48 protein-coding genes (2 of these 48 only partly in view) are annotated in these 57671 nt (G+C 46.6%); 23 read left to right on the top strand and 25 right to left on the bottom strand.

The window, feature by feature from the left end:
- Window positions 1-481 carry the 3' portion of an alanine/glycine:cation symporter family protein gene (locus KO518_RS12225; RefSeq protein WP_216026099.1) on the top strand. 923 nt of this gene lie to the left of the window's left edge, so the window shows 481 of its 1404 coding nt (coding positions 924-1404); its start codon lies beyond the left edge, outside the window; its stop codon occupies window positions 479-481.
- A gap of 42 nt (window positions 482-523) precedes the next feature.
- Here KO518_RS12225 and KO518_RS12220 read toward each other — a convergent pair whose 3' ends face one another.
- Complete coding sequence (locus tag KO518_RS12220) at window positions 524-1078, bottom strand: carboxymuconolactone decarboxylase family protein (RefSeq protein WP_216026098.1); 555 nt, start codon at window positions 1076-1078, stop codon at window positions 524-526.
- 145 nt (window positions 1079-1223) lie between these two features.
- Between KO518_RS12220 and KO518_RS12215 the strand changes: the two genes are divergently transcribed.
- Entirely contained in the window at window positions 1224-1799 is a 576-nt protein-coding gene (locus KO518_RS12215; protein ID WP_216026097.1) for a TetR/AcrR family transcriptional regulator, read from the top strand.
- Here the strand turns inward: KO518_RS12215 and KO518_RS12210 are convergent.
- Entirely contained in the window at window positions 1796-1975 is a 180-nt protein-coding gene (locus KO518_RS12210) for a hypothetical protein (protein WP_216026096.1), read from the bottom strand. The genes KO518_RS12215 and KO518_RS12210 overlap by 4 nt on opposite strands.
- Window positions 1963-3135: an FAD-dependent monooxygenase gene (locus KO518_RS12205; protein WP_216026095.1), complete on the bottom strand. Its 1173-nt coding sequence runs from the start codon at window positions 3133-3135 to the stop codon at window positions 1963-1965. Before KO518_RS12205 ends, KO518_RS12210 begins: the two co-directional genes overlap by 13 nt.
- A gap of 294 nt (window positions 3136-3429) precedes the next feature.
- Between KO518_RS12205 and miaB the strand changes: the two genes are divergently transcribed.
- The 7 genes from miaB (at window position 3430) to KO518_RS12170 (ending at window position 9623) form a co-directional block, all read left to right on the top strand.
- Entirely contained in the window at window positions 3430-4872 is a 1443-nt protein-coding gene (gene miaB, locus KO518_RS12200) for a tRNA (N6-isopentenyl adenosine(37)-C2)-methylthiotransferase MiaB (RefSeq protein WP_216026094.1), read from the top strand.
- A gap of 16 nt (window positions 4873-4888) precedes the next feature.
- The gene (locus KO518_RS12195) at window positions 4889-5956 is read left to right on the top strand and encodes a PhoH family protein (RefSeq protein WP_216026093.1); all 1068 of its coding nucleotides are present in this window, start codon (window positions 4889-4891) and stop codon (window positions 5954-5956) included.
- On the top strand, window positions 5953-6426 hold the full coding sequence (gene ybeY / locus KO518_RS12190; protein ID WP_216026092.1) for an rRNA maturation RNase YbeY: 474 nt from the start codon (window positions 5953-5955) through the stop codon (window positions 6424-6426). The genes KO518_RS12195 and ybeY overlap by 4 nt, the downstream gene beginning before the upstream one ends.
- 33 nt (window positions 6427-6459) lie before the next feature.
- Window positions 6460-7317 (top strand): CNNM family magnesium/cobalt transport protein CorC, encoded by an 858-nt coding sequence (gene corC, locus KO518_RS12185; protein WP_216026091.1) that lies wholly within the window; start codon window positions 6460-6462, stop codon window positions 7315-7317.
- Between the two features lie 4 nt (window positions 7318-7321).
- Window positions 7322-8848 (top strand): apolipoprotein N-acyltransferase, encoded by a 1527-nt coding sequence (gene lnt / locus KO518_RS12180; RefSeq protein WP_252736108.1) that lies wholly within the window; start codon window positions 7322-7324, stop codon window positions 8846-8848.
- Between the two features lies 1 nt (window position 8849).
- Window positions 8850-9293 carry an Hsp20 family protein gene (locus tag KO518_RS12175; RefSeq protein ID WP_216026090.1) on the top strand — a complete coding sequence of 148 codons (444 nt, stop codon included), beginning with the start codon at window positions 8850-8852 and terminating at the stop codon, window positions 9291-9293.
- Between the two features lie 162 nt (window positions 9294-9455).
- Window positions 9456-9623, top strand: a complete 168-nt coding sequence (locus KO518_RS12170; RefSeq protein WP_216026089.1) for a hypothetical protein — start codon at window positions 9456-9458, stop codon at window positions 9621-9623.
- Between the two features lie 24 nt (window positions 9624-9647).
- Here the strand turns inward: KO518_RS12170 and KO518_RS12165 are convergent, their stop codons facing one another.
- The 5 genes from KO518_RS12165 to dapB all read right to left on the bottom strand — a co-directional run bounded on the left by KO518_RS12165 (window position 9648) and on the right by dapB (window position 16780).
- On the bottom strand, window positions 9648-10691 hold the full coding sequence (locus KO518_RS12165) for an alpha/beta hydrolase (protein WP_216026088.1): 1044 nt from the start codon (window positions 10689-10691) through the stop codon (window positions 9648-9650).
- Between the two features lie 51 nt (window positions 10692-10742).
- Entirely contained in the window at window positions 10743-11219 is a 477-nt protein-coding gene (gene greA / locus KO518_RS12160; protein WP_216026087.1) for a transcription elongation factor GreA, read from the bottom strand.
- 114 nt (window positions 11220-11333) lie between these two features.
- Window positions 11334-14555, bottom strand: coding sequence for a carbamoyl-phosphate synthase large subunit (gene carB, locus KO518_RS12155; RefSeq protein WP_216026086.1), 3222 nt, complete (start codon window positions 14553-14555; stop codon window positions 11334-11336).
- 13 nt (window positions 14556-14568) lie between these two features.
- On the bottom strand, window positions 14569-15699 hold the full coding sequence (carA, locus tag KO518_RS12150; RefSeq protein ID WP_216026085.1) for a glutamine-hydrolyzing carbamoyl-phosphate synthase small subunit: 1131 nt from the start codon (window positions 15697-15699) through the stop codon (window positions 14569-14571).
- A gap of 280 nt (window positions 15700-15979) precedes the next feature.
- Window positions 15980-16780 (bottom strand): 4-hydroxy-tetrahydrodipicolinate reductase, encoded by an 801-nt coding sequence (gene dapB / locus KO518_RS12145; protein ID WP_216026084.1) that lies wholly within the window; start codon window positions 16778-16780, stop codon window positions 15980-15982.
- A gap of 220 nt (window positions 16781-17000) precedes the next feature.
- Between dapB and KO518_RS12140 the strand changes: the two genes are divergently transcribed.
- Complete coding sequence (locus KO518_RS12140) at window positions 17001-17681, top strand: cytochrome b/b6 domain-containing protein (RefSeq protein ID WP_216026083.1); 681 nt, start codon at window positions 17001-17003, stop codon at window positions 17679-17681.
- Between the two features lie 45 nt (window positions 17682-17726).
- On the opposite strand, the gene KO518_RS12135 is transcribed toward KO518_RS12140, so the two are convergent.
- The 8 genes from KO518_RS12135 to grpE all read right to left on the bottom strand — a co-directional run bounded on the left by KO518_RS12135 (window position 17727) and on the right by grpE (window position 28002).
- Entirely contained in the window at window positions 17727-19625 is a 1899-nt protein-coding gene (locus KO518_RS12135) for an acetate--CoA ligase (protein WP_216026082.1), read from the bottom strand.
- 154 nt (window positions 19626-19779) lie between these two features.
- Window positions 19780-21882 carry a GGDEF domain-containing phosphodiesterase gene (locus KO518_RS12130; RefSeq protein ID WP_216026081.1) on the bottom strand — a complete coding sequence of 701 codons (2103 nt, stop codon included), beginning with the start codon at window positions 21880-21882 and terminating at the stop codon, window positions 19780-19782.
- Window positions 21883-22084: 202 nt separating this feature from the next.
- Entirely contained in the window at window positions 22085-22540 is a 456-nt protein-coding gene (locus KO518_RS12125) for a cytochrome c (protein WP_252736183.1), read from the bottom strand.
- A 337-nt stretch (window positions 22541-22877) separates the two neighbouring features.
- The gene (locus tag KO518_RS12120) at window positions 22878-23465 is read right to left on the bottom strand and encodes a DJ-1/PfpI family protein (protein WP_216026079.1); all 588 of its coding nucleotides are present in this window, start codon (window positions 23463-23465) and stop codon (window positions 22878-22880) included.
- 85 nt (window positions 23466-23550) lie between these two features.
- Entirely contained in the window at window positions 23551-23751 is a 201-nt protein-coding gene (locus KO518_RS12115) for a hypothetical protein (RefSeq protein WP_216026078.1), read from the bottom strand.
- 278 nt (window positions 23752-24029) lie between these two features.
- The gene (gene dnaJ, locus KO518_RS12110; protein WP_216026077.1) at window positions 24030-25160 is read right to left on the bottom strand and encodes a molecular chaperone DnaJ; all 1131 of its coding nucleotides are present in this window, start codon (window positions 25158-25160) and stop codon (window positions 24030-24032) included.
- A gap of 182 nt (window positions 25161-25342) precedes the next feature.
- Window positions 25343-27265, bottom strand: a complete 1923-nt coding sequence (gene dnaK / locus KO518_RS12105) for a molecular chaperone DnaK (protein ID WP_216026076.1) — start codon at window positions 27263-27265, stop codon at window positions 25343-25345.
- Window positions 27266-27375: 110 nt separating this feature from the next.
- Window positions 27376-28002: a nucleotide exchange factor GrpE gene (grpE, locus tag KO518_RS12100; RefSeq protein WP_216026075.1), complete on the bottom strand. Its 627-nt coding sequence runs from the start codon at window positions 28000-28002 to the stop codon at window positions 27376-27378.
- Between the two features lie 234 nt (window positions 28003-28236).
- On the opposite strand from grpE, the gene KO518_RS12095 reads away from it, so the two are divergent.
- Window positions 28237-31617, top strand: a complete 3381-nt coding sequence (locus KO518_RS12095) for a PAS-domain containing protein (protein ID WP_216026890.1) — start codon at window positions 28237-28239, stop codon at window positions 31615-31617.
- A 324-nt stretch (window positions 31618-31941) separates the two neighbouring features.
- Here the strand turns inward: KO518_RS12095 and KO518_RS12090 are convergent, their stop codons facing one another.
- From KO518_RS12090 to KO518_RS12080, 3 genes are all read right to left on the bottom strand, one after another.
- Window positions 31942-33090 carry a sialidase family protein gene (locus KO518_RS12090; RefSeq protein WP_216026074.1) on the bottom strand — a complete coding sequence of 383 codons (1149 nt, stop codon included), beginning with the start codon at window positions 33088-33090 and terminating at the stop codon, window positions 31942-31944.
- 337 nt (window positions 33091-33427) lie between these two features.
- Entirely contained in the window at window positions 33428-34069 is a 642-nt protein-coding gene (locus KO518_RS12085; RefSeq protein ID WP_216026073.1) for a response regulator transcription factor, read from the bottom strand.
- Window positions 34070-34188: 119 nt separating this feature from the next.
- Complete coding sequence (locus KO518_RS12080; RefSeq protein WP_216026072.1) at window positions 34189-36507, bottom strand: TonB-dependent receptor; 2319 nt, start codon at window positions 36505-36507, stop codon at window positions 34189-34191.
- A gap of 184 nt (window positions 36508-36691) precedes the next feature.
- On the opposite strand from KO518_RS12080, the gene KO518_RS12075 reads away from it, so the two are divergent.
- The 5 genes from KO518_RS12075 (at window position 36692) to nadK (ending at window position 41897) form a co-directional block, all read left to right on the top strand.
- Window positions 36692-37987 carry a GntP family permease gene (locus tag KO518_RS12075; protein WP_216026071.1) on the top strand — a complete coding sequence of 432 codons (1296 nt, stop codon included), beginning with the start codon at window positions 36692-36694 and terminating at the stop codon, window positions 37985-37987.
- A gap of 7 nt (window positions 37988-37994) precedes the next feature.
- A complete protein-coding gene (locus KO518_RS12070; RefSeq protein WP_216026070.1) occupies window positions 37995-39173 on the top strand; it encodes a homoserine O-acetyltransferase in 1179 nt (392 codons plus the stop codon).
- 9 nt (window positions 39174-39182) lie between these two features.
- A complete protein-coding gene (locus KO518_RS12065; RefSeq protein ID WP_216026069.1) occupies window positions 39183-40178 on the top strand; it encodes a PHB depolymerase family esterase in 996 nt (331 codons plus the stop codon).
- Window positions 40179-40186: 8 nt separating this feature from the next.
- Window positions 40187-40951 carry a 3-hydroxybutyrate dehydrogenase gene (locus tag KO518_RS12060; RefSeq protein ID WP_216026068.1) on the top strand — a complete coding sequence of 255 codons (765 nt, stop codon included), beginning with the start codon at window positions 40187-40189 and terminating at the stop codon, window positions 40949-40951.
- Window positions 40952-41021: 70 nt separating this feature from the next.
- Window positions 41022-41897: an NAD(+) kinase gene (gene nadK, locus KO518_RS12055; protein ID WP_216026067.1), complete on the top strand. Its 876-nt coding sequence runs from the start codon at window positions 41022-41024 to the stop codon at window positions 41895-41897.
- 3 nt (window positions 41898-41900) lie between these two features.
- On the opposite strand, the gene KO518_RS12050 is transcribed toward nadK, so the two are convergent.
- Window positions 41901-42551, bottom strand: coding sequence for a sulfotransferase family 2 domain-containing protein (locus tag KO518_RS12050; protein WP_216026066.1), 651 nt, complete (start codon window positions 42549-42551; stop codon window positions 41901-41903).
- Between the two features lie 96 nt (window positions 42552-42647).
- Between KO518_RS12050 and KO518_RS12045 the strand changes: the two genes are divergently transcribed.
- Window positions 42648-43088, top strand: coding sequence for a nuclear transport factor 2 family protein (locus KO518_RS12045; protein WP_216026065.1), 441 nt, complete (start codon window positions 42648-42650; stop codon window positions 43086-43088).
- On the opposite strand, the gene KO518_RS12040 is transcribed toward KO518_RS12045, so the two are convergent.
- Entirely contained in the window at window positions 43082-43987 is a 906-nt protein-coding gene (locus KO518_RS12040; RefSeq protein WP_371742315.1) for a LysR family transcriptional regulator, read from the bottom strand. The two genes, KO518_RS12045 and KO518_RS12040, sit on opposite strands and share 7 nt — an antisense overlap.
- 140 nt (window positions 43988-44127) lie before the next feature.
- Here KO518_RS12040 and KO518_RS12035 point away from each other — a divergent pair, with 140 nt between their 5' ends.
- From KO518_RS12035 to recN, 4 genes are all read left to right on the top strand, one after another.
- Entirely contained in the window at window positions 44128-44778 is a 651-nt protein-coding gene (locus KO518_RS12035) for a glutathione S-transferase family protein (protein WP_216026064.1), read from the top strand.
- A gap of 92 nt (window positions 44779-44870) precedes the next feature.
- On the top strand, window positions 44871-45830 hold the full coding sequence (locus KO518_RS12030; protein ID WP_216026063.1) for a pyridoxamine 5'-phosphate oxidase family protein: 960 nt from the start codon (window positions 44871-44873) through the stop codon (window positions 45828-45830).
- A gap of 632 nt (window positions 45831-46462) precedes the next feature.
- Window positions 46463-50188: a TonB-dependent receptor gene (locus KO518_RS12025; RefSeq protein WP_216026062.1), complete on the top strand. Its 3726-nt coding sequence runs from the start codon at window positions 46463-46465 to the stop codon at window positions 50186-50188.
- Between the two features lie 223 nt (window positions 50189-50411).
- Entirely contained in the window at window positions 50412-52094 is a 1683-nt protein-coding gene (recN, locus tag KO518_RS12020; RefSeq protein ID WP_216026061.1) for a DNA repair protein RecN, read from the top strand.
- A gap of 177 nt (window positions 52095-52271) precedes the next feature.
- Here recN and KO518_RS12015 read toward each other — a convergent pair whose 3' ends face one another.
- Entirely contained in the window at window positions 52272-54089 is a 1818-nt protein-coding gene (locus tag KO518_RS12015; RefSeq protein WP_216026060.1) for a GGDEF domain-containing protein, read from the bottom strand.
- 324 nt (window positions 54090-54413) lie between these two features.
- Here KO518_RS12015 and KO518_RS12010 point away from each other — a divergent pair, with 324 nt between their 5' ends.
- Together KO518_RS12010 and KO518_RS12005 are read left to right on the top strand one after the other, a co-directional pair.
- Window positions 54414-54770 (top strand): outer membrane protein assembly factor BamE, encoded by a 357-nt coding sequence (locus KO518_RS12010; RefSeq protein WP_216026059.1) that lies wholly within the window; start codon window positions 54414-54416, stop codon window positions 54768-54770.
- Between the two features lie 159 nt (window positions 54771-54929).
- Window positions 54930-55604 carry a hypothetical protein gene (locus tag KO518_RS12005; protein ID WP_216026058.1) on the top strand — a complete coding sequence of 225 codons (675 nt, stop codon included), beginning with the start codon at window positions 54930-54932 and terminating at the stop codon, window positions 55602-55604.
- 92 nt (window positions 55605-55696) lie between these two features.
- Here the strand turns inward: KO518_RS12005 and KO518_RS12000 are convergent, their stop codons facing one another.
- From KO518_RS12000 to KO518_RS11990, 3 genes are all read right to left on the bottom strand, one after another.
- Window positions 55697-56869: an endonuclease/exonuclease/phosphatase family protein gene (locus tag KO518_RS12000; protein ID WP_252736181.1), complete on the bottom strand. Its 1173-nt coding sequence runs from the start codon at window positions 56867-56869 to the stop codon at window positions 55697-55699.
- Between the two features lie 84 nt (window positions 56870-56953).
- Window positions 56954-57406 (bottom strand): DUF3859 domain-containing protein, encoded by a 453-nt coding sequence (locus KO518_RS11995; protein WP_216026056.1) that lies wholly within the window; start codon window positions 57404-57406, stop codon window positions 56954-56956.
- 89 nt (window positions 57407-57495) lie between these two features.
- Window positions 57496-57671: the final stretch of a DUF445 domain-containing protein gene (locus KO518_RS11990; RefSeq protein ID WP_216026055.1), read on the bottom strand. 1117 nt of this gene lie beyond the right edge of the window; 176 of the gene's 1293 nt are visible here — the last part of the coding sequence; its start codon lies beyond the right edge, outside the window; the stop codon is at window positions 57496-57498.

The following is a 57671-nucleotide window of genomic DNA, read 5'->3' as shown; positions in this document are numbered from 1 at the left end:
ATTGTGTACCGCCACTGCCTTTATTATCTTGTTGGCCGGCGGTGAAGCCACAGGCCAAATGGAAGGTATCGGTATGACGCAAGCTGCCATGAATAAGCACATCGGCAGCGGTGGAACGGATTTTGTCTCTGCCGCCATTTGTCTTTTTTCTTTTACCTCTGTGGTTGCCAACTACGCCTATGGCGAAAGTAATCTACACATGTTCAAGCTCGACAATAAAATCGGCCGGCTGGTGTATACCGTGGGTTACCTAGGCATGATTTTATGGGGTTCTGTTGCAGCATTACCTACTGTGTGGGCGATGGCAGACATGGCATTGGGCTTAATGTCAGTGATTAACATTATCGCTATTGTGTGGATGACGCCTACCATAGTATCAATCAGTAAAGACTACTTTAACAAATTAAAGGCTGGCGATGATATGGCTTACAGGACTGGTGACTGTGAGATTCAAGGGCAAACTGAAAAAGGGATTTGGTAGCAGTACTAGAGTGGCCAAGCTGGTCACTCTAGCACACACAGATTAGTTCTTCGGCGACCATTCAAACTTGGCAAAAGGTGCGTCCACTGGTGTGTCTGCCAGGTGGTTAGTGTAGTTACTCATTACTTTTTGCGCCAAAATCAAAATAATGTCTAATACGTGCCGAGACGTGTAACCCGCATCGGTAAACGCTTTTTGTGCGTCATCGTCAAAATGCCCTCTGTTGCGGGTTATAGACAATACTGCGTTTTTCAATGCATTGAGTTTAGGATCAGACAGGGGCTCATCATTTCTCAACTCTTCAATTAATTTATCGTCTGCTTTCATGCTCTTGGCAATGGCGGTGTGGGCTGGCACACAGTAGTGACACGCGTGTTCAACATTAACTGTTTGCCATACCACTGTTAATTCGTTGGCATCAAACGCCGTTTTCTGTGCTAGTTCATGAAGCACTTGATAACCTTCCAGCAATTGTGGAGACTCCGCCATAACCGCGTGAAGGTTTGGGATCATGCCGAAGGCTTTTTCTGATTTATCCAAAAGCGGTCTAGCATCTTCTGGAGCGGTATCTTTGGTATGTAAAGTAAATGTTGTCATAACTTTTCCTATTAGAAGTAGAATATTCAAAAGACATGGTCACTTGTCGTTTCCGACTATAATCAATACAATAAGGCCACTTGAACGTGTGTTCAACCCAAAATTGAACGATCGTTCAAAAAAATAAGAAATAAGGTATACCAAAGTGAAATATACAGACGAGATTGTTGTAGATAGAGCAACCAGCCTGTTTTGGCAAAAAGGCTATTCATCAGTGGGTATGCGGGAACTCCAGCAGGCCCTTGATATGCGGCCGGGCAGCATTTACCACCGTTTTAATAGTAAAGAAGGGCTATTTAAACGCGTTATCGAGCACTATGTAGCGACGAGTGAAGCGCAACTTCTTGCCATTGCAAACCTTGAGGCACCGCTCACTGAACTTCGCAGCTACTTCATAGAGACACTGACAAAGCCTGAACAACTGCAATACCAGAGGCAGTGTCTACTCGTTAAAACGATTGCAGACATTGAAAATGTCAACGATGACGTACAAGAGGCAATTGTGAAAGGTATGAATGCGCTTAGAAACGCTTTTGAACGAGTGTTAATTAAAGCGCAATCAACAAAGGCGTTAAGCGAACAGTGTGATACAAAACAACAATCTATCTGGCTACAGTGTCAATTCGTCGGGCTGCGGACGTTTGCACTATTAAATAACGACACTGGCCTCATTACCATGCTGGTAGATAAAACCATGGCCGAGCTCTGCAGGGCTGACTAACCCTGCATCATCATTCTAATTAATTGAATAACAAGCGAAATCATAATTAATGGCCAAATCCAGCGACTTATTTTTCCCGCTGTTTCCGAACTAACCCGCATTTTAGAACGTTCAATCAAGGGTACTATCACAATCAGCGCCAGAAAAAGTACACCTAATAAAATCAGAACTTCCATTCGCTCATCCCCATGGCATATCTCAATACTTGATGTTTAACCGGGCCTGCCACATCAGCGCCCTTTAACATCGCGTTTCTCATCCATTTAAGTGGGGCTATCTGATTACTAAACAAGAGGTAAAACCCATCCATTGCAGACATCATCAATCCGTTATCTCTTTTCCTGGGTCCTTCGTATGCTTGTTGAAGACGCAGGTAGAAGTCATCTTTATCCGGTCCCAACAACTCGGTAATCGCCAACAGTGCAGACACGTCTTTAAACCCAAGATTCACCCCTTGTCCCGCCAACGGGTTAATTGTGTGTGCCGCATCACCAATTAGAATAATGCCGGGCTGTACATACTGACTGGCGTGGGAGCGGGTCAGTACAAACGCCGCTTTGTCTATAACATTAAAATCAGACGGCAGCGGTGGGAAGTCATTTAAAATAGCTTGCTTGAGCGATGCGGGCTTTAACTGCTTTAGTGCCTTTATCCTGTCAGCTTTGTCGTACCAAATTAGTGAGGCATAGTTTTCATACATTGGCAACAACGCACGAGGACCTGTGGGGAAAAATTGCTGCCACGTGCGCGCGGCACACGGCGCGGTCAAGGCAACGGTAATACCCAACGCCTGCTGGGCGTATTGCCAGCCGCTCGCGCCAATATCCGCCAACGTCCTAACCTGACTTTTTGCACCATCAGCACCAATTAGGTAGCGGCAAACTAACGTATCACCATTGCTCAAAGAAACCGACACCCCGGACTCTTCAAGTTGATAGGCCGAGAGTGTAGCGTCAATGATCCAATGCACATCCGTTCCAGCCAGGGCCTCGTGACAACCGAGTTGGAGCAATCGATTTTCCACGAAATACCCCAACAAGGGCTCACCAATCTCATCTGCGACAAATTCCGTTGCCATCGAAGGCGACTCCCAAACAGCAAGTTCACTGTATTCGCGCAAGCGGCTATTTTCAATATACGGCCATGCACCCAGTCGTTTGAGTAATTGCACAGACGTGACGCTAATGGCCGAAACCCGCAAATCAGGGGGTTGTTCTGGAGAAAATGGGGATGGCAACACACTTTCGATAATTGCGATGCGGTACCCCTGTTGCACCAACCCCAGAGCCAGTGACGCGCCCACCATACCACCGCCATTGATACAAAAATCGTACATAACCCCTCCTGCATAGACCCATTATTATGACTGAAAGTATCACTAACTGCCATGAAGCCTTTGTCAGTCTCTTGTGTTAGATCAGACCGGCATGAAAAGTACTGCTTCCCAGTAAAAGTGTTTTTACGAATTGCTGGGCAAATAGCCTCACAGCAGGTAAAATACGCGGCTATTTTGAACATTTCCGGCGGTATTCGACGCAAGCGGCACGCAAATAGGTGCCAGCACGTCTCTTCCTAAAAGGCGGGAAGACACCACTTAATGATGCCGGTTACCTGAAAACGTGACGTGAAAATGACCAAAAAGCTGTTTATTAAAACCTGGGGTTGCCAAATGAACGAGTACGACTCGGAAAAAATGGCAGACCTACTCGACTCGACCCACGGTTATTCGCTTGCGCAGGAAGCAGAAGACGCGGACGTGATCTTATTGAACACGTGCTCGATCCGCGAAAAAGCACAGGAAAAAGTGTTCCATCAACTGGGCCGTTGGAAAAACCTAAAACAAAAGAATCCCGACCTTATCATCGGTGTAGGTGGCTGTGTTGCCTCTCAGGAAGGCGACCATATCCGCCAGCGCGCGCCCTTTGTTGACTTGATTTTTGGCCCACAAACACTGCATCGCCTGCCTGAAATGATTAACCAGCTACAGGGCGGTGCAAAATCAGTTGTGGATGTAAGTTTCCCCGAAATTGAAAAATTTGACCGTCTACCGGAACCCCGTGCTGAAGGCCCAACGGCATTTGTTTCGATCATGGAGGGGTGCTCAAAATATTGTACGTTTTGCGTAGTGCCCTACACCCGCGGCGAAGAAGTGAGTCGGCCGTTGGATGACGTCATTCTGGAAATTGCTCAACTGGCAGAGCAAGGCGTGCGCGAAGTCAACTTACTGGGACAAAACGTGAATGCGTATCGCGGCGCGCATCACGACGGCAGTATTTGCCGGTTTTCCGAATTACTTGAACTCGTTGCCGCTATCGATGGCATCGACCGCATTCGATACACCACGTCTCACCCCGTTGAGTTTACCGACGACATCATTGCGGCTTACGCTAACATACCCGAACTGGTAGATCACCTTCATCTCCCCGTGCAAAGCGGCTCTGACCGTATTTTAAACATGATGAAGCGAGGCCACACTGCACTGGAATACAAGTCGAAAATTCGCAAGCTAAAAAAAGTAAGACCGAATATTTGTATGTCTTCTGATTTTATTATCGGCTACCCGGGTGAAACAGACGCTGATTTTGAAGCCACCATGGACCTTATCCAGGCAGTTGACTATGATCTAAGTTTCAGTTTTATTTACAGTGCCCGCCCTGGTACACCCGCCGCCGATGCCGTGGACGACGTCAGTGAAGAAGTTAAAAAGCAGCGCTTGTATTTACTTCAACAGCGCATCAACCAGCAAGCACTGCGCATTGCCCGCAACATGCTCGGAACAGAGCAGCGCATTTTGGTTGAGGGGCCGTCAAAGAAAAACCCTATGGAACTGTCTGGTCGTACAGAAAACAACCGGGTTGTGAACTTTGAAGGCTCCCCAGACATGATTGGAGAATTCGTTGATGTTACCATCACAGATGTCTTTTCTAATTCACTTCGCGGTGACGTAGTAAGAAGAGAAAGAGACATGGGGTTGCGTGTTGCTATTTCGCCCCAATCTATAACCGCAAAACATCAGGAAAATATACCTGATGTATTAGGTGTGGGTCAGTTTGACCCATCCGTAACAGCATAGCGAGGAATATCACAACTTGAGTACACTGGTAAGCAACGAAGTTATTTTAGAACCTGCAGACAATAAACGTTTATCCAGTCTTTGCGGCCCGTTTGATGACAATATCAAGCAAATTGAGCGCCGTTTAGGAGTGGAAATCAGTTACCGGAATAACGCCTTCAAGGTGCTCGGTGACGCCTTGCAGGCCAACGGCGCCACCGAGCTACTCAAGTTGTTGTACATCGAAACGCAACCTGTGAAAGGAGTGGTACCACAACTTGAACCGGACCAGGTTCACCTGGCCATTCAGGAAGCCAGTTGTTTGGAGAGATCTGAATCCGCCTCCTACGGTAAAGAAGTAAACATCCGCACCAAGCGGGGCGTGATAAAACCGAGAAATCCCAATCAGGGGCAATATGTAGCGAATGTCATCAATCACGACATCACATTTGGCATTGGACCCGCCGGAACCGGTAAAACTTATCTCGCCGTAGCTTGTGCCGTTGATGCACTGGAACGTCAGGAAGTACGCCGTATTTTGCTTACGCGCCCAGCGGTAGAAGCCGGTGAAAAACTGGGGTTTCTGCCTGGTGATCTATCGCAAAAAGTCGATCCGTACCTGCGTCCACTCTACGACGCACTGTTTGAAATGCTCGGTTTTGAAAAAGTGGAAAAACTCATGGAGCGAAACGTCATTGAGGTCGCGCCTTTAGCCTATATGCGAGGTCGCACACTAAATGACGCCTTTGTCATTTTGGATGAAAGTCAGAACACTACCACCGAGCAAATGAAAATGTTTCTCACCCGTATTGGCTTTAATTCAAAAGCGGTTATCACCGGGGACATCACACAGGTAGATTTGCCCAGGGGAGTGCGATCTGGCTTGAGAAACTGTATAGAAGTACTGGAAAACGTGCCGGATATTTCATTTAACTTTTTCAAGGCTGAAGACGTAGTACGTCACCCAGTGGTAGCGCGTATTGTTCAGGCTTATGAACAATTTGACAGTGAACAGGAAAAAATTCGTCAGGCAAAGCGCGCGGCCGCAGAACTGGAAAAATCCGCCCAAGCCCCATCAGACAGCGGAGACAACAAACCCTCATGACCGCATTGGTTGATATACAGGTAGCTGAAGATTTACCCGATAATCTGGCTACCTGCCTGCCCTCGACATCGCTAGTCGAGAACTGGGCGAATGCTGTACTGACGGAGCTTCAGGCCAAGGAAAAAGAATTTACGGTTAGGTATGTCGACAACCACGAGTCTCAATTGTTAAATGCGACTTACCGTCAAAAAGACAAACCGACCAATGTGTTGTCATTTCCCTTTGAATGCCCTCCGGGTGTACCCCTTAATTTATTGGGCGATCTGGTTGTCTGCGTGCCTGTTATTCTGCGCGAAGCCGACGAACAAAACAAAACAGCAACACATCACTTTGCCCATATGATTATTCATGGCTTGTTACACTTGTTCGGATATGACCACATTGAAGAACAAGAGGCGGAAGAGATGGAATCACTCGAAAAACACATTTTGGCACAATTAGGCATTGACGACCCGTATCAAGAGCTTTAACGTTTAACAGACAGAGAATAAATAAGACCCTATATGAGCGAAGATAACCCTCACTCTACCAACGGTTCGACGAGCAAAGGTTGGTTCGATAAATTAAGACTGACATTTTCCGGCGAGCCGAAAAGCAAAGAAGATCTGGTAGAGGTCATCACTGAAGCCGAGCAACGGGAACTGATAGACCCTCAAACCAGAGAAATGATTGAAGGTGTTATTGGTGTCAATGAAATGCGTGTTAGGGATATTATGATCCCCAGGACGCAAATGACCACCATTGACATTGAACAGAACGTGGAAGAATTTCTGCCTAAAATTCTGGATACAGCTCACTCTCGCTTTCCTGTGATCAGCGAAGACAAAGATCACATCGAAGGAATATTACTGGCAAAAGATCTTCTCGGTTATGCCTTTTCCGCGGAAAAAACGTTTCAACTTAAAGACGTTATCCGCCCTGCGGTAATTGTACCGGAAAGCAAGCGTGTGGATGTGCTGCTAAAAGAATTTCGACAACAGCGTTATCACATGGCCATTGTTGTCGATGAATACGGCGGCGTATCCGGGCTTGTCACCATCGAAGATATCCTCGAGCTCATCGTAGGTGAAATTGAAGATGAGTACGACATCGACGACGACGGTACTGAAGATATTAAACCGTTAAACAAATCAACGTTTACGGTGAAAGCCCTTACCGCTGTAGATGATTTCAATGATTTTTTCAAAACTTCATTCAGTGAAGAAGAAGCTGACACCATCGGCGGTATCGTACTTAAGGCATTTGGCCATATGCCAGAAACCAACGATGAAATTGTTATCAATGACATTCACTTTAAGATAACCAACTCAGACAAGCGTAGGCTTGTTCAGTTAAAGGTCACCATTCCTGCCATGGAGTAAAGCTTTGAAAGCCTGGCTCACCCATTCATTGGCGCTGCTTAGCGGTGCCAGTCTTACCTTCGCCTATGCCCCTTTCTCACTCTGGCCAGTAGCGCTCATCGCTATGGCGGTAGCCATTCGGCAATTGCGCGCATCTCAGCGCCCTTTCCTTACCAGTTGGCTATTCGGTTTAGGTTGGTTTGGTGCCGGGATCAGTTGGGTACACGTGAGTATCGCAGATTTTGGCGGTTTACCTATTGTGCTCTCTGTGCTGCTCATGCTGATATTGTGTGGTTATTTGGCACTCTACCCCGCATTCGCCATGTGGCTAACAAAACGGTATTTCCCGACGAGGTTGTGGCCCCTCGCGTTGCCGTTTATCTGGGTAGTCGCAGAATGGTTGAGAAGTTGGATGTTTACAGGGTTTCCTTGGTTATCGTTAGGCTATTCCCAAACTGATAGCCTGTTAGCGGGGTGGATGCCAGTTATCGGCGAAACCGGCGTCACCGCATTAGTGATTGCCCTTGCTACGTCGTTGGCGCTTGTAAAACGCAACAAGCGAGTAATTTACCCGTGTTTGCTGTTCTCAGTGTGTTTTGTTTCCGGTTTTCTGCTCAAGCAGGTGGAATGGGTAGTTAGAGACAAATCTTACAACGTGGCCATGGTTCAGGGAAATATCGCACAATCCTTACGCTGGGTGCCTGAACAAGATGGCCCCACCATGGAGAAATACCGCAATTTAACGGCTCCACTGTGGCAAAGCGATTTAATAATTTGGCCGGAAGCCGCCGTACCAAAACTCGAATTAATGGCGACAGGTTACCTGGCGGAATTAGACAAGAAAGCATATGAAAGCAACTCGGGCTTGATAACCGGTATTGTAAATTACAACTGGGAGTCTGAAGAGGCGTGGAACAACCTGCTGGTTTTGGGCAAAACCAAACCCACTGACACTGGCCCTCAATATCACTATTTCCACAATAACCGCTACGCAAAACACCACTTGCTACCTGTGGGAGAGTTTGTACCCTTTGAAGATATTTTACGCCCCCTTGCCCCGCTATTCGATTTACCCATGTCATCCTTCTCAAGAGGGGATTATGAACAACCTAACCTTGTGGCCAATGGAATACATTTGGCACCGGCCATTTGCTTTGAAATTGCATTTCCAAGGCAGGTTGCTGCCAATGTTCACGCCAATACAGATATGATCGTTACAGTCAGCAACGACGCGTGGTTTGGTCACTCACACGGACCGGCCCAGCACCTGGAAATTGCCCGGGTGAGAGCAATCGAATTTGGCAGGCCAGTGCTTCGTGCCACTAACAACGGCATTACCGCCTTTATTAATGAAAAGGGTGATGTAGATGCCGTATTGCCTCAGTTTGAGGCCGCAAGTATCTCCGCTACAGTTCAGGCACAACACGGCCTCACCCCCTATAATTATTTTGGTGATTTGCTAGTATGGGCGCTCAGTGCGTTAGGGTTTGCCATAGCCCTGTTTTTATCCCGTAAGCAAAGCACGCTATTAATTCAGCAAGAGAGCAATTGACATGCCTACCATCGACCTTACGCCGCTCTACCGCTCATTTATCGGCTCCGACCACCTTGCCGCCCTGGTAGAAGCCGCAAATCGCGCAGAAAAACAGAGCAGCTATCCGCCTTACAACATCGAAATTATTGATGAATTCACGTACCGCATTACCATGGCAGTGGCGGGTTTCAGGCAAGAAGATATAACCGTCGAAATAATGGACAACACCCTGAGGATAAGTGGCAGAAAAGCAGCCGCCAACAGTGAACGGAAATTTCTCCACAAAGGTATTTCAGAACGCAATTTCGAACGCAAATTTCAACTGGGTGACAACGTGAAAGTGATTGCTGCAGATATGGACATTGGTTTATTGCATATTGATTTAAAACGCATTATTCCAGAAACCAAAAAGCCACGGAAGATCGAAATTGGCAAGCCAGTATTAGGTCATGACGACATATAATCACTGGCCAATAAGCTGGGTAGTAATACTTGACGCAGTGATACAGGCAACCCATAGTAGACAACTTATGCCACATCAAAGAGGTAACATATGCTTATCCTGATGCGAACCCTTTGCATTTCACTATTCTTGAGCCTTTGTGTTTCCCTTTGCGCAACATGGATGGATTATAGAGTAAATCCCTCAGAAATTTTTCACAAAAACGGTGACACCCAATGGACAGTGGTTTTTGAGACATTTGCCAGTTGGTTCGTTCCAGGAGTACTTATGATTGCTCCCGTTGCCATTATCGTGCTAGCGGCTATTTCACGTAGTAAGAACCCCGAATAGTCTTTTTCGATTCGGGTTCAGCAGCTAATATTGGGACGCAGCGTAGTTCGCTTTTTGGAAAAGCTCAGTGGCAGTAAACCAGTTCATGAACACTTGGTGCTCAGTATCACTTACGCCAATTACTGACATGTGAGTTTCCTTGTCGTTTACCACTCTGGTCACATTAGGTAGAGACCACTTTTCTTGCAAGTGAATATTACTTACCAAATCCTTGTCTGAGCCGTAAGATAAAATGGGTACTTTTAACGCTTTTAAATCGGTGAACATATCTGTTTGTTCCACAGACAGTCCTGCACGACGAAGCGCCAATTTCGCCCCCGCTCGAATAGAATCATCAGGGACAAGTTTACTCAGACCAGGCTTAAACGTATGTGCTACACCTAGAGTGGCTCGATCAAATCTGTCCATAGGGGCCAATAAAATAAGGCCGGAAATTAAATCGAGTTTACGTGCAGTTTTTACTGCGGCCAAAGCGCCCATGGAATGCCCGACCAGGTAAACTGGCTCATCGGCAAATGAAACCTCAGAATTAATAAACTCTGCTAGCAGTGCTCCATCTTTTACACCAAAACCCAATGGCGCAGATGACTCGCCCTGTCCCATCATGTCAGGCTCGATTACTCTAAAACCCAGGGCCTGAAAATAAAAACCGGTAGCCATCCAGCTTTCTTTCTTAGCGCCGTAACCGTGAAGCAGCACAACTGTACCGGAAAAACTACCTATCACGTCGTCATCAATAGTGACTTCCTTGAGAAAACTAAACTGATTGCCGAAGTCTCGAGACACAGAAAAGGATTTGCTCGGTAAATCATGTATCTTGGGCGCGCCTTCGCGATAGGGAATACATAGCTCCAGTTTAGCGCTGCACCATGTTTTGCTGGTCACACCCCACTGACTATACATTTCATCTAGTGTGGCTTGCTCATAGTGAATAAGCTGCGCGGGAGATTCGATACGATCAGCGACCATCCGTGAGCAGCCGCTGAGTAACATCAGGACTGAAATAATAACGAGTTGCTTCACTGGAGGGTACCGCTCTATATGGTTCTGCCCGTCACTGGGCGACATTAAACATCATCCGAAGAGCTGGCGCTCTTCGGAACCGAGGGACAAATGCCCTTAAATATACTCAACCTTGATGATTTCAAACTCGACTGTGCCGGCCGGCGTCTGAATATTCACGACATCATCCAGTTCCTTACCAATTAAACCCCGGGCAATAGGAGAATTCACGGAAATCAGATTGTTCTTAATATCTGCTTCGTCATCACCAACAATGCGGTACGTTGTTTCCGCGTCAGTTTCAAGGTTCATAATGGTAACTGTAGTACCAAAAATCACCTTACCGTTATTATCCATTTTGGTAACGTCAATGATTTGAGCATTAGACAATTTACCTTCGATATCCTGAATTCTTCCTTCGCAAAAGCTCTGCTCTTCGCGGGCAGCATGGTATTCTGCATTTTCCTTCAGATCACCATGCTCACGGGCCTCGGCGATGGAATTGATAATGCGAGGACGGGTAACCGTTTTTAATTCATTCAATTCTTTGCGCAATAACTCTGCGCCACGAGCGGTCATTGGATACTGACTCATGGATATATCTCACTTAGTTTTTGGTTGTCGCTAAGTTAAAAAAGTGCGCCAAATAGGCGCACTTTTTTGAAAAAGGCTAATCGCGTAATATAACGCAATTATGGCCTCTTGTCATTACCCGTTGATACGGGCATGTAACTCCTGCACAGAAGCGACCTTATTGCGATCATCCGCTGATTTTGCGCGAATAGTGGCAAATGCGGCATTCATTGTGGTGGTATACGTTATTTTATTTAACAAGGCTTCACGACGAATGTACACAGAATCTGTAATGGCCTGACGGCCTTCCGTAGTATTAATGATGTAGCTGTACTCACCATTTTTGATAGCGTCGACAATATTCGGACGTCCCTCTGAAACCTTATTAACTACAGAGCATTGAATGCCCGCTTCAATTAAGCCTCTGGCTGTACCACTGGTAGCCTCAATTTCAAAACCGGCATCAATCATTGCTTTCGCTAAATCTACGATGCGGGCTTTGTCATTGTTGCGCACTGATATCAACGCTTTCCCTTCTCTGGGCAGTGGCGCGCTAGCCCCTAAATTCGCCTTAGCGTAAGCTTCTTCGAATGTGTCCCCCACCCCCATTACCTCACCGGTAGAGCGCATTTCCGGGCCGAGAAGTGGATCTACACCCTGGAATTTAGCAAATGGCAGTACCACTTCTTTCACAGAATAAAACGGAGGAATGATTTCTTCCGTAACACCCTGTGCTTGCAATGATTTACCAGCCATACAACGCGCGGCTACTTTGGCCAAAGGTACACCTGTTGCCTTTGATACAAACGGCACCGTTCGGGCTGCGCGAGGATTCACTTCGATAAGGTAAACTTCACCGTCTTTAATCGCAAACTGCGTGTTCATCAACCCCACTACCCCCAACTCAAGAGCCATATCACGCACCTGTTGGCGCATGGTGTCCTGAATATCTTTAGGCAACGAATGCGGGGGCAATGAACACGCTGAATCTCCAGAATGAACACCCGCCTGTTCAATATGCTCCATAATACCGCCGATAACGACCTCAGCGCCGTCACAAATCGCATCAATATCCACTTCGATGGCGTCATCGAGGAAGCGATCCAACAGAACCGGGGCGTCGTTAGACACTTTTACCGCTTCATTTAGATATCGCTTGAGATCCTTAATGTCGTACACAATTTCCATCGCACGACCACCCAGTACGTAAGACGGGCGCACCACCAACGGGAAACCTATCTCTTCAGCTTTTGTCAGCGCTTGTTCAGTGTTCGTTACCGTTGCATTAGCGGGTTGCTTAAGTCCGAGTTTGTTCACCATGTGCTGAAAGCGTTCACGGTCTTCAGCGCGATCAATGGCTTCCGGCGACGTACCAATAATAGGCACGCCATTAGCTTCAAGAGCGCGAGCCAGTTTAAGTGGGGTTTGCCCGCCGTATTGAACAATCACACCTTTGGGTTGTTCTTTGGCCACAATTTCCAACACGTCTTCCAGTGTTACTGGTTCGAAATAGAGACGATCTGAGGTATCGTAGTCTGTGGAAACCGTTTCAGGGTTACAGTTGACCATGATGGTTTCGTAACCGTCCTCACGCATTGACAATGCAGCATGTACACAGCAATAATCAAATTCGATACCCTGCCCAATGCGGTTCGGACCGCCTCCCAGTACCATGATTTTATCTTTGTCTGTTGGTGCAGCTTCACATTCCTCATCATATGTGGAATACATGTAAGCGGTACTGGTTGAAAACTCTGCAGCACAGGTATCAACGCGCTTGTACACCGGAGAGATGCCAAAACCACGACGTACATCGCGAATATCGCTTTCTGCCACATTTGTCAATTCAGCCAAGCGGGCATCCGAAAAACCTTTGCGCTTCAAAGCGCGCATAAAATCGGCATCCAAGCCTGATACACCAGCCTCAGTAACCTGTTTTTCCAGCTTAACTAAATCTTCCAGTTGCACCAGATACCAACGGTCGATGTTTGTCACTTCGAACACTTCGTCAACCGTCATACCCATGCGGAAAGCATCGGCAATGTACCAAATACGCTCTGCACCCGGTTCGCGCAATTCGTACATCAATTTGTTCTTAGCGTCGTCGTCCTCTGGGTCGAGAATGGGATTTAATCCAGTTGCGCCAACTTCCAAACCACGCAAGGCTTTCTGAAGGGATTCCTGCTGATTACGGCCAATAGCCATCACTTCGCCCACAGATTTCATCTGTGTCGTTAAGCGATCATTCGCGCCGGCAAACTTTTCAAAGTTAAAGCGGGGAATTTTGGTAACCACATAATCGATAGACGGTTCAAACGATGCAGGCGTAAGACCACCGGTGATGTCATTTGCCAATTCGTCCAGGGTATAGCCCACAGCCAGCTTAGCGGCAACTTTTGCAATGGGAAAACCCGTCGCCTTTGAGGCTAATGCAGAAGAACGGGAAACCCGCGGGTTCATTTCAATAATCACCATACGACCAGTGTTAGGGTCGACACCAAACTGTACGTTAGATCCTCCCGTTTCCACACCAATTTCACGCAATACCGCCATGGCAGCGTTACGCATAATTTGGAATTCTTTGTCAGTAAGGGTTTGTGCTGGCGCTACCGTGATAGAATCACCGGTATGCACGCCCATGGGATCGAAGTTTTCAATGGTACAAACGATAATACAGTTATCCTGCTTATCCCGTACCACTTCCATCTCGTATTCTTTCCAGCCAATCAGTGATTCATCAATCAACAACTCCTTGGTGGGTGACAAATCAAGACCACGGTGGCAAATTTCATTGAATTCTTCAATATTGTAGGCAATACCGCCCCCGGATCCTCCCATGGTAAAAGACGGTCGGATAATACACGGGAACCCGATGCGTGAAAGAACGTCATGCGCCTGTTCCATGGAATGTGCAATTTCAGCTCGGGGACATTCAAGGCCAATAGACTTCATGGCTTTGTCAAAGCGTTCACGGTCTTCTGCTTTGTCTATGGCGTCCGCCGTTGCACCAATAAGTTCTACGCCAAACTCCCTGAGTACTCCCTCGCGCTCAAGATCCAGCGCACAGTTCAGTGCAGTTTGCCCACCCATGGTAGGTAACACGGCGTCAGGGCGCTCTTTTTCGATAATTTTGCGTACCACTTCCCAATGAATGGGCTCGATATAAGTCGCATCGGCCATTTCAGGGTCGGTCATAATAGTGGCAGGGTTTGAGTTTACGAGAATAACTCTGTAACCTTCTTCGCGAAGTGCTTTACAGGCTTGTGCGCCAGAATAGTCAAATTCACAGGCCTGGCCGATAACAATTGGACCGGCACCCAGAATCAGAATACTTTTTATGTCAGTACGTTTTGGCATTGTCGGCTAGTTCCTACTGTTTTGATTGTTCGATGAGGTCGATGAAGTGGTCAAACAGATCCGCCGCTTCATGAGGCCCCGGACTCGCTTCAGGGTGCCCCTGAAAGCTGAATGCAGGTTTGTCAGTACGATGAATTCCCTGCAACGACTTATCGAACAATGAAATATGAGTAACTTCCAGGTTATCCGGCAACGTTGACTCATCAACAGCAAAACCGTGGTTCTGACTGGTGATCATCACTGTACCTTTTTTGATATCTTTCACCGGGTGGTTCGCACCATGGTGGCCAAACTTCATTTTGACCGTTTTTGCACCACTGGCCAACGCTAACAGCTGGTGACCTAAACAAATACCAAAAACCGGTACACCTTTGTCAACGATGGTTTTAATGGCGTCAATAGCGTAGTCACATGGCTCCGGATCCCCGGGACCATTTGACAAAAACACACCATCTGGGTTTAACGTCAACACCTCATCCGCAGGCGTCTGTGCTGGAACAAGAGTAACCTTGCAACCGCGATCTGCCAGCATGCGCAATATATTATTTTTCACCCCATAGTCGTAAGCAACCACATGGTATTTTACCTCTGCAGGCGTGACATACCCCTCACCTAGCACCCACGTGCCTTCGCTCCAGGTTTTTACGTCTTTAGTGCTTACTACTTTGGCCAAATCCATGCCTTTTAAGCCCGGGAACCCCTTAGCAGCAGCTAAAGCTTTGGCTTCGTCTAAATCGTCACCACAGATGATACAACCGTTCTGCGCGCCTTTGTCACGAAGGATGCGAGTTAAACGACGGGTATCAATATCCGCAATACCGACTACGCCTTTGGCATTTAAGTATTCAGATAGTGTTTGTTCATTTCGAAAGTTACTGGCTATGAGGGGAAGGTCTCGAATAATTAGACCTTTAGACCAGATATTGTCTGCTTCGACGTCTTCAGAATTGGTACCGGTATTACCGATATGGGGGTAAGTAAGTGTAATGATTTGTTCAGCGTAAGATGGGTCGGTGATGATTTCCTGATAGCCTGTCATGGAAGTATTAAAAACCACTTCCCCAACGGCAGTACCAGAAGCACCTATCGCCGTTCCTTTAAAAACTGAACCATCCTCTAACACCAAAAGGGCAGAATTAGCCAAGTCAACCTCCAGATTAAGGATAACCGACGGTTTATACGAAAAACCGTATAAACCCCACAAAAACGGGAAGTAATGAAAAATGTTACTTCCCGTTTACTATACTTTGCAGCTAATAAAACGCGACTCGGGATACCCGAAACGCTAAATTTTGGCAAATTCCGATTATTATATAGGAGTTATCGGAAAAGGTCTAATTCAAATTTAGATAAATATAGAAAATGCGTGATTAACGACTTTTTTAAGCCCTAAGGCCAAAAAATCACATTTATACCTAAAATGCCTAAGTCAGTCCAATAACGTCATTCATACCGTAGCGTCCGTTTTGTTTATCGGATAACCACAGTGCCGCGTGAACCGCCCCCTTGGCAAAGGTAAGCCGGCTAGATGCTTTGTGAGTTATTTCCAGACGCTCACCAATATCAGCAAATAATGCCGTGTGTTCTCCTACAATATCCCCAGCCCGCACGGTCGCAAAACCAATAGTTTTATGTTCACGAGGCGGTTCTTTACCTTCTCTTCCGTAAACGGCACATTCTTGTAAGTTTCTTCCCAACGTCTCTGAAATTGCCTCGCCAATGGCCATGGCAGTGCCAGAAGGCGCATCCTGCTTAAACCGGTGATGGGCTTCCAATATTTCAATATCAGCACTATTACCCAGCGCAGCAGCAGCCTGTTTCACCAACGCCAGCATAACATTTACACCTACACTGTAGTTTGCCGCAAACACCAGTGGTATTTGTTCTGCAGCACGGTTTAGTGCTTCGAGTTGCACAACCGACAGACCGGTTGTACCAATGACAACAGGCTTATTGTGTTTAACACACCAGCCCAAGTTATCGTCAAATGCTGCGGGAAGAGTAAAGTCAATGACTACATCAACATCGTCGGCATTGAGCTTTCCCACAGCCGTACAGTGAATGTTCAGCGAACCAATGCCCGCCAGCTCTCCCACATCAATACCTACCCAAGGCGAATCATCCCTCACAGTAGCGACTGCCAATTCAGCCCCTTCTTGCTCTCTTACTGCTTCAATTAATACCCGACCCATTCGGCCATTTGCACCCAGAATTGCAACTCTCATCGGCTCATCTTCACTTGACTAAATTCACGATATTTTGCCTGATGCATTTCATATTTCAATTCATGGCTTACAAATATCGCAGATAACCCAACTGTTGGCGGCTGGCACTTGAATATACGGTAGTTTCATCGCATGATTTCCCCAAGTCGACAACCCCACCTGATGCAATGGTCGCAATGCGACCCCAAGGTGTTACCCTTTTGATGGTCAAGGAATTGTAATGAGCAAGAAATTAATTTGGGATGTCCCGACACGGTTATTTCACTGGCTGTTGGTTGGTTCACTTATTGCCCAGTATCTCACTGCTGAGGTACTGGAAAATGCCATGCAATGGCACTTCTACTTTGGTTATTTCACCCTAGGGCTTGTCATTTTTCGTACTCTTTGGGGTTTTATCGGTTCAGATTACGCCAAATTCAGCCAGTTTATCTACGGCCCGAAAGCGGTAATCGGCTATGCATCCACACTGTTTAAACGCAACTCGAAAGCTCATGCTGGTCACAACCCGTTGGGGGGCTGGGTGGTGTTACTCATGTTGCTGTTAGTGTTGGCACAGGCAATTAGCGGCCTGTTTATGACTGACGATATATTCTTTGACGGCCCTTGGCGCGCCGCAGTTGAAGACAGTACACTCAAAGTTATGGGCTTTATTCACCACAATGGCTTTGATGTGTTGCTCGGAATCATTGCGCTGCACATTGCGGCCATCGGCTTCTATAGTGTGTATAAGAAACAACGTTTGGCCCCTGCGATGATCCACGGAAAGAAAGACACCAATGAACCAGCCATTACTTCATCGAAATGGCTGGCTTTTATTATCGCAGCAGCCATTAGTGCCGGAATGGTTTATTACGTTGTGGAGATTGCACCTCCAGAAGTTGAAGAAGAGTATTATTATTAAAGACAGCGGGAAGCATGGAAGCTTCCGCTATTTTAATTAACCGGCCTACTCAGTTTTTTGCCGCACCAAACCTTGCTGATGCATAATAGTGGAAATTTCTGTCACACTGCCCGGGTCGTCGATAGTGGATGGGATCGCCACTTCATGATTTTCCGCTATTTGCCGCAGCAACTTGCGCAGAATTTTACCCGAGCGGGTTTTCGGCAAGCGGGGAACCACCACTGCACGATGGAAACAAGCAATGGGACCAATTTCTTTTCTAACCATAGCCGCCAGTTCAGCTTGTAAATCATCTTCATCCACGTCGGCGCCATCTTTCAACAACACTAAGCCTACTGGAGCCTGCCCTTTCAGTGCATCGTGTATGCCTATAACAGTACATTCAGCGACTAGCGGATGTGCGGCAACGACTTCCTCCATTTCGCCAGTAGACAAACGGTGTCCGGCAACATTGATGACATCATCGGTCCGCCCCATAATAAATACATAGCCATCATCGTCTTTATAGCCACCGTCTCCCGAGGTGTAGTAGCCTGGATAAGCGTCAAGATAGCTGTGCCGGAAACGTTCTACATCCCCCCAAACCGTTGGCAAACAACCGGGAGGCATAGGCAGCTTAATAGCAATGGCGCCTTGTTCTCCCGCAGGCAATGGTTTTCCCCAATGATCCAGAACCTGAACATCGAAACCAGGTACCGGTAATGTGGATGATCCCGGCTTCACAGGCATATTTTCAATCCCCGTGGGATTGGCGCAAATTGACCAGCCTGTTTCTGTCTGCCACCAGTGATCCACAACCGGTTTACCGGTTTTCTCAACGGTCCACAAATATGTTGGCGGGTCCAAGCGCTCTCCGGCCATAAAAATTGTGTCTAAGGATGACAGATCATAGCTCTGCATCTTTATGGCTTCTGGATCCTCCTTCCTTATCGCCCTAAACGCTGTCGGTGCTGCAAATAGCGCTTTTATGCTGTACTCTTCAACCATCCGCCAAAAAGCACCAGCATCCGGCGTTTTCACGGGCTTACCTTCGTATACAACTGTGGTGCAACCGTGCAGTAACGGGCCGTAGACGATGTAGGAATGCCCGACAACCCATCCGACATCCGATGCTGCCCAAAACACATCGCCAGGCTTCATATTGTAAATCACTGACATAGAATACTTTAACGCCACCGCGTGGCCGCCATTGTCTCGCACAACACCTTTGGGTTTGCCTGTAGTCCCAGACGTATACAGAATGTAAAGTGGGTCAGTGCCAAGGACTGGCGTACATTCGGCTTCTTCAGCATTTATCATAGCCTTTTCCCAATCGAGATCGCCGTCCTTCAACACCGCTTCGGCTTGGGCACGCTGGAATACGATTGTGCAATTGGGCTTGTGCGCAGACATATTGATGGCAGCCTCAACCAGCGGCTTGTACTCAATGATTTTCGACACTTCCACGCCACAAGATGCAGTGACCAGTACTTTAGGTTGTGCATCCTCAATTCTCACCGCCAACTCATGAGGGGCAAAGCCACCAAATACTACTGAATGAATTGCGCCCAGTCTCGCTACCGCCAGCATAGCAATCACAGCTTGCGGTATCATGGGCATGTAAATAACAACCCTATCGCCCTTTTTCACACCGTTTCGTTTGAGAACATCAGCAAAGCGCGCCACGTTTTTACGTAGTTCCGAATAGGTATATGTCGTTTTTACCCCCGTCACTGGCGAGTCGAAAATAAGGGCGGTTTGATCTGCTCTACCGTTATTGCAATGATGGTCCAGCGCCATGTACGACGTGTTCATTTCACCGTCTGAGAACCAACGAAAAATACCGTTGTCGTCTTGAGACAGCGCGGTTTGGGGCTCGGTGAACCAGGGAACATCCTCAGCCTTCTCCTGCCAAAAAACGTCGGGCTGTGAAATGGAACGGGTATATTCTTCAGCGTAAGACATGACTTACCTCTTGGGTTAACTAGATTAATGCGCTAAACAGTTAAAGGAAAACCTCATACCGCTTCACATTAACTCAAAATTAACAAGTGAGGTGATAAGACTTATGTCGCAGATAGGAAAAAATATAAGCTGGTGAACTACTATCTAACGGGCCTTATACGTTGTAACGCTTCTTAACAGGCATCGCAAGTAGTCTTTCTAACCAAGTGGTAACCGGCTGTGGTTTTGACAGGTAAAATCCTTGGAAAAGCTGACAGCCCTTTCGCTTTAAATACTCAAGTTGGATATCGTTCTCGATACCTTCTGCGACTGTTTTTAATCCCATAGAACCCGCCATATCAATAATAGTATCAACAATGGGTACATGATCAGATTCAAAATTGATCTCATCCACAAAATACCGGTCAATTTTAAGTTCGGCGAGAGGAAGTTCTTTTAGATAACTCAAACTTGAGTAACCAGTACCAAAATCGTCTATCGAAAAACGAAATCCCAAATGGGACAACTTTTCGATGCGACGTCTGACCAGATCTATACCACTCACCAAGGTGGTTTCGGTTATCTCTAGAACAAGTTGACCAGGGCTAACGCGCCAGTACTCAATAATATCCACCAGACGATCTGAGAAGTCTGAACGTGCAATATGCCGGCCACTAACGTTCACCGATAGCGTCGTTACCACCCCCAGTTTTCTCAAGTGAGATAGCAAGCGACAGGCTTCATTTAGTACCCAGTCGCCTATCTCAACGATAATATCGCTTTCTTCCGCGATGGGAATAAATTCTCCCGGAGAAATGTTTCCCAGTTTGGCATCGTCCCAACGTATGAGAGCCTCAGATGAAACAATATTGCCCTGCCCGTCAAATTGCGGTTGTAACACCAGGTAGAAAGCTTTTTTCTGCAACGCAGACGCTAAGTGCTGGCTAATATAACTGTGTCGGTCATAGGCATTGAACTCATTGCGCTCCAACGTAACACGACCACCGGGCCCCTGTTGTTTTGCCCGCTTGGTAGCAAAATCTAGAATACCTACCACTTTTTCATACTCAGCATCGGCACCGTGCACATACGCTGAAGCGAGAGTTGTCGTGATCACTTGCGGATTGCCATGCAATGACATCTCTTTCATCAGCAGCGTATGCAGGCTCCATTCAATTTCAGTGATGAGGTTAACCAGATCGTGCTCGTGATCCTCGTCAAAAGGGGCTTTCAACAACACATAAAATTTATCTCTCAAGCCCCCATACACTTCAAATTGGGCTGATACAGCTTTCTTCAATCGCCCTGCGAGCACGCGAAGGATGTAGTCACCCGTTTCTTTGCCAAAGGCTTGTACTAACTGAGCAAAATTGTCAATGTCGAGCATGCAGCAATACACGTGCTTGCCTGAAGCCCTTGCCTGAGCAATAACATTGCGCAAATCTTTTTCGAACAACTTTGCATTAGGAAGATGGGTGATCTCGTCGAAAAAGGCAATTTGATAGATATTGTCCAGCGCTTGCTTTTTCTCGGTGATGTCTCTGAGCACACATACGAACTGTGTTTGTCCTGATTGAACAACTTCCGACACAGACACTTCAATAGGGAACACCTTGCCCGAACTTTTCGTGGCCACGAGCTCCTTGCCATTAATGAAGCCCAACCCGGGCTGGAGATGATCGCGAACAAAACAGCGGCGTTGACCTTCGACTTCTTCTGGCAACAAAAAGGAAATGTCTTCACCAACCAAAACTTCAGGTGCATAACCAAACATTTTTTCAACAGCTTGGTTTGCTGTAATAATGGTGAAGTATTCATCCACCGACAAAATCACATCATTCATACTGTTGAGGATGGTATTGAGATACTCAATATAATTTTGCTCAGTATCTGACAATCGTCGCTGCTCAGTTACATCCTGAACAGCGCCATATAGACGAACGCCCTTATCTTGGCAGCATTGTATTTTACCCGTAATTTTCACCCATTTGCGCTTTCGCTTATGAGTTAACACCGACAGTTCGAGCTCAAATGCAACACGGTTGTTAAGCAAATTTCGCAAGGTGTTACTCAGGGACTTTCTTTCTTGCGGTGTAAATACTGCAAAGACATGACGGAGCGTGAGTTCACTATTTTCGCATAGGTCTAATAAATGAAAAACAGCAGATGTACAGGTAAGGTGCTTACTCGCTGTGTCATATTGCCAACCACCACACCTAGCAACGGCGGCAATTTCTTCACTGAGTAAAGAACAAACATTGTGCGCCCTCTTCAACACCCTCTACTTCCCCCGGGTTTGCCTGCAAAGTAAAATACAGTACGCTATAGATAAATGATAATATCTAGAATAGAAGAGAAAGTGCAGCTTAACAATAGGGCAAGACAAAGAAATGATTTTAAAGGACAAATTTGCGAATTGAATTAAAAATAGAGTGCTATGCATAAACGCATAGCACATGTACAACTATAGATAAAATGAACTAATCAACTTTATAGTCGTCGTGACACGACTTACAAGACGCCCCGACCTGCCCTATCGCTTTGGCATACTTACTTTCATCACCCGTTGCTGCAACAGCCTGCAAATTTGCAGCCGCCGTTTTCAAACTGTCAATTTTACTTTCAAAATCGGACCAGTTTTCCCAAATCTCATCCTTCGCTTCAGTATCGACGTCAAATTTTCTCGTATCTACTTTTACATAGTCACTCATCATGTCTGCCAGTTGCTCAAGTCGCATGGCATTGGTGGCAATGACGTCCTGATCAAATGGTATTTTTCCTTTTGCCATACCGCCCAAAGGCCCCATATTGCTATAGACCAATTTGTACAACGATTGACGAAAGTTCGTGGCAGCCTGAGCGTGTTTTTCATTCAAGGCGGCTTCCTGGGCCACTGTAGCCCCACTTGTAAATCCTGCCATGACAATGGCTGCCATTAGGCCGGTCTTTAGCACTTGCTTCATGTTTTTCTCCGTTACTTTGCAGATTATGTGGTGATGTGCATTATGATGTTTACAGACACATGACGTGTACCCAGCACGTTTTACCATACCGGTTTTTGACTATGAAATGCCAGTGCCAATAATTTTATATTTTTTACAGCCACCGAACCATTATTCAATAGCCCGCAAGGCAAAATGAGTAAATAAACGGTTGAGTGAAACAGCGAGCAAAATTACGCAGCATTACAATACAAAATAGAGTTCTGGTGGGTAAAACAATAATAGGCGTACATACTGCTATTTCTGATGTCTAAACCCTACCGTAAGCTGCTCATATAGTTTTGTGCCAATCGAACGCCATTTGTCTGGCGGTTTTTTCTGCAATAGTTGGATTAATAAGCCTTGATACCAGGTGGAGACTCATATCTATACCCGCTGAAATACCGCCTGAGGTTACCCATTTACCTTGGTCTACCCAGCGCACTCCTTCCGCGACTGAAAGGTCGGGATATGATGCTCTCAACTCATCGATATCTTCCCAATGGGTAGTCACTGTTAAATTGGAGAGTAGCCCTGCTTGGGCAAGGATAAAAGCCCCCGTACATACTGAAGCGACGATTGTTGCTTTTTTCCCCGTGGTTGAGAGCCATTTTAAGACCTTCGGCTTTTTGAGTTCTTCCGTATGCACACCACCGACAACAAGCAAAACGTCTATTTTGGGATGATCTCGCAAACAGTAATGTGGGTTTACACTAAATCCGCCTCTTGCCAGAACGGGGGCGTTCACTTCTGCAAGCAAAAAAACGTTAAAACCATCTTTGCCTGTCAAAAATCTGTTTGCGGTTGAAAATACTTCATATGGGCCAGAGAAGTCGAGCACTTCGGCATTGTCGTAAATATATATTGCTACGTTTAGCATTACTGACTCCTGGCTGCACAAGCGCTAATTGTCTCGCTGAAGCTCATGCCTAACTGCACGAGCAGAATCGAAATTTCACACCGCTTTAGTCATACTGAATACTTCTGCTCATCAGCGATTTAGAGGTGAAAGCAGCACCACCAAAAAGGAACACAACCCCTGCTAACCAGGGCACTCCACCTTCCCACCCTGTCCATTTTATTTGTGCAAAACCAAACACAAAAATGTAAGCTACCAGGGCCCAAACTAAAACAACGCTAATTAAGTTGCCAATTTGCGGTGACATCAACACTTCCTTTTTTGCTAATCTGATGGAATATTGTAGATGGCGACGTCACCATGTACAAATCCTTGGTAAATCATGAGTAATCAGGTTCCATCTCAAATGCTCATTAAATATTCAGGCTGATTACCACATCAATTTACCGAGGCAGGGCTAGCCCCGAACAAGCTGAGAACTTTTTCTAATATATCAGAGATTAAAATGATATCTACCTATTGAAATAGGTGGTTTAGGGCTAAAAATAAAAACCCTCCGCCAGGAGGGTTTTAAATCGAACAACACTAATTGGTCAAATCATCAAAGAATTTTTTCACACCGTCAAAAAAACCTTTTTCTTTCGGACGGTGTTTGCCGGAGTCACCGCCCATGGAATCATCCAGCTCCTGAAGCAATTCTTTTTGCTTCGACGATAAGTTCACCGGCGTTTCTACAACCACTTTGCACATCAGATCGCCAGTCACCCCACTGCGCACGGACTTTACGCCTTTACCTCGCAAGCGGAACATACGACCTGTCTGCGTTTCTGGGCTGACTTTCAGTTTAACCTTTCCATCGAGAGTGGGTACTTGTAGTTCCCCGCCCAATGCTGCTGTGGTAAAACTCAGCGGTACTTCACAGTACAGGTTGTTGCCATCGCGTTGGAAAATCTTGTGTTCACGTACGTGGACCTGAACGTATAAATCTCCTGCTGGTGCTCCATTCTCTCCAGCTTCACCTTCACCACTCAAGCGGATACGATCACCTGTGTCAACGCCAGCAGGCACTTTCACAGACAACGTTTTGGTCTTCTCTTTACGGCCATGACCGTGACAGGCATCACAGGGATCGGCAATAATTTTTCCCCGACCGGAGCACGTAGGGCATGTTTGCTGCACTGCAAAGAAGCCCTGACGCATTTGTACCTGACCATTTCCATGGCAGGTAGGACAGGTTTTAGGTGATGTACCTTTCTTCGCACCCGAACCGTGACAGACGTCACATTCAACCAGCGTCGGCACGCGAATTTCTACATCTTTACCGCGAACAGCCTCTTCTAAAGAGAGTTCAAGGTTATAGCGTAAATCTGCGCCCTGGCGTGCACGAGACTGTCGCCCACCTCGTCCGCCGCCGAATATATCGCCGAAAACGTCACCAAAAATATCGCCAAAATCCGCGCCACCGCCGAAGCCTGCACCACCACGATTGGGATCCACACCTGCATGACCGTACTGATCATACGCAGCACGCTTCTGCGAATCGGTCAGGACTTCATAGGCTTCCTGGATTTCCTTAAATTTTTCTTCCAGTGCTTTATCGCCTTGCGTGCGATCGGGGTGATATTTCATCGCCAGCTTTTTATACGCTTTTTTAATTTCGCGTTCGCCAGCACCTTTCTCAACACCCAACACTTCGTAGTAGTCACGTTTCGACATATCGCTTACTTTTCCTACTCGTTACTTCAAGTGCCAGATTCAAATTACACTTAAATCAAACACTTTGTATTTTCACCGGTATTTCACCAGTCTTTACACAACAAAGGCGCAACAAGAATGTCCTGCTGCGCCCAGACTGTACAGCACTCCGATGCAGGCATCGGAGTTACACTGACTACAGCTTATTTCTTGTCGTCTTTCACTTCTTCAAATTCAGCGTCAACCACATCGTCGTCAGCCTGCTTTCCAGAAGCTTGCTGTTCCGCACCAGCGTCTGCTGCAGCTCCGGCTTGCGCCTGCGCAGCTTCCATCAGCTTAGAAGACGCCTGAATTAGCTCTTGGGTTTTCGCTTCAATTTCAGCTTTATCTTCGCCTTTCGTTGCAGTTTCCAGCGCAGATATAGCAGCTTCGATAGGCGCCTTATCATCGGCACTTAACGCATCACCTACTTCGTCAAGCTGCTTACGGGTAGCGTGAATCATGCCGTCCGCCTGGTTGCGGGCCTGGATCAGTTCTTCGAACTTGGCATCAGACTCTTTATTCGCTTCTGCATCAGCTACCATTTTTTCGATTTCTTCATCGCTCAGACCAGAAGAGGCTTTAATGGTGATCTTCTGCTCTTTACCCGTATCTTTATCTTTAGCAGACACATGCAGAATACCGTCAGCATCCAAATCGAAAGTCACTTCTATTTGCGGCGTACCACGAGACGCAGGACGAATACCTTCAAGGTTGAACTGACCTAACGACTTATTTCCAGAAGCTTGCTTACGCTCACCTTGCAACACGTGTACTGTTACCGCAGACTGGTTATCTTCTGCTGTAGAGAAGGTTTGCGACTTCTTGGTCGGAATTGTGGTGTTCTTCTCAATCAGGGACGTCATAACGCCCCCCATGGTCTCAATACCCAAAGACAAAGGTGTTACGTCGAGTAGCAATACGTCTTTCACATCACCCGACAATACGCCACCTTGAATTGCAGCGCCCACGGCTACCGCCTCATCCGGGTTAACATCTTTGCGCGGCTCTTTGCCGAAGAAGTCAGTGACGTATTTTTGAACCAAAGGCATACGCGTTTGACCACCAACAAGAATAATATCGTTGATGTCAGACACTGACAGGTCAGCATCAGCCAACGCTTGTTTGACAGGGTTCAGTGAATCTTTCACCATGTCTTCAACCAGAGATTCCAGTTTTGCACGTGTCAATTTGATCGCCAGGTGCTTCGGACCTGAGCCATCAGCAGTGATGTACGGCAAGTTAACTTCAGTTTGCTGTGATGAAGACAACTCAATTTTTGCTTTCTCGCCAGCTTCCTTCAGACGTTGCATAGCCAGAGGATCTTTGCGAAGGTCAATACCCTGGTCTTTCTTAAACTCATCAACCAAATAAGTAATGACGCGGTTATCGAAGTCCTCACCACCTAAGTGAGTGTCACCATTGGTGGCCAGTACTTCGAATGTATGCTCGCCGTCCACTTCGTCGATTTCGATAATAGAGATATCAAATGTACCACCACCTAAATCGTAAACCGCAACAACGTTATCGCCTTTTTTCTTGTCCATACCGTAGGCAAGAGCTGCGGCAGTCGGCTCGTTGATAATACGCTTTACTTCCAGACCCGCAATACGGCCTGCATCTTTGGTGGCCTGACGCTGAGAGTCGTTAAAGTACGCTGGAACAGTAATAACCGCGCCAGTTACTTCTTCACCTAAGAAATCTTCGGCAGTCTTCTTCATTTTTTTCAGCACTTCTGCTGAAATCTGAGGGGGCGCCATTTTATCGCCTTTAGACTCAACCCACGCATCGCCATTGTCAGCTTTAACAATTTTGTAAGGCATGATGTCGATATCGCGCTGAACTTCTTTATCTTCGAAGCGGCGTCCAATAAGACGCTTAATCGCGAATAAGGTATTTTCGGGGTTTGTCACAGCCTGACGCTTCGCAGACTGCCCTACCAGCGTTTCACCATCACTGGTATAAGCGATAATAGAAGGAGTTGTGCGATCGCCTTCGGCGTTTTCAATTACGCGAGGTTTGTCGCCGTCTAGAACTGCGACACATGAATTCGTTGTACCTAAGTCGATACCAATGATTTTACCCATTACGTGTCTCCAAAATAAGAATCTTTAATTTCTGCAATATTAGTGGGGTTATTCCCCCGCTATTTCAATAGTCGCCAGAAAAAATCTGTCGTTTTTGGTTTATCCCGAGGCTATGCCTGCGTGTCAACGCCACCGTCCGGTGCACGAGACACCATAACCATGGCTGGACGAAGCAGACGACCATTAATCTGATATCCTTTTTGCATCACCGCCATGACAGTATTTGGCTCGTGATCCGCACTCTCTTGCATGGACATCGCTTGGTGCAATTCAGGGTTAAAACCCTCTCCCTGAGGATCAATAGGCGTTAAACCAAATTTTTCAATTGTGCTGACAAAAGATTTCAACGTCATGTCCACACCTTCAAGCAGTGGCTTAACCGCTTCATTCTCACCATCACCGGCCTGCAAGGCACGCTCGAGATTATCAATCACCGGAAGTAATTCACCGGCAAATCGCTCAAGGGCAAACTTACGGGCTTTTTCTACTTCGGCCTCAGCGCGACGACGGGCATTTTCCATATCAGCACGAGCTCGCAGTACACTGTCCTGCTGCTCTTTAATTTGTGCCTGAGCATCAGCAAGCGCATTTTCCAGTTCGTATACTTTTTGCTCGTGCTCAGAAACAGGTTGCGCCTGTTCTGTTGTATCCGCCGCTTCTTCAATCGCTGCGTCTGTCTGTGTTACTTCAACCTCTTCAGGCTGGTTTTGATCCTGCACGTCGCGGTTGTCGCTCATGCTATCCTCCCAACAATACTCATCTGCGGTGAATTTTTACTTCACTGTCTGTGTTCGGTTACCCGAAGTACAAACAGCATTATTGCGTTCAGTGGGGCTATTAATGGGGTTACTTACTGCCCCTTCAAGGGTATCCATGAAATTTTTGTGGCTAAACTGCATTTTTTTGCAATTTCATTGTTTGAGAGATTGCGATACAGTTTGTTAACAGCTTGTATAGATTATAATGTGACTATGTTCAGCATATGGACAGTAGGTGCCATCACCGTTGTTTACCTGGCTTTTCTGTTCCTCATTGCGTTTTGGGGCGACAAGCGGTTGCGCGACAACCAGCAACATCCTGTTCTATATAGCCTCGGGCTCGGTATTCACTGTACTTCATGGGCATTCTTCGGCACCACCACCCAGGCGTCTCAATTTGGATGGGCACTGGTTCCCACCTATGCCGGCATTATTTTAGGCATGGCATTTTTGTATCCGGTGCTGATAAAAATATTTCGCTACTGTCAAAAGCACAATGTTACGTCTCTCGCCGATTTCTTTGCCTTGCGCTTTCGACAATCTCACTATTTGGCCGCTTCAGTCACGGTATTGTGTTTTATCGGTGTTATTCCATACATTGCGCTGCAGTTAGACGCCATTTCAGCCAGCATTCGTTTGATTTCCTATGATGCAGAACAAGGCACAAATACAGTAGGCTTGTACGTCGCTGCACTTATGGCCTTGTTTGCCATTTTATTTGGCACTCGCACATTAGATTTAACCGACAAACACCCGGGCCTCGTGCTCACCATTGCTGTAGAGTCTGTAGTAAAGCTGGCTGGTTTGCTCATTGTTGGGGTATTCGTGTGTTACCAACTCTTCGACGGCCCGTTTGATCTCATTGCCCGTGCAGCCAGTCATCCCATTGGGAAAGGACTGCTGTACGCCCAAAGTGCTCCTCTTGTATACGCCAGCCATGTGCTGCTGGGTGTCTGCTCACTATTTGTTTTGCCGCGGCAATTTCACATGAACTTTGTGGAATGTAACGGTGAAGGTGAAATGGCAACGGCCCGTTGGTTATTCCCATTGTATTTAATTGGCATGACTGTGTTTATTCTGCCCATTGCCCTGGCAGGACACATACTATTGGATACCTCTGAAGTAAAAACCGATGCCTTTGTATTAGCGCTACCACTGTTTGCAGACAATTTGGCTGTCTCCCTCGCGGCTCTGATTGGAGGTCTGTCTGCTACCACCAGCATGATTATCGTCGCTACACTGGCTCTTGGCATCATGATTTCGAATAACCTCATCACTCCTATCTGGCTAAAAATCAGGCTAAAAAACGACCCCCATAACACCATGCGGCCTTCTACCTTACTCGCTGTCAGGCGCATAACCGTGTTAGTGGTACTCTCGGTGGCATTCTGGTATCACGTGAACGTCAGCCAATCTGCCCCCTTAGTGAACAGTGGCGTTATTGCCATCGCATTACTCGGCCAGCTGTTACCCGCAATGTTGTTGAGTTTGTATTGGCAAAAAACCACTAAAATAGCCGTATTAGCTGGTATTTTTGTCGGCTTTATTTGCTGGAGTATATGGCTGCTCTACCCCTCTATTCTCTCGAGCTACTATTTTGAAGTCACGCCGTCAGAACTCGCACTGGGTAAACGGTTTATTACCAGTCTGGTAATCAATACCTTAACTGTCGTCGCAGTGTCATGGTTTACTCATCGTACCCATGAACAATATGCGTCAGCGAAAGATGGCAATCTTAATCAGTCACTTACCCCCCCGGACATGGCCATCCGCATCGTCGACTTACTTACGCTTACTGAACGGGTACTCGACAAAAATGTAAACCAGACGCTAAAAATGCAGTTGTCTTCTTCGCCAACGAAAACAGAGGGCTTTGCCAGTTCAGCCTTGCTTTTACGGGCAGAAAAATTACTTGCTGCTCAGGTGGGTACGCCCAGTGCCCGCATTTTGTTATCTGCTATTGCACAAACCAAACACGGCGCCCTCGATCACATTGTCGATCTGGTAGAAGAGGCATCTCAAACATTTCAGTTTAACCATGAAATTTTGCAGTCATCAGTGCAAAACATACAGCAGGGGATCTGCGTACTCGACCAAACACTAACGTTACTTGCTTGGAATGAGCGATACAACGAGCTTTTCGCTTACCCCCGGGGGTTTTTAAAAGTGGGGTTACCCATTCAGGCACTACTGAGATACAATGCAGAGCGCGGTTTAATGGGGATGAAAGACGACGTAGAAGCCGAAATTACCAAACGGGTAACCTACATGAAAGACGGCAGCGCCTACAAGTACATTCGCGTTCAAACTGACGGTAAAGTGATCGAACTCAACGGCAGCCCCCTGCCCCATGGGGGCTATGTTACAACGTATAGCGATATTACAGAATATATTCGAATTCAGGACGAGTTGCGGGCAGCAAAATCTGATCTTGAAGCCAGAGTGGCCCGTCGAACCAAACAACTCGAACTGGCCAAACAGGAGGCTGACCGTGCCAACGAAAGTAAAACAAAGTTTCTTGCAGCGGCCGGCCACGATCTCATGCAGCCTTTCAACGCTGCCACCTTATTTGCAGGAATGTTGTCACAAAAAACCACTGACTCTGACCTGGCCGGGCTTTCGCAGGGATTAGTCACGTCACTCAATAGCGCGGAGTCATTGCTATCTACCTTACTGGACATGACCAAACTAGAATCCGGCGTACTGGTGCCGCAATTCAGCGAATTTGCGCTGGATGATATTCTCTCCCCTTTGGTGAATGAATTCACTGTTATCGCCAAACAGAACAACCTCACATTGCGCTATTCCCGCACGTCAGTGGTCGTTCGTTCTGATAAAAAGTTATTGCGTCGCATCATTCAGAACCTCATTTCCAATGCCATACGCTATACCAAAAAGGGCGGAGTACTCGTTGGCGTGCGCCGTCGTTCGGCAGACGAGGTACGCATTTGTATATGTGATACCGGCCCGGGCATTCCGGCCCATCAACAGGACGTTATTTTTAACGAATTCCACCAACTAGAACAGCACGACGCCAGCCAGGGTTTGGGATTGGGGCTAACAATTGTTGAACGCATTAGTCAATTGTTAAACCACGATATCAATTTGCAGTCAGTCGTAGGCCAAGGCACCCTTTTCAGTGTATGTACGCCCAGAGCTATTCGGGCGTCACAAAAGTACATTAACTTCAGGCCCGACCAAAGCCCGGCAACATCTTCCCTCTGGCTGGCGGGAAAAACAGTGTTGTTGTTGGAAAATGATATGCAGATCACCCAGGCTATGACTGTGTTACTGCAAGATTGGGGAGCCACTGTCATAAGTGCCACTTCAGCTTCTCAGGCTCAGGATTTATGCGCTACGCCGCCGGATTTTATGTTAGTCGACTACCATTTAGACTATGGAGCCAAAGGCACTGATGCAGCGTTGTCCTTACAAGCCCATTGGCACCGCAGTGTGCCTGGGATCCTAAACACGGCGAATCGCGAAGATGGGGTGCGGGACGAAGCCACCGCGGCCGGACTGAGGTATCTTCCCAAACCGATTAAGCCCGCGGCACTAAAACGCATGATGAAAAAGCTGCTCTCTACCCGCTAGTCAGATTTAAGCAAAGACCAGTGTATTAATAAAGCACAGTGTATAATACCTCGTCGTATTTTCTCCCCACCCTTACAAGTGGGATCAGGACTGTCTTTAATGGGGAAATGGACAATCGCAATTTGCGGAAGTCGACAATATCCGTGTGTAAATAAATGTCGGCAGGATCAACGAACATTTTCAACAGGCCCATTCCTTCATCACGGCGGCAATCCAGTGAGGGTTGATATTGGTACCCTACGTGGGGCATTTCCAAGTTGAAGGAGAAGTTCGCTATCGGTTCCTTCAGTCAATCGATGAGCCAGCCGACTTTAACCACCAGGGTTAATTCGTGGTAACGGTAACCTTCATCACCCCCCCTCGATACAAACCAAAGATGAGCGTTTGGGTATCGCTGTTATAAAAATCAGCATAGATACTTCTTACGCCGCCGAAAATCTCCTCTGGATACGCTATTTGTGTCCAGTTTTCGCCGCCGTCTTCGGATATTTCAAGGATAAAAGGCTGGGGATCGGTAAAGATCTTTTTCCACGACGCGGTGAAGATCTGTTGCGGCGAGTAAGGGTTAACTAGCATGTCGTGATAAAACAAACTCTGGTGATTGGTATACAAGGGCGCCCAGCTTTCGCCCCCATCGTTAGAGAAAATGATGCCGGGCTCACCGGATGCGTAAATAATCTCTGGGTGAATAGGGTGGTAGCGGACGGAATATATCACTCCGGGCTCAGAGAGAAAGTCAGTCATCGATGGATGAAGTGTAGCTGTGTTGGTATTGAGATCATAGCTGTATAACAAGGAGTTTTCGATACTACCCTGGCCGCCATACCAAAGTTTGTATTCATCCTGATTAAACATAAGGGCATTAAACCCCTGGGCAAAAGTGCCCCAATCACCGTGTAAACGCTGCCATGTTTTTCCTTTATCTGTGGAGCGGGCAAGTACCACTTTACCGATGGCATAGAGTTCATCATCAGCAGCGTTATAGGCAAAGGCGTAAATAGCCTCTGGCAAGGTGCTCTGAAAGTTTTCCTCATCCATATCATCAGTGCCAAAGTTGGTTGTAATTTCTTGCCAATTTTGACCGGAATCGAAGGATTCCATTAAATGGAATTGGCTGTCTTCAAGTGCATAGCAGGTGGCGTCCACGCTACGGGAAGGGGCGTCACATATCGATGCAACAAGATGCCCAGCAGATAGATACTCAATATCGTAAACATCCCAGGTATTGCTGGAAAGTAATTCCCAGCTATCCCCATTTTGTTTGTAAACGCCACCGCTGGTGGCAGCGTAAAGTCCTTCTGGTGTCTCGACTAAACGATGAAACGTTTCTCCATTTAGTGGCTGATGGTCAAAATGGACTTCATAGGGAGGCACAGGAGACGGTGGGGTATTTTCTGGGTGGTCATGGCTGCTTCCTCCGCATCCTGACAAAACTAGCAGGCTCAAGAATGGACAAATGGCTAAAACACGCATAAAAACCTCATTGACTTATATGAATTATTATTAACCATTTTGTTGTAAAAACTTAACGCACAAAAATCAATCCCGCCTTTATAGAGAAAACCAATGGAATGTCCTATAAATCCATTTAAAACATTTAGTTATGATGTTTTGATGAAATTGCAACATTGTGTAATCAGAGGGAAAGGTAGAAGGCGGGTATAAAAAAGCCCCGAGTGACACAGGAAAAAAGATAACCATTCAGAGGGTTATCGGAACTTGTTGCGCACTAGCTGCGCATGCGGGCAAACACGTAACGACGGAACTGTTACAAATTTTTGTTTATCACAGAAAATACCGTGACTAGTGTTTAGTCTGCGCCGGTCAACTGGCGAAAGAGTACTCCGGCTTTAGTACGATTTATTACATTGAGTTTACGCAGCACCGCTGATACGTGTTGTTTCACTGTCGATTCTGAAATCGATAACTCATACGCAATTTGCTTGTTTAGCAAGCCGTCAGACATCATTTTAAGCACTGTAAACTGGTGGGGGGTCAATTGTGCTAAGCGCTCGGCGAATTCGGCTTCCGAACTATCGCGATATTGACTTAATGTCCCGTCTAATCCATCGGGTAACCATTGCTCGCCGTCAAGAACCTGAGTTACCGCATCGGCAATGACCGGTAACGGTGTTGATTTAGGGATGTAGCCACTGGCACCTAAATCGATGGCTTTGCGGATAAGCACAGGTGAATCTTCCGCTGACACAATGACCACGAGCACATTGGGAAAGGACGTGCGAATTTCACTCAAGCCCGTTAAGCCGTCATTTCCCGGCATGTGAATATCCAGAAACACTAATTCGATGGCTTCGTCAATGCGCAAAGCCTTTCGGGCTTCGGGAAAACTGGCGGCCTCAGCGATGTTTTCGCCAACTATATCGGTAAGCGCTTGGCGCATCGCGGCCCTAAACAGGGGGTGATCGTCGGCGATTAATACATTTGCCTGCATAGTAAAACCCAATGAATTCCTGACGACTACTACTCTGACCAAGGTGGCAGAACTAATCAAGTTATATGACGACAAAAGGCGACAAGAGTCGCCTTTTCACCGTTGTGTTACGAGCATATTCAGAAGCGATAACCCACTGTTAACTGAACAGTGCGTGGGTCGCCATAGTAGCCTATCAAGGTTTGATCATTACCGAGACCCGGGCCGTAACTGCCATCTTCATTACGGGTAACAAAGTCATAACCACCAACCAAATACTCTTCATCCGTTAGGTTTTTAACATGTAAACCACCATACCAACTGCCTTCCATGCTCTCCCAGCTCACGCCTACGTTCACCATGCCATAGGCATCCTGTTCTATGAGGTCACTTGTCTCAAACAGCAGATAATCATCGCGGTAATAATAGTTTGCGTTAAACACAAAATCGCCCATATCGGTTTGCAACAAATAACTCGCGCCAATATTAAGGGTATTTTCAGGTGTACTGGCTAACCCAATCAGCGGCGGAATGGCGTTGTTTTCTTTTATTTCAAAATCAATGTAGCCGTAGGCCAAGTCAATGCTAAGCGCTGCATTCACCACATACGTCATTTCAACTTCGATTCCTTTGGCTGCGGTTTCTGCTGCATTGCGCAAGCGCTGAAGCAGTGCAGTTGGGTCATCCGAGTTACCTTCAATACCAATGTATTGGCGGTCTTTATGTTCATAGCTAAATAAAGTGGCATTTACTCTAAACTGACTGGTAACGTCACTTTTCACTCCCAGTTCAAAGGAGTCTACCACCTCCGGATCAACACCCGGCTCGTTAATAGTTGCCCGCGGGTTGAACGTACCCGACTTAAAGCCTTGTGCGTAGCTGGCGAAGAACATGGTATCGTCGCTATACTGATATTCTGCACCTAGACGTGGGGTAAAACGAGACCAGCTTTCTTTCGCCGGGGCATCCAGTACGCCATCACTGTTACTGTCACTGCCGAGCACTTGCGGAATAACGACATCAGGGCGGGTAAAGCCATCAATCCAACCTGATTCCGGGTACAAGTTGTAAAGCACTGTACCATTGTTTACTGTGGCCTGCTTTTCTTCATCGGTATATCTTGCTCCCAAAGAGATAGATAGCTTGTCGGTAACATCATAGTTAACTTGCGTATAAGCAGCCCAGCTTTCGCTGTTATTACAACCCGACACTTCGCGGGAAAAACCTGTCGTACCTTCTGGAAAAATACCTAACGCAGCATAATCACGCCCTAGTACGCCCAAAATCGCGTCAAATACGCCGCATGATTCACCGTCGTAGTAATATAACCCGCTGACCACACTGAATTGCTGTCCTGCGTAATTCACTTGTAATTCATGAGTGTCATTGGAATCATCGTAAATCGCAGGTACATCAAAAATATCCAGTTGCGTGTTGTCGAAATCGATATTGGTATCGGAATAGCTCTCTCTATGTGAACCAATATATTTCACTTCTAAATTATCCGTTACGTTGTACCGAGCCAACCAACTATAGCCTTCCAGCTCTACATAATTGTCTGTTGGCATGCTGGTATAGGAATCAAACACCGAGTCGGGCTTAGGGGCATCGGTACGCAAACTGGGCAGCAATCGATAGCCGCCTTTGGCGTTGGATTCATCTTCGGTTTTATCCCAGCCGAAGCGCAGAAAGAAGTCGTCACTAGGATGGATTTCCAACGTTACCCGGGCAGCCCAAAGATCTTTGTTGTAATTCTCTTTATCCTGGCCATCCAATGCAGTTATCAAAAACTCCCCGTAACCATCGCGACTGAGATCGGCATAACCCATTCCCAGGTACACTTTATCTTCTATTATGGGCATCTGACCGGTGAGTTTTACGTCGCGGCGGCCGTAATTACCCACAGTTGCTTCGGCGTTAAATTGTGGCTCCCCGCTCATTTCTTTGGTGACATATTTTACTGCACCACCAATGGTGTTTTTGCCGTACAGGGTACCCTGGGGGCCCCGCAATACCTCAATGCGTTGAACATCCAATAGATCCAGCACTGCGCCCTGTGGGCGCGCGACATAAACATCATCAACGTAAATTCCTACACCTGGTTCATAGCCCCACAATGGGTCCTGTTGCCCGAGACCGCGAATAAAAGCTGTTAACGTCGAGTTCGTTCCGCGGCTAGTCTGCATGGTGGTGTTTGGCGAAAATTGTTGGATTTCTGTGAGCACACTGATGCCTTTCTCGTTCAGTTCAGCGGCGCCCACTGATGTAATGGCGACAGGGGTTTCCTGTAGTGATTCCACAGTTTTACGTGCGGTGACTTCTATGCGTTCCAGCTTACCCGCAGTTTGCTCCGTATCCTCCTGTGCAACTGCGCTTGGTGCGCTCATGCACGCCAATGCCACGGCTGCAGCGCACAGCGAGCGAGAAAATACAGGTGAGTGATAATGTGGCTTAGTCATGAGATGTGTCCCTTGTTATATATTTTTACTCTGAATCTGAAGCAGCGGTCTGTGTAAACTCTATGTTAAATTTGTGTTTCAGTAAGTAGTACCATCGTACTATGGGCATCTTTGTGATTTCACGACACAATTTATTTAGTTCCTGAAGCATCTGCGGTCACAGATTGTTATTAAGGAACCCAATATGATCAGTATGATTGGACTGACGGGTGGGCTTGCGCTCCTCATCGTTCTCACCATCCGCGGTATGAATTTGTTTATAGCCGCACCGCTGTGTGCCGTCGTCGTGGCGCTTACCAGTGGCATTCCGTTATTTCAGGGCGAAGAAAATTTCGTCACACTTTACATGAGTGGTTTTTCTGGATTTATCGCCGCTTGGTTTTTCATGTTTTTACTCGGTGCCATCTTTGGAAAATTCATGGAAGACACTGGCGCAGCAGATTCTGTCGCCCGTTGGATTGTCAACAAACTAGGGTTTAAACACGCAGTACTAGCTGTAGTACTGGCATGCGCTATTCTCACCTATGGTGGCGTCAGTCTTTTCGTGGTGGCGTTTTCTGTTTATCCCATGGCGTTGAGCTTGTTTAAGGATGCCAACTTACCCCGACGCTTTATTCCTGCCACACTGGCTTTTGGTTCTGTCACCTTTACCATGACATCTGCGGGTTCACCAGAAATCCAAAACTGGATCCCAATTAAATATTTAGGCACCTCGCCATTTGCAGCATGGGAAGTCAGCCTGGTGGTTGCCGTGTTTATGGCCGTGTTCGGTTACTGGTGGCTAAAACGCATGATTGGCAAAGCAGTGGCCAACGGTGAAACCTTTGCCGCCCGACCGGAAGACCCCAAAATTTCACAACGAGACTACCCTCACCCAGCCACGGGCATATTGCCGCTGTTTGTGGTACTGATACTGTCATTTTTGTTGCACGACAGAATGGCGCAGCTGGCACTCATTGTTGCGTTAGCCGGTGGCGTACTTACCCTTATGGTTATCAACTTTCGCCATTTCCACAACTTAGCAGCAGCCATTAATGCTGGTACCACAGGAGCCCTGGTTGCCATTGGCAATACCGCCGCCGTGGTGGGTTTTGGATCCATTGCCAAACACACGGACGCGTTTCAACAAACGGTCGTTATTATGACTCACATACCGGGTAATGAACTCATTGGCGCCGCCATTGCGGTAAGTGTGATTGCCGGCCTGACTGGGTCTGCATCTGGCGGACAGGCTATTGTTTTACCATTGGTCGCTCCCCACTACATGGATCAAGGTGTAGAGCCGGAGCAGCTCCACCGCATTGTTTCTATTTCGTCCGGCGCACTGGATTCATTGCCTCACAATGGCTATGTTGTTACCACTATTCGCGCCATCTGTCGCGAAACCCATCAGGCCGCGTATCCTGCCATGGCAGCGTTAACCGTTGTTGTTCCCCTTATCGGCCTGGCAATGGCTATTACACTGTTTAGTATTTTCTGAGGACACTATGAAGGTTATTAACACACTTATATTTATCCTGCTATTTATCGCAACACAGGTCAGTGCGCAAACCTTACTAACAAAAAAACAGACGTTTACAACCTCAAATTTCTCAACGTTTGGGGGTCAAACACTACCTCAAGTCACGGTGGGCTGGGAAAGTTACGGCACGTTAAATGAAAACAAGGACAACGTAATACTGATTACCCATTTTTTCACCGGCAACTCCCACGCAGCGGGAAAATACCGTGAGGACGATACACAGTACGGCTACTGGGATGCCATTATCGGTCCGGGTAAGGCTATTGATACCAATCGCTTCTTCGTCATTAGTGTCGACTCCCTTGCAAACCTGGGCGTACACAACCCCAACGTACATACAACAGGCCCGGCATCGATCAATCCTCAAACCCAAAGGCCATATGGGTTGAGCTTTCCCGTTGTCACCATTCGCGATTTTGTCAATGTACAAAAAGCATTGCTGCAAAGCCTGGGGATTTCGTCTCTTTACGCCGTCATCGGCCCGTCGATGGGATCAATGCAAGCGATGGACTGGGCAGCAACCTATCCTGACTGGGTATCCAGAATGGTGGCAGTTATCGCCGCTGGACAAAGCGACGCATGGACGACTGCAACGCTGGAACAATGGGCCACGCCTATCAAACTCGACCCAAAGTGGCAACAGGGCAACTACACTGTCGATGACGGCCCGGTAGAAGGCCTGGCAGCATCACTGATGCTCATTACCCAACAAGCACTTACTCCCGAATTTTTTAACCTGCAAGGTAAGGCATTGGATTACTCGCCAATTGAATCCGCCCCACTTCATGATATTTTGGCAAAGCACAGTATTGTTGATTGGCTTTACCAGCGCGCAAAGCAACGGGCAGATGAAATGGACGCGAATCATTTATTGTACTTGGTGCGGGCTTGTCAGTTGTTTATCGCCGGACATAATGGCAATCTGGAACAGGCAATGACTAAAATCAAGGCCAAAACCTTGTTTCTACCTGCCGAAAATGACTTATTGCTATTGCCCTATATGGCGGAACTGCCACATGAGTTACTGCTAAAACAAGGCAAAAACACACAAATTTCAACCTTAAAAGGTCAACTCGGTCATCTCGAGGGCGTAATGGACATTCAGGAAAAAGCCGACGTGTTACGCGCTTTTCTACAAGAATAAGAGGATTTCATGAAAATACTACTTCCATTGACGGTGGGCATCGCCAGCCTAGTGGCAGCTCAATCTGCCACCGCGCAATCATCGCAACTCAACTTGAAAACTGACAGTATAACTGTCTCTGGCTTGTCCTCTGGGGGCTATATGGCCAATCAGTTTCACCTGGCCTACAGTGACTGGGTAAAAGGCGCGGGAATATTGGCTGCCGGGCCATATTATTGTGCTCAAGGTGACATTGGCACTGCCCTAGAGCAATGCGTCGATAACGTGGAGCCCGCCCTTGATGTCGCAGCCCTGACCGCACAACTCAAGCGATGGGAAAAAGAGAATAAAATTGCCCCCCTGTCGAATTTAGCCAGCGACAAAGTATGGCTGTTTCACGGCACCCGCGATACCCGGGTCAGTGCAGCAGTGAGCGATGCGCTCACCCAACAATACCGATCACTTATCAAAGGCGAACAAATTAAATACGTGGATGACAAACCCGTTGCCCACCTCTTTCCCACGTTGGCGAATGGCAACGTCTGTATGACATCTGAATCGCCCTACATTGGCCGGTGCGATTACGATGCCGCCGGTGCAATGCTAAACTTTCTCTTACCGGAGCTAAACGATCGAACAGACACCCCCACGGGCAGCGTTATAACCTTTGATCAACGGGCGTTGGCAGGCAGTGATGCCAACACAATGGCAGAAAAAGGCTATGCATACGTACCAAAAACCTGCAAAGAAGGAGAACCTTGTGATGTTCATGTTAGCTTCCACGGTTGTAACCAGTACGCCGACGCAGTAGGCAAAGCCTATGTCGAGCAAACTGGCATCAACAACTGGGCAGACACTAACCACCTGGTTGTGGTGTATCCGCAAACCCGCAAGTCTTTATTTATGCCGTTGAATCCTCAGGGGTGTTGGGACTGGTGGGGGTATACTGGTGACGACTACGCCACCCGCGATGGCAAGCAGCTCAAAGCCATTAGAAACATCGTTCTTGGACTATCATCAAAATAGGACTTTTTATGTCTTTAAACGTATTTGTAACTGGCGGTGCAAGCGGTATCGGATATGGCATAGCCGAATACCTCGCCAAAGACGGTCATCACATTGTGGTGGCCGATATTAATCCCACGGCTGCAAAATCTGCAGCACAGCAACTAACAGATGCAGGCTACAGTGCTCAGGCTGTAGACGTGGATGTATGCAATGCCGAACAAGTCGCAGCGCTTCCCTCTCGCCTGGGAGGAACCAAAGTAGACGTATTGGTAAACAATGCCGGTGTTCAACACGTTGCCAGAATAGAAGATTTCCCAGCTGAAAAATGGCAGCAACTTATCAATATCATGTTGGTTGGTCCTGCTTTATTAACCCAGACCTTTCTACCTGATATGCGCAGCCGAAACTTCGGCCGCATCATTAACATAGGATCTATTCACTCACTGGTTGCCTCGCCTTTTAAAAGTGCATATGTGGCCGCTAAACACGGTTTGCTTGGATTCGCCAAAACGGTTGCACTTGAAACAGGCGACTGCAATGTGACCATAAACACGCTTTGTCCCGCATATGTGAAAACGCCTTTGGTGGAAAAACAAATTGCTGCTCAGGCCAAGGAAAACAATCTCACCGAAGAACAGGTGGTCAATGAGATCATGTTGCAACCCATGCCCAAAAAGGCGTTCATTTCAGTGGAAGAATTGGGGGCAACCGCACAGTTTCTTATCAGTGAACACGCCCGCAATATCACAGGTCAAACGATGGTGCTCGATGGCGGCTGGGTAGCCCGATAGCACTTTTCTTTTTCACATCAGCTGTGCTAATGTCCGAAAAAGCTTTTGTAATCGGACGTTAGCCCCCTTTATGACATACAAAACTGTCGGTTTAATTGGCAAGCCTGACCACACAGGTACCCAAGATAGCTTGAATCAACTGGCGCTTTATCTCGAAAAGCGAGGCTGCCGTATTCTGGTGGAAGAATCCATCATAGAGGAGATGGACAGGGGGAATTATCAGGCCGCAAACCTAGTCACCATTGGTAAAGAAGCCGATTTAGCCGTGGTTATTGGTGGCGATGGCAGCATGTTAGGTGCAGCACGAGTACTTTCCCGTTTTGATATTCACGTGGTCGGCGTCAACCGCGGCAACCTTGGTTTTCTCACCGACATTCACCCCGACCAAATTGAAGAACAACTCAACCTTCTGTTTGCCAACGAGAGCTTTGTAGAAGAGCGGTTCTTGCTGGAAGTGTGTGTTTATCGCCATGAGAAACTGAAAAGCAGTAACGCCGCCATGAACGAGGTGGTATTGCACCACGGCAAAGTCGCTCATATGATGGAGTTTGAAGTATACATTGATGGCCAGTTCGTGTTTAGCCAGCGCTCAGATGGCTTGATTGTGTCAACGCCTACTGGTTCCACTGCATATTCCTTGTCTGCCGGTGGCCCTATTGTTGTGCCTCACCTCGATGCCTTAACACTGGTGCCCATGTTCCCTCACACGCTGAGCAGCAGACCCATCGTCGTAGACTCAAAAAGCACTATTTCTATGCGTGTATCTAAGGTGAACAGCGATAGTTTACAAATTAGCTGTGACAGCCACATTGTGCTACCCGTGCTGCCAGGTGATGAGATCCGTATCCATAAAACACAAGACACACTGCGCTTGGTGCACCCTAAGGGTTATAGTTATTTCAATGTACTGCGCAATAAATTGAGTTGGGGAAGCCGGCTTTACTAACCGTCAAAACTCGTATCCCAGCATCTCTATATCCCTTTTAAAATACGCTCCTACCTGTGCAGCCAGTTCATCGGAATAGTAGTCGCGGTAGTTTTTTCTGTTGGTCTCTTTCCGCTTATAGGGCAAGACAACTTTTTTTAGCCCCAAATGCTCACAAATACCATCAAAATCATTTTGAATGTTTTCGTATTTGCCCACTCTGTCTACCCGTAGTCTGCCCTCTCCATCAACAAGGAAGTCTGTCTGTAATTGCAGTGATGAATCGATAAGCGGCTGTGCGTTTCTTTTGGGGTTTAACTTCCATTTCATAAAGTCTTTAAAACTGTCATAGTCTTCCATGAACTCAGGCTTTTCGCGCTTAAACTGATGAAACCAACTCACCTGTAAATCCCACGGATTTCGCACAAAGGCAAACTTGTACAGGTTGTCAAAATAATCTGGCGGCAACACGTTCTGAGCATCAGCAATAGTACTTTGCGGCAAAAAGCTATAGCCCATTTTGTATCCGGTTAAACGGCTGAGTTTGTTAACTGTTAATTGAGTTACCCCATATTTCCAGCCCCATCGAGAGGATGAAAGGGCTTTGCGAACACACACGCTCCCGGTTTTAGCAATGTTTACAAACAAAAATTGATGACGATGAGACAACAGCAAATGAATTCCTCTACTGGCACGGGCAAACTAACTAATGAAAATGTAGCAGTATTCTGATACACAGAGAAGAAGAATACTAACGTGACAGGAAAACACATGTTCAAAATCTCATTATTGCTTATTTTATTGATTGCCCCTGGCGCTTGGGCTCAGAATCCGAGTGTTCAGCTCTCTGAACAGCTGCATACATTTCTTGAAGGTGCCGGCGTAAATGACCCAGCCATACACGATGCCTTCTGGGCCGATGAACTCGTTTACACCAGCTCCAACGGCACCCGCTTTGGGAAACATCAACTAATGAAGAGCGTTAACGAAACGGGCAAATTATCCCCACAGGAGGTCGACACTCGTTATCACGCCAATAACATTGACATTCGCCTGCTCCAGCAGGTAGCCGTTCTCAATTTTACACTTGTAGCCGTATCGCCTGAAAACCAAGTGATCAGTAAATATTTAAACAGCGGCGTCTTTATATGGCGTGACAACCGTTGGCAAGCAGTTAACTGGCAGGCAACCACAATGCCCATGGATCACTGACCAGCGAGGAATGGATATTGTGATAACCCTTGCCTGATGTAGCGGATAAACTGCTTCACTTTTTCTTGGTTTCGACGCCCTTCAAGACTGACGGCCTGAATGGGCAATTGTTTGTCTTCAAAGGCCGTCAGCACACTTACCAGCTCACCGGAAGCCAGTTCGTCTGCCACCTGATATGACATACACCGTGTTATTCCAAACCCGAGTTTCGCCGCATTTATAGCGCTTAAATTTTGATTACACTGATACCTCGGTTTAAGTTGAATCGTGCGGGGTTTATTATTGTGATAATACGTCCACACTGCAGGTTCTTTGAACGCCGTTGGGTAAATGATGCTATGTTGCTTTAGCGCCTCTGGCTCATCAATGGCCGGAGAAACAGACAGATAATCAGGTGATGCACAGGTGACGCGGCCAACATAGCCCACCGTAACCCCATACAAACTGGAGTCTTTGGGTTTACCAATGCGAACCGCGATATCAATATTGTGGTCGATAAGATCAACAATACGATCGTACATAAAGCCATTCACAGAAACATCGGGAAAGTCTGTCAGAAAACGGGTGATAATGGGCGTGATATACCGCTCACCAAAGATGATAGGAGCAGTTATGTTTAATGGCCCGGAGGGCCGGATATGAATGCCAGCAACCTGTGCGTCGGCGGCATCAATATCAGCTAATATTCGCTTCGTATCAGAAAAGTACTTTACCCCTGCTTCTGTTAAGCGGATCCGTCGTGTCGTACGGTGGAACAAGCGGGTATTTAACGACGATTCTAAATACGCAACAGCACGGGTAACAGCCGGAGCAGACAACGACAACAGCTCAGCAGCCCCAGCAAAACTACCTTGCTCTTGTACGGTTACAAACACCTTCATGGCGTGCAATTTATCCACCAACACCTCAATTATTTCACAAAAAGAAATAGTAACTTTCAAAATACAACAATTATTTATAATTGGTAAAGAATTAAAGTGTAAGGGTAAAAAGTAAACACAGCACCAACACGCAACTTACCCATTGAAGGAGACACTCCATGGCAACATTTCCTGATACCCCCATCACCCTGTATCATCACCCCAAATCCGGGCATTGTCATAAAGTATTGCTGTTTATGCATTTACTTGCGCTCCCTTTTACTACCCGTGAACCTGATCTCATGGCAGGAGAACATAAACTAGCTCCGTTTCTAACGCTTAACGGATTTGGGCAAATTCCCGTTATTGAAGATGGGAGCCTTATAATTTCTGATTCTAATGCTATTGTTGTTTACCTGGCTGAAACCTATTCTCCAGAGCCATCACTTTGGCTTGGCCGGAACCCAGCGGAAAAAGCCTTTATCCAACGCTGGTTTTCTGTGGCCGCAGGCGAATTAGCCAAGGGGCCAGCAGCCGCTCGCTTAGAGTGCGTGTTTGGCGCCGAAATTAATGTTGAAGCCGTGCTGGCAACCTCAGCTGCATTGCTCAACACGATGGAGAAGCACCTTTCTCAACAATCATCAACCTATCTGGTAGCCAACCGTTTAACCGCCGCTGATATTGCTATGTACAGTTATATCGCCCATGCCCCCGAAGGAGGTATTTCCCTTGCGAGCTATCCCCATATTCAAAACTGGTTAGGCAATATCGAAAGAGAAGACAGATTCATCGCCATGCCCGCCACTGTGCTCCCGGCAGTGAGACTATAAGCCGTAGGGCGCCCGCGCCCTTCAGGTAATCGACAGCCTGTTAGATGCAGGGCGCCCTATAAGCCGCCACTTCGCCTTTGGAGAATACTGAAATGTCCACGTTCGACTCTTTACACAAAGCCAGCGTCGCTTTCCATCGAGGAGAAAAACTCATACAGCAGAAACTGGGTATTGCCAGCATCGTAGCTGAGCGCACTAAAGGTTTTATTCGCCCTTGGATGCCAGCACAGCATCGCGCTTTTTTTGAGTCTGGCCCTTTTACCCTGCTAGGCTTACTGGATCATACGGGTCATCCCGTGGCCGTACCCATTTGGAGTCACGATGAGATGATACAGTCGCCGTCTCCTACCCGACTGCAATTTTCCTTGGCAACCGCGAATATGACGTTGTTATACCGGCATTTGCACCTCGACATTCACACTGGCAGTAAAATAGGTATTGTTGGAGTGGAACTCAGTACACGGCGACGCAACCGGGTCAATGGCACGATCTTGCACGTCGCCAATAATAAGCTTGACGTTGCCGTCGACCAGAGTTTTGGAAACTGCCCGAAGTATATTCACAAACGGATCACATCAATTCAGAAGACTGATAATGGGTTGCCAAGTGGGAAAGTTGCACGTAGTGACCAACTAACCACGGAAGCCAAAATAACCATTTCCAGGGCAAATACCTTTTATATAGCTTCCAGGCACAGCCATATGGGCACTGACAGCAGACAAGGTATTGATGTTTCTCACCGCGGAGGTCAACCAGGCTTCGTCCGGATACAGGGGAAGACTCTGCTGATCCCCGATTATAGCGGTAATAACTTTTTCAACACACTGGGAAACATTACCCTAGATCCACGAGTAGGTCTTTGTTTTATTGATGATAATTCTGGCACTCTCCTGTTCATTCAAGGCGCAGCGACAATAGAGTGGGACGCGCAAGCAATACCTGAAAACCCTCAAGCAGAACGGCTTATCGCTGTTGAAATACAGCAAATCACCTATGTTCAGGGGTATTTTCCCCTTCGCTTCGAGGTAACAGAAATATCGCCTCACGTATAAAGCCCATGCGTATTAGGCTAATCCACGGTTTAAAATTCAATCGGGATATAGCCATTTCTACCCAGTTCACTTTCAAAGTTACTGGCAAGCAACAATTTCGCCATCACCAACAGCAACTCTATGCCCACTTAAAGCGGCCCCACATCAGAAAGTTGTAGTGTAATGGCTGTACTGTGCAGCGGTGACATAAACATGAACATAGACTTTAAACATCACGAAATAAATATTCCAAGAACAAAAAATAAGGGAATAAAAAAATAGAAAAATGAATAGTTGTTGGCTACTAGAAAAAAAGAAGAATATATAGCTCCCCCCCGTAAAACCTTAAAAAAAAACCACTATTATTAATTAATAATAAACAAATAACTATTTCCACGCTAGCTAAAAACTCACCCATCAGTAATATTTTATTGTTAAATTTACAATAAATTACAGTAAATTATTCTTGATATTTGCCAATTTCTTTGTTTAATTAGTCTTCACTACTAGGACTTATAACAACAATTATTTTTGACCACTGGCAGTAAAACACAGTTGTCATGTGATTTTTAAAGGTCTCGCCACCGTCGCTATTTCCGTTAGCGAAGGGACACAAAAAAGTAGTTACAATAGAAAAATCTAAGGGAACGTAAATGAAAGCCATTCAACACTCAAAAACAGCGATAGCAGTCAGTACTGCACTCCTCTTTAGCACGGGAATAACCTCGGCAGCAATTGCTGCACAAGAGCCCACTTCAAGCCCATCACAGAGTGAAGCGGACAACCTGGAAATCATCCAGGTATCCGGGATCCGTTCTTCGCTTCGTGAGAACCTCAATAACAAGCGATTTTCCGATTCCATCGTCGATTCAATTAACACTGAAGATATTGCTAAAAACCCTGACAAGAACATGGCCGAAGCACTACAGCGCATAGCTGGCGTGCAAATTGAGCGTCAATTTGGTGAAGGGTCTAAAATATCCATTCGGGGGACGTCACCGGAACTCACTAATACGCTGGTAAATGGTCAGTCGGCGAAATCTGCGTCGTACCTACCCGGTGAATCAGAAAGTAACGCCTTCGATTTTTCCAACATCCCTTCAGAACGGGTATCGAAAATCGAAGTTCACAAATCTGCCCGGGCCGACTTAGATGCTGGCGGTATCGGTGGGACGGTCATCTTACATACCAAGAAACCCTTAGAGCAGGAAAACGGCTATGGCTATCTAAATATTGAAGGTGAATATAACGATTCGTCAGAAAAGTCATCACCGCAGATTTCTACCGCTTACAACTATGTTTCAGATGATCAAAAATTTGGTGCCTCAGTTGCGGTAAGTTTGCAACAACGCAACGCATTTCGCACAGGCTTTGAATCAGGAGGCCTGGGCTCAGGTACCGGCTTCCAGCAAACTAATGCCATTTCCTGTCCAACAGAAACGTGTAACAGCAGCGACATTAAGCTCCGTCACATGAACGGTCACAACCTTATCATTACCCGACACATGGCGATGAATGGCTACACCTACGGTGATTTAGAAGCGGTAGCTGGCAACGGTGAATCGTACTGGCCTACCGACGACCCGGCAAATTCAGGGGTGTGGAACAACAGCACCCAAAACTGGGGGCAACTGGATGAAGTGATGGACCCTACGTACATCGATCCGGATTGGGGCTTATTCTGGGGTAGCCGTCGCAGTGGAGGACTTGGACAAACCTCACCCCGTCACATCGGAAACAATGTATACTCCCCCGCGTTTTCCACCGACGAAAGCCGTCTCGATACCACGGTTAACCTACAATGGGCACCTACCGATGCGCTCAATTTCAACCTTGAACTAAATCGAAATACCTCTGACAGAGACAACAAAAACGATAACCTGTACGCGCAGACGTTCAGAATGAGCCAACTACTCTATAGTAATGAAGTCTCTGGTATCGACCCACGACTCGTGATGGACCCTGTTCAGGATATCGTACTATCGGCCACCTCCCCGGTAGATGGCGTAAATTTGGTCCGTGGCGCAGGTATGGTGTGGGACGGAAACAATTATTATGCCGGCGATACCCGCTGGGGTGAGATGGTACGAAGAGATTCCAACGACCGTAGTGGTTCGGAGACGGAACAGGACCGATTCCATCTGACGATGGATTATCTGGTTGATGATTTTATTGTAAAGCTTCAGGTTGGGCGTACTACAGCGAGTAGTACAGTACTGGACCGGGCCACGACCCTTGCTACACGATACGGCGATTATGAAACCCCCTATTCCGGTGATGATGCTGCATTAAAAATTCCGACTTATGAAGGGGTTAACCTCGGCTATGCCTATAACCCAGACACAGAGAAAGTGTACTGGGGGTTAGAAGCTGATCCTTCGCTCACTGGCGAAGAACTGGCTGCTGCACAACAACGGGCAGAAAACTTCCTGCTAGCGCCAACCAACGAGTTTTATCTACTTACTGGCGGATTGAGAAACACAGCTCGCTATCGTGACAATTCGGAAAACTTTTTCCAAGGTGATATCACCTGGGAGCTGGATAACGATTTTTACATCGATAGCGTAAAATTTGGTGCAAAATACCGTGATATTCGCCGCACCGAACACTACTTCACTGAGAACGCGACCTTCCATGGCTATGCCAACGAAACCAGCGAATTCCCGCTTATTCTGGCAGATCAACTCGTGGGTGGAACAGTTAGCGGACTTGATACCGCTGGCCATAACACGCCAAATGAGTACTTCGATATCGACCAAGCCAAACGCGATGCCTTGCTCAACGACCACTTCCTACTCCTTCATTCCGAAGGCTCGCCAAACCGCGGCGCATGTGAAGATGCCATCGCTGCATCGGGTTCCAGTGAGTATTACGGCTGTCGTTCTGGCCTTACCGAATCTGCCGGTGACTATTACGATGTGACCGAAGAGCTACTGGCCTATTACGCCATGGTAAACTTCAGCACAGACCGCATTAGAGGTAATATTGGGGTACGTGTAGTGGATACCGAGCGTGAGTCTATTGGCCGCGAAGTAGCAAAAGACGAGAACGGACAACTGCTGTCTTATCCGAATGATCCCAATGATCCTGGTTACATTGCCGAACTTGCCGGATTTAACCAATACGTCCCATTGGAGCAAACCAGTTCCACCAAAGACTATCTGCCGAGTTTTAACATTTCATACAACCTAACCGATGAAGTTATCATTCGAGCGGCAGCATCTAAAAATATTTCACATCCCAGCCTCAACCAGTTGCGGAGCAATTTCTACCTGGTCACAGAGAGAAGCCGGTTGTATACCGATGGCCGGCAACAGGATTTAACTGAAGAAGGACTCGCAGAGCGTTTGGCAATGGACTCCCAACGCCGAGGCTCTGTTGGCAACCCGAACCTGGGCTCATACTCGTCTGTTAACAGTGAAATAGGCGTGGAATGGTATTTTGACAAATCGTCAATTTTTGCTGTTACAGCATTCCAAAAAGACATTAAGAACATGGTTCGCTCGACGTCCCGAGTACAAAACCTTGACTACTTAGGTGATGAAGGCAGAACAGATAACAATGGTTACCCCATATTTGGTGACTACGTGGTCAGTTCGTATTTCAATACCGGAGAGCAAAAAGTTCAGGGTATCGAAGCCCAGTTGCAACACGACTTCGGCAATGGATTTGGTGGCCTGATTAACTACACCTATACGGATGTACCCGATCAGAAATTCACTACCTCAACTTTCGCGTATGAAATTGGCGATATGACGGATATTGAAACCCATCAGTCTGATCCATCGCAACGGGAGTACTTTGAAGTTACCGGCTTCACAGCGAAAACCACGACCCAAAGTGAGCCCATGTTTGGCCAGTCTAAAGATACATTGAACGCCTCTGTATATTACGAAAATGACGATTATTCCCTGCGTCTGTCTTATAACTACCGCAGCGAATTCGCCAACCAAAGCAGCAGCGAAGGTATACGCTTTACTGATGCCCGTGCCCAGTTGGATTTCAAAGCCACGTATCAGATTATGGAAAACCTCGTCGCCAGTTTTTCGGTTATCAACCTTACCGACGAAAACGTAGTTCACTATCTGGATACGTCTCAGATTGTTAACGACCCCGTGGTAAACAAAATGAAGTGGATTGATGAAGTGGACGAAAATGGCGTAGCAACCGGCAACCGCATAGTGGCGACCGATGACAACGGCAATGAAATTGTCGAATCGTCCATCACCGGTGAAGAAGCGTTCCAGATCTTGTCTGAAGCCAGTGGCGTACCCGTTGAGGAGTTAAAACCCTACTACGAGAATCGTTTAAACCGCATTGTCGTGAATGAGTGGACAAACGGCCGCCGATTTTATGTGGGTGTGAACTATACTTTCTAATACCCAGGCGATAACGCAGTCACTATATGTGTGACTGCGTACCTCCCACAATCAAACTCCAGTTAGCCTTTTCCTGATTTCAGTATCATCCACTCTATGCGCTCTTATCGAGCAGGCATCTAAGGTTAAAAAACGCAGTATCAGGATATTTAAAATTTCACTTTACTTCACAAAAATACTGTATATATTTACAAGTACTGTATAAACATACTGCGGTGAACCAATGCTTGTTACGCTTTCAATCAAAAACTTCGCTGTTGTTAAACAACTCGCTGTAAATTTCGAAGCGGGTATGACCGCCATTACTGGTGAAACCGGTGCGGGTAAATCTATCGCTATTGATGCCCTTAGTCTGTGTTTAGGCGAGCGGGCCGATGCCGGGGCTGTGCGCAAAGAAGCCTCGAAAGCAGAAATTATCGCTCATTTTAATCTCAGCAATCAGCCAACGGCACTTAAGTGGCTCGAAGAGCAAGAATTACTGGAAGAAGGAGAAAACTCCGGTTTCATTCGACGGGTTATTTCACGTGAAGGTCGCTCTAAAGCGTTTATCAATGGCTGCCCCGTTTCTTTACAGCAACTCAAGCAATTCGGTCAGCACTTGATCGCCATTCACGGTCAAAATACCCATTTACAATTGTTAAAAGAAGATTATCAACGCAATCTGGTGGATCAATATGCCAACCACTCTGACCTCATTGAGGAGGTTGCAAAGACTTATCGCAACTGGAAGCAAAAGCAAGGTGCGCTCAAGCAATTGCAGGAACAAGCACAGATGCGTGCAGACAGGCATCAATTACTTAATTATCAAGTACAAGAGCTCGATGAATTCGCCCTTGAGGAAGGAGAGTTTTTAGAATTAGAAACTGAACATCGCCGGTTAAGTAACGGGCAAACTCTGTTAGAACAAGCACAAACCAGTTTTTATAATTTGTATGAGAACGACGAAGGCAACGCCTTATCCATCATTCAAAATGGCCTGGAACGCCTGTCAGATCTCGAAGCTCATGATTCTGCGCTTACGCCCATTATTGCTCTCCTCAATGATGCTTCTATTCAGGTTGAAGAAGCGGCTCGGGAACTGCGAAGTTACTGCGATGAACTTGAGATTGACCCGCTGCGTCTACAACAAGTGGAAAACCGGTATAGTAAAGCGATGGAATTGGCAAGAAAACACAATGTGAAGCCTGAATCACTGTATGAACATCACGTGTCTCTGTCGGCAGAATTCGCCACGCTCAGTGATGATGAAGACAGACTGGTGTCCCTCGTAGATGAAGTGGCACAAGAAAAAGCACATTACCTGTCGGCATGCGAAGCGTTGTCAGTATCACGGGCCGAGAATGCTGAAAAACTGGCTAAAGCAATTCAAACCCAAATCAGACAAATGAACATGCCCCATGCTGAAATGGCGATTGAGGTAAACTATCAAGCAGATAAAACCCCTTCCGCCCATGGCCTCAACGACATTGTTTTTAAAGTATCAACTAACCCCGGTCAGAGCTTAGATAAACTGGAAAAGGTGGTATCGGGCGGCGAACTGTCTCGTATTGGCTTAGCGATACAAGTGCTGACCAGCGACAAGCAAGCCACACCCACTATGATTTTCGATGAAGTAGATGCGGGCATTAGTGGCCCCACGGCGGCTATCGTAGGCGCCCTGTTGCGGCGTTTAGGCAGTGTCAGTCAGGTGATGTGTGTTACCCACCTGCCTCAGGTTGCAGCCCAGGCCCACAATCAGTTGTTTGTAACCAAATTTAGCGATGGAAACACCACTGAAACCCAAATGCTGCCTTTGACCCGACAGGATAGAATTGACGAGTTGGCGCGTTTACTTGCCGGAGACAAAGTAACTGAGTCTGCGCTGGCTAACGCAAAAGAGCTGTTGCAAAGTGCGGAGTCGAACTAGTTGAGCCGTAAATTGGGGGCGTTCTCTTATTTTGAAGAGAAAGCGGCAACACAACCTCTCTTGAACATACGGGTAGGTATGTCTACTCTCAGGTATTTAACTAAAAAGCATACTCTAGAAAATTGTAGATTAACTCTGTTGAGTACATATCAGCTATTTTTCCGTATTAGTGCTCAGCTAAGCATAAACTCGGACGCAATTTCGCCCCGCCGTTTTAGCGCGATAAAGCGCCATATCCGCTTGCTTATACAATTCATCATAGCTGGCTTTATCAGTGTCGCCCTCTGCCACTCCAATGCTTACAGTAATACGGGCTCCGGCCTCAGCAACGTTGCTAGCGACATATTCTCTCACACGCTCTGCAAACAATAACGCCTCCTCCTGATCCACAACCGACAGTAAAATGACAAATTCTTCTCCTCCTATACGCGCAATAGCGTCGTCTTTTCGACATAAACGGTTCAGCTTATCGGCAAGCAGAACGAGAACGTCATCCCCCATCGCGTGCCCATAGGTATCATTCAGTTCTTTGAAATGATCTACATCCAACAGTAAAAAGGCAATTTGGGAGGCGTTTACGCGCATTCTACTTAGCTTTCTATCAAGAAACCGTCTGTTACCGATGCGAGTAAGCGGATCTGTCTCCGACGCAATTAGCAGTGATGCATTAGCTTGTTCCAACCTGAGCATTTTTTGATGCCGCAACCTCAGTGCCAAAAACAAAACGAGACAAAATAGAGATATAACAACAGACGTAAGTAAAAATAAGGACGAGTGTTTCGCCTCACGCTCCCGTTTCAGTAGGGCTTCCTGCAGACTCGTCAACTCTCTTTCCGACTTAAGCTGATCTTCTAATTCTTTAATCATTCCCGCTTGAGTCACTGGCTGAATCGCATTTCTACGCGCAATATATTCGGCTTGCGTATTTGCCGCATCTTCGTAAAACCCCAGCTTAAGTTCTAACAGCGCCAGGTTTTCATACAATTCAATCTCACTTTCAACTGAGGTTTTATTTTTAACCTTTACAATTCCTCTTTTATACAGTGACAAAGCACTATCAAACTGGCCGAGGGTCGCATACAACTTTGCCAGGCCGAGATAAGCAGCTGCCAATGCTTGAGGATAAGACCCGGCTCGAGGATCTTCAATCACATGAGTGTACATAGCAATGGCTTTGTCATTCATCTCCAACGCCTGGTAGACATGAGCAAGGTTTACACTGGCTTCACTGTAAGTGAAATCATAAATACTATTTTCATCAGCTAAAATTGATTTGAAAAGTTGAAGTGCTTTGTCATACCGTTGCTGTTTTAGGTATGACGTAGCCAATCCAACGCTGGCGTTCATTGCCATTTCATGATTTTGAGTACTTTTGTGAATATTGGCCGCTTGTTCAAAATAATCTGCGGCCTCTACATAATCACCTTGAGAATTAAGGACATTCCCTAAATTATTATAAACCATGGCCAGATCGGTAATATTATCACTTAACCTGCCGTACTTTATTGCCTCTATGTAAAATTTTACTGCATTGTCATAATCAGCCAACAGTTCGTAATACACACCTGCAGAACGGTAGCACACCGAGAGAAGGTGAACATCTTTAGTGATCCGCGCAGCTGCGATTGCCTGTGTCAGGTACGATAAAGCCGGACTGTTTTTTCCAAGATATATACTTGCCATACCCAGTAAGCGCAATACGCGAGCTCGTGTGCTTTCATCTTGTCCCTCCGAGATTAACGGCAACGCCTGCAATGCGTATTGTTCGGCTTGGGCAGGGTCTTGATACAAATATTGCTCGGCGAGTTCTATGAGCAACGGAAGACGAGACACATCACTACTTTGCAGACCACTTAACTGTTCTTCTAAAGTGTTAAGCCGCCTGTCACTAGCGAAAACACAGCAAGTGTACACAAGAAATAAAAGGGGGAAGATGAAGCTAACTACAACTTTCTTACTCACTGCCATGTGGAGGGAAGCACTCTCGTTAATCATTGCTTATATTTGGCATTGGAACATTCATTGCCTTACATACTGCCTTTTATAATGGGTATATGCTTTTACAAGAAGGAAGTCAAGAACAAGGCCTATTAGTGAGTCATTAAGACCAGAACCAGAAATTACACATACCGGTGTAGGACCTTGCAAACGAAAGAGAACTACCACAAAGTGCAGAATCGAACTAATAAGCAGTTGATTGGTCATAGGTGATTGGGTAGCATGCTCTCGCGTAGTTTTTCGCGACAATAATTGAGAAGAGAATATCCTCTTCATGTCATGCACGACACTAAAATTAAGCACAACTGGATAAATTCACCCATGAAGCTGTATCAATCTGCAATTTTGTTAATCGCCATTCTTTTTTCTACTGCCTGCACCAACTGGATTTACCGTATAGATGTTCCCCAGGGCAACTTTCTTGATGAAAGGGATGTAAAGAAACTGCGCATAGGTATGACAAAAGAACAGGTGATTTATGTGCTAGGTCATCCAATGGTTCAAGATTCGTTTGATAAAGATACCTGGTACTACGTTTACGATATGAAACGCGGCATGGCTAAACGCGGTAAAGATTTTCAAAAGCAATTACTTATTACTTTTAAAGACGAAAAACTGGCAACCGTCACGGGTGATTTCGAGTTATCTGAAGACTTTAACACCCCGCTCGATCAGTAAGCACTCTAGTCCAAAACATCATTTTTTGGCGTTTTGGACTAACTTCCTCCTCTTCTATTCATACCCAAAAAACGTAAATCATTAATTTTAAACATTTATTTTTTTGGCACATCCTATGCTATCCCTTGACATCTTAATCAAAACAACGAGAAGAAACGTATGCTCAAACAACAACACAAGCTTATTGCCCTGTCTATAACTTCATTTGTGCTGTTAGCCGGTTGTGTAGTGCATGTGGGTGGTCATGCTTCGTCAGGCGGTGGTGGTGAGGTTAGCAGTGTTTTTGGCTCAGTATCTGTCAGCGAAGGAAAACGGGTGAGCGATGTGTCATCGGTCAATGGCGATGTGCTGTTAGAAGACAATGTGATTGCAAGCGACGTCAGCACCGTAAACGGCGACGTTGAAATGGGTGATAACATCATGGTTGACACCGCAACGACGGTGAACGGAAACATTCAAGGTGGCGAAAACCTCCACGTGTTTGGAGAAACCAGCACGGTGAATGGTAATATTTCTTTATCCATGGGTAGTATTATCAGCGGTGATATCACCACGGTCAATGGCGATATCACCCTTAGTGACACAGAAGCCAAGCAACATATTATTACGGTGAATGGCGATATATCTCTACTCGGCAATACCCAAGTGATGGGCAACATTGTATTTGAGGAAACTGATGATGGTTGGGAGCTAAACGGTAAGTCAGTCCCGGTGCTGTACATCGACGCGAACGTTCGTCTGTCCGGCCAAATTATTCTAAAACGAGCAGTAACGTTACACATCGACAACCCTGTTTTAGAAGAAAAAATCGTTCGTCGTGGAGGGTCAGCCTGAAATGTCCAAGGTACACGCAAGCAGTACTCGCAGGATAGTCCTCTAGGTTGAAACGAAAAAAATCAGGCGATGGATTACTATCGCCTGTTAAATCAATTTGTAAGGACCATATCCACCCAAACTAAACGATGATCAGAACTGGCTTTTCTATCGGCAATCAAGCGATATAGTGCCTCATCTGGCTCAGGCCAAAATACACCGCTTTTTTTAGGTACAATGCCGTATGAAGACGGTAATACGTAATCAGCTCTGGCTCCCCAATATGCGGTATAGCGACTGCTGTAAGGTTCATCGAAAGCCACAGCCCCGCCCTCACTCTCAGGTATAAGACTGCTGTTAACTAGTGGGTTTTTCGTGAGCTGTTCAATGACTCCAGGGCGGTATTTTTCGCCGATATCAGCAGCATTAAAATCACCGACTAGTACAAATCGACTGTTCTGAGTAAGTCCCGCGGCCTTGTTGTTGTCATCGTAAATATACTGGCCTTTGTAAGGTGATAGATAGTCTGCCATCAGCCGAATTTCATCTGAATTGCGTTTGCCGTTGCGATCTTCCGGGCCGTCAAAGGTCGGGGGCGTAGGATGCATGGCTAAAATATGAACCGTTTTTCCATCAACCTTGACAGGAATATCCCAGTGGGATTTTGAACTAAGTCGCACTGTTGCCCACTCTGTATCGTCATACCATGGCTGTCCGGTAGCAGGATCAAAAACACGCTGCGCATCTGGCATATCCCGCCACTTGAACGAAGTCATAGTATGAACGCCGCTAACATCAATGGGATACTTAGAAAGCAGTGCCATCCCGTACTGTCCAGGATATAATCCATACCCATATGCATCACCTCCTATGCCTTCTTCCTTACCATTATTATCAAGGTCGAAAGGCGTGGGCTCACCTGTATTTACTGGTGAAACATAAACATAGGGATAATCTACGGCCTTCTGCCCCTGCTGACCTACATTGAGATAAGCAGACACAAACTTTTTTACCCCCTTTGAAACATCGGAAATATAATCAAACTCATTTAAAAGAATAATATCCGGGTTTACTCTCTGGATGATTTCTGCGATGTTTTTTACCTGGGGATGATCGCCTGATGCCAATACAGCTTCAAGCACTTGTGGGCCTGGTATTTCACTCTTTTCTGCATAGTTATTGGCTTCCATGCTCACGTTAAACGTCGCCACTCTCAAAACTGGCTCTTGCTCTTCTGCACAACCGGCGAAAAAAATGCTGGCAAGACACAAGCCAATAAATTTCATCTTATTCATTATCTCTGTTGTTCCCTTATTGTATTCTAGGGCATGGCGACCCCGCCCCTACATAATTTTGTCAGAAGCGATACACTAGCGCTGATATCGTTGCAGTTTAGGCTTACCTCTTCGCCAGAATTGGGCCCCTTCATAAGGCTCTTCAGGCTCAACAGTAAACGTCTTGTCAGCGATGATCTTGTCATCCAAGGAAAGCGTCATTCGCCAGTCACCCACTTTGTCTTCTAGTGGTTCCCACAACGTATCACCGAGATAGAAATCCCAGTCATTAGACCGCACGTATTCCTCGCCGGTGAAAGGGGGCATAGGCCTGCCTCTTTTATCGGGAATATCGGGGTGGTAAATACAATAATGCACTTTTTGGTTTTTCGCGCGCTTTATATTCACAATGAGGCCAAATTCAATATCTATCTCGAGGGGGACTACGTGCGTAAAGGTCTGAATTTTGGGTAGTGCTTTGTCTGTAGCATCCCATTTGGAATGAATACCATAAGTGAGAATTTCAACAATGGGTTGTCGCTTTGCCACACCTTGATCCTAAACTGACATTTTATGTAGGATAGCAAAAATTTTTGTGTAGAGCCTATAAAGCCCCCGGCAGATTCATCTTTTCTGCCTTAAAGATAGGAAATACCGTATTCAACAACAAACAGCGCTGCACCAATTGCTCCGCCTACCAAGGTGCCGTTAATTCTCACTTTTTGCAGATCTTTACCAATATTCAACTCAATCTGCTCAGCCATTTGCTCGTCGTCCCATGCTAATATAGTCTTGCGAATATGATCGGTAAGAA

Origin of the sequence: Aestuariibacter sp. A3R04, assembly GCF_018860805.1 — a bacterium.
Taxonomy (GTDB): domain Bacteria; phylum Pseudomonadota; class Gammaproteobacteria; order Enterobacterales; family Alteromonadaceae; genus Alteromonas.
Note: the sequence above shows the minus strand (reverse complement) of the source record. Positions and strands in the feature narration are given on the sequence as shown.

Bases quoted from the DNA above. Each gene is read 5' to 3' on its own strand.
- KO518_RS12170 (WP_216026089.1), top strand. From the start codon at position 9,456: ATGGATTATAGAGTAAATCCCTCAGAAATTTTTCACAAAAACGGTGAC.
- corC (WP_216026091.1), top strand. From the start codon at position 6,460: ATGAGCGAAGATAACCCTCACTCTACCAACGGTTCGACGAGCAAAGGT.
- KO518_RS12000 (WP_252736181.1), bottom strand. From the start codon at position 56,869: ATGAAATTTATTGGCTTGTGTCTTGCCAGCATTTTTTTCGCCGGTTGT.
- greA (WP_216026087.1), bottom strand. From the start codon at position 11,219: ATGAGTCAGTATCCAATGACCGCTCGTGGCGCAGAGTTATTGCGCAAA.
- dapB (WP_216026084.1), bottom strand. From the start codon at position 16,780: ATGAGAGTTGCAATTCTGGGTGCAAATGGCCGAATGGGTCGGGTATTA.
- KO518_RS12080 (WP_216026072.1), bottom strand. From the start codon at position 36,507: ATGACTAAGCCACATTATCACTCACCTGTATTTTCTCGCTCGCTGTGC.
- KO518_RS12085 (WP_216026073.1), bottom strand. From the start codon at position 34,069: ATGCAGGCAAATGTATTAATCGCCGACGATCACCCCCTGTTTAGGGCC.
- KO518_RS12125 (WP_252736183.1), bottom strand. From the start codon at position 22,540: ATGGCAGCCATTGTCATGGCAGGATTTACAAGTGGGGCTACAGTGGCC.
- dnaK (WP_216026076.1), bottom strand. From the start codon at position 27,265: ATGGGTAAAATCATTGGTATCGACTTAGGTACAACGAATTCATGTGTC.
- KO518_RS12065 (WP_216026069.1), top strand. From the start codon at position 39,183: ATGAAAATACTACTTCCATTGACGGTGGGCATCGCCAGCCTAGTGGCA.
- KO518_RS12035 (WP_216026064.1), top strand. From the start codon at position 44,128: ATGGCAACATTTCCTGATACCCCCATCACCCTGTATCATCACCCCAAA.
- KO518_RS12015 (WP_216026060.1), bottom strand. From the start codon at position 54,089: ATGATTAACGAGAGTGCTTCCCTCCACATGGCAGTGAGTAAGAAAGTT.
- KO518_RS12075 (WP_216026071.1), top strand. From the start codon at position 36,692: ATGATCAGTATGATTGGACTGACGGGTGGGCTTGCGCTCCTCATCGTT.
- nadK (WP_216026067.1), top strand. From the start codon at position 41,022: ATGACATACAAAACTGTCGGTTTAATTGGCAAGCCTGACCACACAGGT.
- grpE (WP_216026075.1), bottom strand. From the start codon at position 28,002: ATGAGCGACAACCGCGACGTGCAGGATCAAAACCAGCCTGAAGAGGTT.
- miaB (WP_216026094.1), top strand. From the start codon at position 3,430: ATGACCAAAAAGCTGTTTATTAAAACCTGGGGTTGCCAAATGAACGAG.
- KO518_RS12175 (WP_216026090.1), top strand. From the start codon at position 8,850: ATGCCTACCATCGACCTTACGCCGCTCTACCGCTCATTTATCGGCTCC.
- KO518_RS12220 (WP_216026098.1), bottom strand. From the start codon at position 1,078: ATGACAACATTTACTTTACATACCAAAGATACCGCTCCAGAAGATGCT.
- ybeY (WP_216026092.1), top strand. From the start codon at position 5,953: ATGACCGCATTGGTTGATATACAGGTAGCTGAAGATTTACCCGATAAT.
- recN (WP_216026061.1), top strand. From the start codon at position 50,412: ATGCTTGTTACGCTTTCAATCAAAAACTTCGCTGTTGTTAAACAACTC.
- KO518_RS12030 (WP_216026063.1), top strand. From the start codon at position 44,871: ATGTCCACGTTCGACTCTTTACACAAAGCCAGCGTCGCTTTCCATCGA.
- KO518_RS12120 (WP_216026079.1), bottom strand. From the start codon at position 23,465: ATGCTAAACGTAGCAATATATATTTACGACAATGCCGAAGTGCTCGAC.
- carB (WP_216026086.1), bottom strand. From the start codon at position 14,555: ATGCCAAAACGTACTGACATAAAAAGTATTCTGATTCTGGGTGCCGGT.
- KO518_RS12135 (WP_216026082.1), bottom strand. From the start codon at position 19,625: ATGTCTTACGCTGAAGAATATACCCGTTCCATTTCACAGCCCGACGTT.
- KO518_RS12070 (WP_216026070.1), top strand. From the start codon at position 37,995: ATGAAGGTTATTAACACACTTATATTTATCCTGCTATTTATCGCAACA.
- KO518_RS12095 (WP_216026890.1), top strand. From the start codon at position 28,237: ATGTTCAGCATATGGACAGTAGGTGCCATCACCGTTGTTTACCTGGCT.
- KO518_RS12010 (WP_216026059.1), top strand. From the start codon at position 54,414: ATGAAGCTGTATCAATCTGCAATTTTGTTAATCGCCATTCTTTTTTCT.
- KO518_RS12045 (WP_216026065.1), top strand. From the start codon at position 42,648: ATGTTCAAAATCTCATTATTGCTTATTTTATTGATTGCCCCTGGCGCT.
- KO518_RS12090 (WP_216026074.1), bottom strand. From the start codon at position 33,090: ATGCGTGTTTTAGCCATTTGTCCATTCTTGAGCCTGCTAGTTTTGTCA.
- KO518_RS12005 (WP_216026058.1), top strand. From the start codon at position 54,930: ATGCTCAAACAACAACACAAGCTTATTGCCCTGTCTATAACTTCATTT.
- KO518_RS12210 (WP_216026096.1), bottom strand. From the start codon at position 1,975: ATGGAAGTTCTGATTTTATTAGGTGTACTTTTTCTGGCGCTGATTGTG.
- KO518_RS12025 (WP_216026062.1), top strand. From the start codon at position 46,463: ATGAAAGCCATTCAACACTCAAAAACAGCGATAGCAGTCAGTACTGCA.
- dnaJ (WP_216026077.1), bottom strand. From the start codon at position 25,160: ATGTCGAAACGTGACTACTACGAAGTGTTGGGTGTTGAGAAAGGTGCT.
- KO518_RS12140 (WP_216026083.1), top strand. From the start codon at position 17,001: ATGAGCAAGAAATTAATTTGGGATGTCCCGACACGGTTATTTCACTGG.
- KO518_RS12165 (WP_216026088.1), bottom strand. From the start codon at position 10,691: ATGTCGCCCAGTGACGGGCAGAACCATATAGAGCGGTACCCTCCAGTG.
- KO518_RS12060 (WP_216026068.1), top strand. From the start codon at position 40,187: ATGTCTTTAAACGTATTTGTAACTGGCGGTGCAAGCGGTATCGGATAT.
- KO518_RS12115 (WP_216026078.1), bottom strand. From the start codon at position 23,751: ATGTCACCGCAAATTGGCAACTTAATTAGCGTTGTTTTAGTTTGGGCC.
- KO518_RS12205 (WP_216026095.1), bottom strand. From the start codon at position 3,135: ATGTACGATTTTTGTATCAATGGCGGTGGTATGGTGGGCGCGTCACTG.